The organism is Pedosphaera parvula Ellin514 (assembly GCF_000172555.1).
Lineage (GTDB): Bacteria > Verrucomicrobiota > Verrucomicrobiia > Limisphaerales > Pedosphaeraceae > Pedosphaera.
The window spans coordinates 288,358-346,028 of record NZ_ABOX02000001.1; the positions used below are offsets into that span (position 1 = coordinate 288,358).

A 57,671-nucleotide genomic window follows, 5' to 3' on the forward strand; every position below is an offset into this window, starting at 1 on the left:
GTTATTTGGCAGGATCAGGTTGAAAAATGCCGAGGTTTGGCCACTTGGGATGGTTATCAATGCAGGCACCTGGAGTTTGGTTGTGTCACTCGAAGAAAGTGAGAGACTGAGATTTGTCGCGACTATGCCCTGAATCAAGACCCTCCCGCCGTTGGTGATTGTTCCATTGCTTTGCCGTGCTTGAGCGGGGAGTTGGAGAGTTAGATTGGTGTTTTCGTCATCATGGATCAGCACAGCGGCAGTTCCATCAATCCAGTTCGCTACATGCGCTGTGAGGAGGATGCTACGGTCCCAGTTTATACGCGTGTCATTGAGGATCGTGGCGGTGAAAACGCTTGATGTTTGGCCGGCAGAAATGGTGATGGAGGGCGGAATTTGGATTGTGTTCGTATCGCTGGAGGCAAGGCTGACAGTGATGTCGTTGTCCGGCGCAGCGCTCGCGTTGATTATTCCCTGAATGGTTCCGTCTGCTTCCGAAGCACTGCCAGGCAGGATGATTGACAGCGTGGCTGATTCATTGTCCAACACGTTCATGGAGTTGGTTCCGCTTAAGTATCCAAAGGCGGATGCTTCGATCGTTACCGTTTTGGTTCCATCCAAAAGAGCGTTGTCGATGGTGGAAAGATCGAATCTCCCATTCGTCTGGCCCGCCCGAATGATAACTGTTGAAAGGAACCGTGGCTATTGACGTGTCACTGGAACTCAAACTCACGGTAATATCAGAAGCTGGCGCATGTGCCAGTTTAACTTGTCCAGCATTGGCGATTAGGCCATCTCCTTCTGAGACAAAATCGGGAAGCACCACAGACAACTGGCTCACGCCAAGAAACTCGATATCATCAATGTTCCAGCCCGAGTAGGCAAATGCGCCCGCATAAGTTTCGTAATTCCAACGCACGTAGAAGGAGGGCTGATTATCCGCGTAGGTGGAGATATCGAATCGTTGAGAGGTCCAGGTCGAATCCGTGATTTCCCCTGAATCGTTGGAGAAAATGGAAGTCCAATCAGAACCATTGTTCGAAACCTCCACATTGGCGAAGGCGTAAGGCGGATAATCTGAGTTTAGCCAGCGTTGAAAACTCAGCACCACGCTGCGATCACTGGAGAAATTAAACGGCCCGGCTGTCAGTTGATAGGGGCCGCCGGCATTCGTCGCATAATCTCCTGCCAGGTTGACTCCGAAAACATTTGTTCCCGTGGCACCTGCCGTTGGATCGTGATTACCATGGTTTGTTCCTCCCATCCCTGCTGGAGCTCCAAAAGCCCATTGTCCTTCCCGACTCCAGCCCGGATCGGAATCAAGCGGGAAAAAGTATAGTCTGGGTGGTGAAATGGTCAGGTTGAAGTTCCGAGACTGGGTGAACCCGGTGTTCAAGTTTGTAAATGCAACGACCCCGCTGTAGGTGCCGATGTCAAGATTGCTGGCGACGGAATTAAGTGAAATTAGAATGTTGGTTGAGCCACCGTTCGCAGTCAGTTGACCAGTGGTCGCGGAGAGGTTGACCCACGCCATGTCCGTCCCTGCCGCCCAACTCATAAAATTGGTGCCGGTGTTTATCAAGGTATACATTTGGGAAGCAGGACTGAAGAAACCCGTTACGTTGCCACTCCCACTAAAGTCAGAGGGTGGGGTGACGAGAAGATCATCCGGGACAATGTAGGATTCGACGATGCCTGAAGTCGTGGTGCTTGCCGGGGCAGAGGCATTATAACCCATTCCGCGTTTGGCAAACGCCGTCCAAAGTTCGTGGTAATTCGCGCCACCATTATCCACCAGATCTGCCTGTAGAATGGCGTCGCGCGCCTGAATAAAATTGGGGTTGGCGGGTGTCAGATTCAGCGCATCTGTGAGGAGTTGGAGAATCAGGTGATTGCCGTTGTTGAATCCGTACTTCCTGATCAGGTTCGCGCGCGCATCCCAAAGGGTAACGCACCAGATTTCTCCCATGTTATGAATCTCAGTAGGAGAGTTAGGCATGGCAGGGTTTCGTGGCACGCCGGTATGCGCGCTCGCGAGCCCCGGATCTATGTCCTGCAACGTTTCGGGGCTTTTGGTGATGTCAGTGCTGTAAGGGTAGCGACGAATTCCGTAGTAATAATTCTCCTGCAAACCAAACAATTGGTAGCTCACATAGGCACCTTCGGGATAGTTGGCATTCAGGCTATCGCCTGCCTTACTGAGCAACGCCAGACTGAAGAAGTCTGACCAGCCCTCGCCCAGACCACGGGATTGTAAAGCGCTGATGCCCACCCCGCCGCCGACCAGGCGGCCGCTTAAGCCGTGGGTGTATTCGTGAACCATCACCTGCGTGTCCAGGTCTCCGTCCCGGTTGGGAGATGGGCCGTTAAAAATATATATTTGCATGCGCCCAGGCAGGCCATCGGGAGGCGTTGAGAAATTGGCATTGTTAAACCCGCTGCCGTCCTGGGCATCAGCCTGGACGGCGTCGTTGCCCGTGCCACCGCGACCGAAGTTATTGATCTGAAAATTGCCGGCTGCCTCCGTAAAACCAAACTCGTAAAGTTTGTCGTGCATCCAATTGTTCCAGTAAAACAGGTTTACGACGCACGCGTCACCGTATGCCACAGGATCCTGGCTAAGGTCCAACGGTATGTCGAAAACACGAAAGGGCGAGCCACGCGGACGAGGCAGGTCGGGAAGATTGTCAGCATCCCTATCCAGATGAGCATCCACGTTGTTCCCGGAGGTTTCGTTATCCCCATCATTGATCCAGCCATTGGGTGAAGCGTTTGTATTGAATGCGTTTGTAACCACGAGCACCCGCGAAACGAGGGCGGGTTGATTCGTGGAAGGAACTGCATAACCGGGAGAAAATGGAGTTGGGCTGTCGGTGGTAAAAACGCGATATGAGGCATTGCTTATGTTTTCCGTAAGTTTATGACGTAACAATGCTTCTCCAGATTGGGCATCAATGAGTATTTGAAACATTTCCCCGCGGGCCCTACTCATCAGGATCACCTGCCAGCAAAGTCTCATGGATTGGCGATTCATCGGAAGCCAGACCAGTCGAACATTTGCATCGCCTTTGAGGGGGCCGGCTTTAAAGGATTGATGCTTCTCAAAACCGTCTGGCTTTACACTAGTGTTCGTAAGTTCGGATTCGCCAAGAGTTCCACCCAAATTTCTAAAGGCTTTGATCACGGCCTGGGGCGGGGTAATGGGCGGGGTTGTTTGGACCACTTTACGGTTCGGCGTGCCGACGTCTGCCGCCGTGCCAACCGCGGGGATAAACTGGCTCGAGATGCTGACCAACTCGTCGCGCCTGGTCACGTGAGAAGTCAACAGGCCGTCGAAAACTGGAATGCCATCGAGGAGTTGTTCCCAGGTAACCGTATGAAGCCCATTGTGCACGGTAACAAAGTCCCGTTTGATTCTGGCTTCGTTCAAAACCTCTGGTCCATGGTCAAAAAGGTTCGTGTGCTCAAGCAGAAAAGCTTTGGTAACCCGATAGGCGTCGTTTGTGGAAAAGCGGGCCATGGTAGCGGGGGAAATTGTGCGCCCCTTGCCGTCGGGACCTGACAGAAATCCCTTGGTAGAGCTGATCCATTTGGGAGTTTGCAAGATTTCGTCCAACTGAATGTTAACATCGGGCAATCGTGTATTGAATTCAGCGATAGCCTGGTTTTGGCGAGTTGGGGCTTTCGCAGGCTTGGCGGTTGATTCCAACCGTTTATCGAAATTGGCAAGTTCAGTTTGGGAGTCCGGGAGAAAGGCGAGGCAAGGCAGCAGGCTCAAGAGCATGAACACTCCGATAAGGCTGGCTCTCTGCAGTATTGTCGGTATGCGCTTCATTTATTCACCGGCGCAAACCAGTCCCGGTAGATAAAACTTGTAATACGTACCTGTAGCTCAATCCGGTGAAAGTGCCAAACGAAGAGATTTTGTTCTTGCTGGTGCGGTCCTTCAGCTCACCGAATAAGTCCTTTTTGCAAAGGCATGAACAGGCCACGGGTAGAGCCCAGATAGGCACGACCTTTAACCGAAGTGAAAATCGAAATCCCAATTTAATGACTTCCGTCGATAAAAGGAAATTCGTAGAGCAAAGTCAAATCACAATAAACAATAAGTTGTTATATTTATGGTTTTCAGAGCTTAATCAACTAATCCCAGCCTTGGCACGCACAGGGGACCTGTTTAAGGTTTACAGAAATCAGGTGTGAAATAAATACGCATACGGTTTGATTCGTCCAAAGCAGCGTGCTAAGAATTACCACCAGCGAACCATCATAGGCTAAAAATGCTTTTAAGAACTCTGATTCCTTGCTTATTTCTGGCGTCTGCGGTTTATGCGCAGCAGGGCGACCGGCCCGGTGAAGTTCAGAACCAACCTGCTTTTCCCATCCCTCCTGCTCCCGTATTGTCGGCGGATGAAGCTCTAAAGACATTCAAGCTGGCTCCTGGATTCAAAATCCAACTGGTGGCCAGCGAACCGCTGGTCCAGGACCCCGTGGCTATTGCGTTTGATCCGGATGGGCGCCTTTGGGTCGTAGAGATGCGGGGATATATGCCCAATGTGGATGGCTCGGGTGAAGGCGAACAAAAGGGTAGAATCGTCATCCTGGAGGATACAGATGGCGATGGGAAAATGGATAAGAGCACGGTATTCGCGGACGACCTCTTTCTGCCTCGCGCCATTGCTCTCGTTCGTGGAGGCGCATTGGTGGCTGAGTCGCCCAAGCTCTGGTTCCTGCGCGATACCAATGGAGACGGGAAAGCCGATGAAAGAATTGAGGTCGCCAAGGACTATGGAAACAGGAACAGCCCGGAACATGACGCCAATGGGCTTTTGTGGGGCTTGGACAACTGGATTTACAGCGCCAATTTTACAACCCGTTATCGGAGTCTCGAGGAGGATTGGAAAAAGGGCCCTACCGCCTTTCGCGGGCAATGGGGAATTTCGCAAGATGACTTCGGTCGATTGTTTTTCAATGCCAACGAGGACCAATTAAGATGTGACCTCGTTCCATCCGCATATTTATATCGCAATCCCAATTATCGCACGCCGATGGGGATTAATTTTCAAGCCATCAAGGAGCAGTCTGTCTGGCCGGTTCGAGTGAATCCGGGAGTAAACCGTGGTTATCGTCCAGGACAATTGAGGACGAATGGCACCCTGGCAACCTTTACCGCAGCCTGTTCCCCACTGGTTTATCGGGGAAATAACTTTCCGGCGGAATTCCATGGCAATGTTTTCGTCTGTGAACCGGCGGGCAATTTAGTTCACCGGGATATCCTTGAAGAGAAAGATGGGGTTATCAATGCGAAGCGAGCGTATGAAAACTCCGAATTCCTGGCTTCCTCGGACGAACGCTTCCGGCCGGTCAATCTCAGCGTGGGGCCGGATGGAGCCTTATACGTTGTGGATATGTATCGCGGCGTGCTGCAGCACCGCATCTTTGTGACCAGCTACTTGCGCCAGCAGATTTTGTCGCGCGGCCTGGAGAAGCCGGTGGATAAGGGACGCATTTATCGGGTTGCGCACGAAGGAACGCCGCTGGATGCCAAACCGCATCTTGCCAAGGCCAGTTCGACGGAATTGGTTCAGTATCTTTCTCACGCGAATGCCTGGTATCGAGAGACAGCGCAGCGTTTGTTGGTTGAACGAAATGATGCTTCCGTCGCATCGGAATTAAAGAAACTCGCCACGAACGCCACCAATCCCGTGACACGAGTGCACGCGCTTTGGACTCTGGATGGCATTGGGCAGTTGGACGAGCAGACCTTGCTTGCCCAATTGAAATGCCAGTATCCGAAAGTCAGGGCGACAGCCATTCGGTTAATGGAACCATTGTTTAAGTCCGAAGATCGGGCAGAGGTGCTCACTCGTCTCAGCGAGGCAGTTACCAATGATAAGGATGCTGACGTGCAGATCCAGTTGGCGCTGACTTTGGGTGAAGTTGCCGATCCTGTTGCCGAGCAGGAGATGTTGGAAATCGCCAAGCAATCTTCAGGCATTCCGTTGGTGCGGGAAGCTCTGATCAGTGGCTTGGTCGTGCATGAGCTTGAATTCACGGAGAAATTGCTGGCCGATAAATCCTGGGAACAGAAACAGCCAGGACGGGAGGAGATGCTCCGCAGCCTGGCACAATGCGTTTTTACCGAAGGCAAAACCAAGCGCATCGAGCAGTTGCTTGGCCTGGTCGCAAAGCAAAATGAAACCTTCGCCTGGCGGCAACTTGCTCTTCTGGATGGCATGACTACATCGGCTCCCGCCAAGGGCAAAGGCAAGTCGGTTGTCAGGGTGAAGCGGATCAAATTCGCAGCCGAACCTGCCGCATTAGCGGCATTGAGCAAGAGCGGTGATGCCAAGCTGCGCGACCGTGTCGAGAAATTGGCTGAACTCATAACCTGGCCGGGCCAGCCCGGATATGAACCCGATCCTCCGGTAGTTCCTCTGACCGAAGCTCAATTGGTCTTGTTCAATTCAGGCAAAACCTTGTTTGAAGGAACATGTGCCCAATGCCATCAACCGCATGGACTTGGGCAGGAAGGCCTGGCTCCGCCGCTGGTCGACTCCGAATGGGTTCTGGGACCGGACAAACGCCTGGCTCGCATTGCGCTCAACGGGGTTCATGGACCACTGAACGTAAAAGGGCGCAAATATGAAATGGATATGCCTGCTTTCGGCAGTGCTTTCACCGATGATCAAGTCGCGGCGATTTTAACTTATATCCGCCGGTCATGGGACCACTCGGCCAGCGCCGTCACGCCTGATACCGTCAAAGCCGTCCGCACTGAGACGGCAAAACGTGAGGAAGCTTGGAGCGAGAGTGAGTTGTTGAAAGTCCGCTAAGACAACCTCTTCCCTGAATCCAGTCGGGATATGTCCGGGCTGGATTTTTGTAATGAAGCAATTCGACGTTACTTGACATTCGAGTAGCATTTCTCCACGTTTGGGCTGACGAATGACTCACTGGTTGCGCTGCTACAACCATTTTACTAACTGAGAGGTAGAAAAACTCATTTCATTATGGAACAACTGTCGTCTTTCGAGCCGTCCGCGCCTCCACCTGCAGGTGCCAGCTCATTGCTCTCCCGCTTGCTCAACGTATTCGTCAGTCCGACTGAAGTGATTGATGAGGTGAAGGCAAGTCCTCCCAGGAATTCAAATTGGGCGGTTCCTTTGCTGTTGTCCATAATTGTCGGGATGATTGCATCGCTGGTAATCTTTTCACAACCCAAAGTGTTGCAATCTGTCAAGGACGCACAGGAAGCCCAGTTCGAGAAAATGATCAAGGCCGGACAGATGAAACGTCAGGATGCAGATCGGGTGGAGGAAATGACGATGAAGTTTGTGAAGTATGGAGCGGTTGTGGGAACTTTCGTTGCCAATGTGGCATTCCTCTTTCTTGCCGCTGCAACCGTATTTTTAGTGGGGAGATTTGCATTTAAATCCTCAATTAATTTCATGCCTGTCCTGGAGGTGACGGGGTTATGCAGCATGATTATGTTACTGGGAACGGTTGTAGCCACGTTACTCACCGTGATTTATGGCAGTCCTGGGATGACGCCGGGGCCGATTCTTTTCGTGGGGCACTTTGATCCACAAAATAGACTTCATTTAATCCTATCAGCGCTTAATGTGATGGCGTTCTGGCATATAGCAGTTTTGGGAATCGGCCTGTCACGTCTTAGCGGTGCCTCCTGGTTGAAGTCCACGTTGTGGCTTTTCTGCCTCTGGGCCTTGCTGACACTGGGACCGGCATTAGCATTAAGCCTTATTAAACACCCTCAGGGGTGAGGCAATCGCGCATTTTAATTGCAACGAATATCGCAGCATCCGGTCTAAAGGAAACAAATGGCCAATCCGAAATCGAAAAAACGCAAAAAGCTTTTAGTATTTTCTCTTATCCTCCTGGCGCTGATCGGGTTGACTGGAGTTGCCGTTCTGAAGAAGAAAGAGCCGATCATCACCGTTCAAAAGGAAAAAGTATCCCGGCGCAATCTGACTGAACTCGTGGTGGCCAATGGGAAGGTCCAACCGGTGGTGCAGGTAAAAATCAGTCCGGAGGTGAGCGGGGAAATCACCGACCTTCCCGTGAAGGAAGGTCAATGCGTCAAAAAGGGTGATTTGCTCGTAAAAATCAAACCCGACAACTACACGGCGAGCCGCAATTCCGCGGATGCGAATTATAAATATTCCGTCGCCAACAGCAACACCGCGTGGGCGAACCTGCAGAAGGCGGAATTGGAATACCAGCGGAATGAATCTTTGTTTAAAACTAAGTTGATTTCGGACTCGGCATTTTTGGAAGCCAAAACCACCTATGACGTGGCCAAGGCGAACCTGGTCGGCTCGATTCAGCAGGTGGAAATGGCCCATGCTTCGTTGCAAAAAGCTGAAGACGATCTGTCCAAAACCACCATTTATTCACCCTTGGACGGCACGATTACAAAGTTGAATTCCCAACTGGGCGAACGGGTGGTTGGGACGGCAATGATGGCTGGCACGGAAATCATGACCGTTTCAGACCTTAACGCCATGGAGACGCGGGTTGATATTGGTGAAATTGATGTCGTGCTTATCCAAGTCGGGCAAAAGGCGCGGCTGGATGTGGATGCTTTTAAGGATCGCAAATTCAACGGCACGGTTACTGACATTGCCAACTCATCGAAGAATTCCTCCAATGCGACCAGCAGCAGTTCGACGGAGGCGACGAAATTCGAAGTTAAAATCCGGATTGATGAAAAGGAACAATTCCGGCCTGGGATGTCAGTGACGGCAGAGATAGAGACCCGATATCGCACCAATGTTATTACCGTACCGATCCAAAGTGTAACGACGCGTTTTCCAAAAGGCACCCCAACGAATTCCGTGGCGCTGGGCAAGGATGATGCTCACGCTGCCAACTCCAGCGTCAATAGTTCCACGCCGGCTGCGGAGAAGAAGAAGCTCGCCGAGGCGCCCAAACCCTCGGAGGTCGTTTTTCTCGTGGATGGTGAACGTGCGAAGATGGTCCCCGTAAAACGGGGTATCAGCGATGACAACTATGTTGAAATTACCGAGGGGCTAAAAGAAGACCAGCAGGTTGTTTCAGGCGGTTACAAAGCCATTAACCGCGAGTTGGAGGAGGGCAAGCAGATCAAGGCAAGCGAGGCCAAGCCCGAGGGTGGAGCGGAGAAGAAGTAAGGTTCGGCAACCTTAAGCATTGTGAGCCTGATTAAACTTAAAAACGTCGCCCGCAGATATCAGATGGGGCAGGAGACGATTCACGCCCTGCGGGATGTCTCCCTGGTGATTGGACGCGGTGAATACGTTGCCATCATGGGGCCATCAGGTTCCGGGAAATCCACGTTGATGAATTTGTTGGGCTGCCTGGACACTTCCACCTCGGGCGTGTACGAGCTTAACGGCACGAACGTCAGTGAAATGGACGACAATGAACTGGCGGAGATTCGGAACCGGGAAATCGGATTCGTTTTCCAAACTTTCAATCTGCTGCCGCGCTCCAACGCATTACGAAATGTTGAACTGCCGCTGGTCTACTCGGGAATCGACTCGGATGACCGGAAGCAGATGGCTTTGGAGGCACTGACCAGTGTCGGTCTGGGTGATCGTGTGCATCACAAGCCGAACGAGATGTCTGGTGGCCAACGCCAACGCGTAGCCATCGCGCGCGCCCTGGTCAACAAACCTTCGATCATTCTCGCGGACGAGCCGACCGGTAACCTTGATTCAAAGACTGGCGAGGAAATCATGGCGTTGTTTGAGAATCTATCGCGAACTGGCAATACAATGCTGGTTGTTACGCACGAGGAAGAGGTCGCGAAACATGCCCGCCGCATTATTCGCATTCGGGACGGGCTGATTGCCAGTGATGAAATCGTGAGCAAAATAGCCGGGGCATGAATCTTTTCACCGAGCTTAGAGAGGGCTTCAGTTTTGCATGGGATTCAGTCCGTGCGAACAAGATGCGCTCGGCACTGACGACGCTCGGAATTGTTATTGGCATTGTGACGGTCACGTTGATGGGGACGGCCATCAATGGAATGAATGATGCGTTTCACAAGAGCATCTCGGTTTTGGGTGCTGATACTTTTTTCGTTGGCCGGTTTAGCTGGTTGGATCATAGCGAGGCGGATTGGTTGAAAGCACAAAGGCGACGTGAGTTTACTTTGGCTCAGGTCAAACAGGCTGCCAGGCAACTCACCATGGCTCGTGCGGTTGCGCCCTATGTGGTGATGGGACAACCGGTCGTTTATAAATCCCGCAGTTCGAGCCGCGTCATGGTGATTGGCACAACGGACGAGTATCTGATTACCAGTGGTTTTTCCATGGCCCAAGGTCGTTATTTGACAGCTTCGGAATCTGAAGGTGGACGGCCCGTCTGCGTTATCGGCAATCAAGTTGCCACGAATCTTTTTATTGGCGAGAGTCCGATTGGAAACAAAATCAAACTGGGAGAGCGTAATCTGGAGGTGATCGGGGTTTTGGAAAAGCAGGGAAGTTTTCTTGGCATGGAGAGCCTTGATAATGAGGTGATTGTTCCGGTTCAGCAGTTTCTGGTTGGCTATGCGCGCAATCCAGACTTTCAAATTCAGGTCAAAGCCAGGGACATAGGCTCGATTGAAGATGCGAAGGAGGAACTGCGGGGAGTGCTGCGCAAGGTCCGCCATATCGCTCCGGGTGATCCCGACGATTTCGCCATCAATCAGCAGGAACAATTCGTGACCATGTTCAACAAGGTGGCGGGTACCATTGGACTGGTTGGATTACTTATTACAGGGTTGTCCCTGTTTGTGGGCGGCATTGGTATCATGAACATCATGTTTGTATCCGTGGCGGAGCGGACGCGAGAGATCGGCGTTCGCAAGGCCATTGGCGCGAAGCGAAGAACCATACTGCTTCAATTTCTCATCGAAGCCGCCACGATTTGCACCCTGGGTGGTTTGATAGGAGTGGGGATCACTTATATGATCACGCTAGGGGTGAGCCGGTTTTTACCGGTAAGTCTATCGTTACCGATCGTTGCGGCGGCACTTATTGTCTCGATTTTCACAGGGGTTATTTCCGGATTTCTGCCAGCATGGCGGGCGGCGCGCATGAATCCGGTGGATGCATTGCGAAACGAATAACACGCATGGATAATCCCCGAAATCCCAAACGTTCGATGCTCGCCACGCTGACCAGCGAGGCTCGCGAAAGTTTTGTGATGGCCACGACCGCGATCGCGGCGCATAAGCTTCGTTCTGCACTCACGCTCTTAGGGGTGATGGTGGGAGTGTTCTCGATTATCGTTGTGATGACCACGATGCGAGCCATGCAGAAGAAGATCGAAGCCGATATGGATGTTTTGGGTGGCCATACCTTCGTGGTGCAGAAATGGCCGGGAGTTTACTTTGGCGGCCGCGAAGGCATGGAGAAATATTGGCGTCGCAAGGACCTGACAGTGGCACAGGGATTGGATTTGAAAAAACGGGCCACACTGGCCGGAAGTGTCGGCCTGGAGTTGAGTTCCACTGCCACAGATGTTTCTTCCCACGAGGCGAAAGGCCCGCCGAACGTCCACATCAATGGTGATACACCGGGCAGTTTTCCGGCACAAAACTGGACCGTGGAAGAAGGGCGGGGCTTGACCGACTCCGACGTCGATAGCGCGAGGGACATTTGCATTTTAGGAAACAGTCTCTCCAAGGACCTTTTTCCCATGGGGTCGGCAGTGGACCAAAAGATCAAGCTCAACGGCATCAATTATACGGTCGTCGGCGTGTTGGAATCCAAAGGCACGATGCAAAATGGCAACCAGGATAATTTCGCCATTATTCCCATCACCACGTTTCAAAACCGTTACGGCGGACGACGCCAGAGCGTTGGGATGTTTGTGCAGGCTTCGGATCAGGCGTCGTATGATGAAACGGTGGAGCAGGTGCGGGGAATTCTCCGGACCATTCGCAAGGTGGAGCCGGGAGCGGAAGATGATTTTGAAATAGTTTCCAACGACTCAATGCTCCAACAAATCAACACCTTTACTTTCGCCGTGCGGTTGGGCGTCAGCGTCATCAGTTCCATCGCGCTGATTGCCGCCGGGATCGGGATCATGAACATCATGTTGGTTTCGGTCACTGAACGCACACGGGAAATCGGCATCCGTCGCGCCATCGGGGCGAAGAAGCGGAACATCATGACGCAATTCATCATGGAGGCGGTGGTGCTCTGTGAGTTTGGCGGCCTGCTGGGAGTGCTCGTTGGCGTCGGCGCTGGAAATCTGGCGGCGCACCTGCTCGAAATGCCGGCAGTTATTCCAGTCGATTGGGTGATTCTTGGGCTGGTGATTTGTTCCGTGGTTGGGGTTGTCTTTGGGACTTATCCCGCCTACAAGGCGGCGAATCTGGACCCGATTGAGTCGTTGCGGTACGAGTAGCTTTAAGGGAGGCAACCTTGCCGAGGCGGGGAAAATTTGGAGTCGCGCAGCTTGTGCTTGTGAGGCCAGGGCATTTCCGATAGTGTTCTAAAATCACTGAGGATCGCTGGCTTCATTCTTTCCGGGCAGCGAGAGATTTCGAATCGCAGGCAAAATAACGGGCAAACTATGAAATTATTTACATTCAGCGGGATCTCCAGCTCCATTACAAATGTCAATAACGGCGATGGAATAAAACAGTTTGCGCAGGATATTATCTCCGCCTTTCCCGGCACACCGCCGTCCTATAATCCCACCGATGGCACCGGGCATTTTCGAAGCTATGTGAACCTCTTAAAATTGCTCGGAGAGGTGGAGGATGCTGTGCAGTTGGACGGAAGCGAGGTTTTGAATGAAGAGGCGGAAACCCTGGCCAAGGATTATGCGATGGCGATCAACAATGCCATGAGCGCAGATCCAAAGGAGGAGGTCCTGATTTTGGCGCACAGCCAGGGGAATAACAACATGGTGTTCGCGCTTAAATACCTGTTTCAAAATGCTCCGCAGTTTTTTGAGAGTCGCGCGGTGAGATGCGCCATGTTTGATCCGAAGGTTGGGGCGAATCATGTTGAGGAGTTGATTACTCAGGATAAGGAGATGCATCTGGAGTTTCTATTCTTTCAGAGTGAAAACGACATACTGGGAGACCAATCGATGTTCATCCCGAAGTTCATTGATGAATTTCCGCATGGCAACCACATCTGGGTCCGGGGCACTGACCATACCTCCATTCGCGAATGGAAGACGTTTTCAACCGAACAGTCCTGGATGATCCTGGAGGAATTCCAGGAATTCGAACGCGAGGTCAACAAGGAGCGCATTGATCTGCAGAGGGAGTTTGGCGCTCATCTGAACACGGTTTATCTGGGCAAACTGCAGGCGTTCAAGAGGGATTATGAAATGAACGATGACAAGCTCGCGCCAGCGTTGCTCGGTTTCCTGCAGGGGAAACTTCCGAAGAAGTTTCTTTCCTGAGCAGGAACGAGCCGGGGAACAATTAAAGCGGTAAGTGTGGATGCTCGAGCGGGGTTATTAAGGGATCGCGGAGTCATTATCCAAATAATCCTTCAAAGAAGGACGGTCTTACAAAGGTCTCGAAGGTTTCCTTTCGCGTTTCATCGTGCCGGTAGCCGGTAATCTCGGCTGCAAGCGAAACGGGGATATCAAAAATGAAATCGCAATCGTCCTCTTCTTCCTGTTGTTTCGTTAATCGGTCCCGGATGGCTGCAAAACCTAGTGGCAGTTCACCCTGCGCCTCCAAATGATGGAGAGACTCCTGCGCATCATGGGTTACCGACCAGACCTCCTGGCCGTTCTTCCAACAAGCTGCCTTGCTTACCATGACATGTTCCTCGACAAAACATGCGACAACCTCGGCTGCCTGTGACAGTTGCTTTACCTCGGCATCGGTGAACTCATGCCTTCCGTGAATCACCAGAAACCAGCCACTGGGTAACAATCCGCCGTGATAGCTGGAGCGTTGGTACACTTTGCCAATGCTTCGTAGACTGAAGTGCTTAAGGATCAGAGTTTGTTCTTTGCCTCTGACTGCGAACCAAGATAACGACGCGCCCATACAGTTTTCATGAAAGTAATACGGGTATCCGTAGGTAACTTGAAAGCTTTCCTTTTTGGTTTTTGCTTGCTTGCCTTTGATTGACGGAAGTCTAAAAAATGGTGAGAATTGGGTTTCAAGGATGCGTAAAAGGAATTACATCGTTATCGGTTTGTTGGCGCTGGTTTTGGGGCTGGCAGTGATTGCTCTTCGGGCGGTTTCAAAGCCGGATATTGTCACCACGGATGGGAATGTCCCGATGGCGGCGGCTACGAAGATGGCTCGGGTGGCAAAGCAAGAGTTCAGACGTCAGATTATTTCCAGCGTATCCTTGCGCGACTATAAGTCGCTTCCGTACCATTGGCGTCGCTATTTTCGCACTGCAAAGGTTTTTGTGGGAGTTCATCCAATTGACTCCGAGACGACGTATAAGGTGGTGGTGTGGAATGATCCGCGATCCTACGAATATGTCACCTATCAGATGAAACAGGAAGGTAAGGGGTGGACCATAGTGAGCGAAAATGGCAGTCCGGCGATGCCGGTGTTTAATGGCGGGAAAAGGTAGTCGAAGGTGGGAATCGGTTGGGTAATCTTCCCTGCATGGCGAGCAACATGGGCCTGCGTCTGGAACTATCCTTACCCGGCCCAATCGCTCCAAACAGGATTGAAAACAGTGTAAAAAACTAGGACCCTTTATTAAAAGCTAATTTGGACAGTAGTGCCATTTTCAATACCCATATCGGCGAAAAAATCCTTAAACCACCTATGGCCCGCAATTAACCTAAATGAGGCGACAGTCCGATTCCGACTCTCGCCTCCAATTCCAAGCAAGCCTTGGACAAGGAGTTACAAATTCACAGACCTCAAGTGCCAACAAAAGTGCCAGCAACCATTTGAATCAGGAACAACCTGACAAAAGTCCGCAAGTACTCAGGCACGACTTGCTGAAAAGCAGGGAAACACCCAGTCGACCCGAAAGTTCGCCTCCTGCTATCCTTCCACCATGCTTGGTGAGTCCGAAAACCAATTCCCCCCCACCCGCGCAGCGCTGAGTACGTGCGGCGCGCAAAAGCAAATCCCTATCATGAACCATCGAACTCCCAGTTTCATCGTGCTACCGCTATGAGAGATGTGACCGCGTCCTCCGCAGGCTCGTCTGTGCCTTCGACGGTTGCAGTTTCCACGCTGGGTGCAGTGTTCGGAGGATCGATTGCGGCCTTGCTGGTCGTTGGGTTCACGGAGATGCTCAAAGCGATGCTGGCCGTGGTCTCCAGACAAAACGTCTGGGTACTGATCCTCGTGCCGCTGCTCGGATTGGCGCTCTCCGTTCTGGTGCTTTACCGATTAGGTTTGAGCAGCGAAGAGCAAGGTTTGCGGCGTCCGAAGTGGGCCAAGTGGAGAACCTTTCCGCCTGACGCCGCCCGTTCGCACCTGACCGACGATATGGTGTCATCCGCGGGTGTTGAGGAACGCTTTCCGTGGCCCCTGGTACCGATCCGGCTGCTGGCGATCTGCGCCACCGTTGGCTTCGGCTGTCCGATGGGGACCGAGGCACCTGCGGCTTATATGGGGGTTGCTACGGGCGCAGCTCTCGGATCTCGCTGGCGCCGTCTCATTCGGCCTGCAGCCGTTGGGGGTGGCGCGGCGGGTGTCGCTGTGCTCATGGGAATACCGCTGGTTGGCACCGCGTACATTCTTGAGCTGGGTCGACGCCATAAAGCTCCGCTCAACGTCGAACGGGTAACGGCGGCACTTGTGGGAGGATTCGTCGGATGGCTTTTGAACATTTGGCTTGGTGTTAACCTGATCCGCCTCGTTGTCCCCACGGAACCGCCGCACAGCTTTTATCAGGCGCTGGTCACGGCGTTGCTCATCGGTGGGCTATCCGGCTCGATTACTGCGCTCTCGGGAGCAGCCATCTACCGAGCGAAGGCTTGGAAAGCCAGCCCCATCATCCGGCTCGCGCTTGGCGGGCTGGTTTTGGGAGCGTCCGCACTGCTGATCTCGATGATAGCCTCACCTGAGGCCGCCATAGGCCCAGGCGGTGGTGCGATCTCATGGGTGGAGACCGCGACGGGGACAGCGGTGCTTACTGTGCTTGCCGTTGACGTGCTCCGCGCAGTAGCCACCACGGCGACCGCAGCGGCGGGAGGATGCGGCGGCCTGTTCGTGCCATTTCTGGCAATTGGCGATCTGGCGGGGCGAGTGTTCGCACCGTCGCTTAAAATACCCAGTGATCTTGCCGGCGCGGCGGGCGCGGCGGGCGGAATCAGCGGAGGCTATCACCTGCCTTTCACCGCGGCGGTGTTGGTTCTCAGCCAAGGTGGCCCTCACCTCGCGGTCCTGACCTGCCTGGCAACCGTTATCGTTGCAGCCTTCGTCGGCACGGGCTCAGCAAAGATGCTGGACCGAATCCTGTCCCTTGGCCGCCCGAGTGCTGCAGAAAAGCCCATTATGGAGCAAGATCCGTACAGCTTCTGATCCTCCGATGCAGTCTCAATGCTCGCGCCCCGCTGTTACGCGGGGCATTTCTTTTTTTGTTGGACTCGTGGCTTCACACTGTCAGCAAATACGTCAGCAGAGGTGTTGGCAAAGTGCTGGGTCGGGTAGTGGTGGTGTAGTGCTTGACTCAATCGCAGAATTGAGCATTTTTAGCCCAGAAAACGCGCTTGAGGCGACCGATTCCGACCCTCGCCTCCAAGCTAGAAGGCTTGATTGTACTGCGGAAAACTAAGGTTGGAATGGCCGCTGTCAATAAATCGGCGAGCGTTCCAACAATTCGCCACTACTTGCCGGAACTAGCTGAAACTCGCCAGAATGCACGTTCATAAATATAGTTCGTCCCGAAATCGCCGCGCGCATCGCGTGGTATTTGTCTGCATCAACCCGGACGACACGGCTTGGGGAATTGACGTTCTCCATGGCGATCTTATCAGACATCGGCATCACCAGGTGACCTTCGGTCGTCGGAACCCCATCGCGGCCCACGACAACAACAATCTGGTCATGAATGCCAGCGAATGGGCGGGATAATTGGGAATGTCGTCCGGCAAAGTGACGCCCGACGGACGCTCACTGGTGTTGACCCGCATCTGCGGCGACCGCACCCCGGCGGGCAACCGAAACCGGTACACGGTCAGCCAATGCCCTTGGGTGAAATCCAGGAACATGGGCGCGTTGCAGCACGTAGCCACGACACGGCGGGTCTTAGAATCGGGCGTCAACCTATGTTCTTGCAGGTACTGTCTGCCCCGAATGACCGTCACGCGATCCTTTCGGTACAAGCAGTACTCGGTGCCGCCATCCGCACCGACCGTTCGCGGCGCGCCGTCTGCGCGCTCGAACTCATGCCCTGCGGCTTGGCAGTTCTCACAATAGCACACCGCACTTATGATCGGCGCACCAATTACCTCAATGGCAGTTTGACCGCATTGGCAACTGGCGAGGCAACGTTGCTGGTTTTTTTCCATGTTCTCGTCTCGATGTTCAAGACTGGACTGTCTAGTCCATATTGTCAAGCTAGTGGTCTTGGGTGTAGGATGAGCGACATGCAGAACGACCCCACAACGCAAACCACTTTAGATCGGTCGGAACAGAAGCGTCATACGGTTCTTCAATCGGCGGAAGAACTGTTCCTGACTCGTGGCTTCGACGGCACCAGCATGGATGAAGTCGCAGTCCATGCCGGCGTGTCGAAGCAGACCGTTTACAACCAGTTCGCCAACAAGGCGTCACTGTTCGTCGAGATCGTCCAGTCCATGACCGCGCAGGGGACTGAGCGTGTCCAGACAGAGATGCGCGAGCCAAAAACCTTGGCGCAGGTCGCTGCAGAACTGAGCGGCCATGCCGAGCGTTTGCTGACGATCGTGATGACCCAAAGCTGTGCGATGCGCCGTCTCGTGATCGCGGAAGCAGATCGCTTCCCGGAGCTGGGGCGGGCGCTTTACGATGGCGGCCCTGGCCGGGCAATCGCGGGACTGGCAGTCCACATACAGCGGTGGGCGGATCGCGACCTGCTGTCGGTCAGCGACGCGATGGTCGCCGCCACACAGTTCAACTGGCTGGTCATGGGGGAACCCGTCAATAAGGCGATGTTCCGCGCAGACTATGTCTTGTCGCAAGCTGAGCGGGGCCGGCATATCGAGCAAGCCGTCCGCTTCTTCATCGCGGCGTACCGAATACAAAGCAAGCATAAGCAAACGGAAGGTATGACTAAGCAGGGCGTAAAATTTTGAAGACACTGGCTTTCAAATCGGCTACGGCCTTTCGAGATTCACTGCTGTCCAAAATAGAATTTAGAAAGTGAGTGAAAAGGATCTCCGTCTTTGATGAGAATGAGGGTGAAAAGTGAAACCACAAACCATCATCAAGGGAGATCCAAATGATTCGCACCGGGAGTTTATATACCCAAATCCTTTCCCTGTTTCAACGTTCCGATTTCGAGCGGCATGCGCGTGAGTTAAAGTCCGATTACCGGTCCAAGGGTTTCAGCAGTTGGGATCAGTTTGTCGCGATGTTGTTCTGCCAGCTGGCTCAGGCCCGCTCCTTGCGGGAGATTTCCGACGGGCTCAAATCCTGCGAGGGCCGGCTCAAGCATCTAGGGCTGGAAAATGAACCCAGGCGCTCCACTCTTTCCTATGCCAATGTGCACCGGCCATGGGAACTCTTTGAGCGGCTTTTTCGCGATCTGCTGGCGCAGTGCCAGGCCCTCAGTCCGAAGAAGAAGTTCCGGTTCAAGAACCGGCTGCTCAGCCTGGACAGCACTACCGTTGACCTGTGCGCGAACATGTTCGACTGGGCGCGCTGGCGCCGGACCAAGGACGCGGTGAAACTGCACCTGCTCTTGGATCATGAGGGTATCTGCCGATTTTCGGGCACGTGACCGAAGGCCAGGCGGGAGATGTCAAAGTGGCCCAAACCCTTGATTTTCCAAGGGGAAGCATCGTGGCGCTGGATCGCGGCTACACCGATTACCACCTCTTCACCGACGCGGGAGGGTGTGTTCTTCGTCACCCGGCTCAAAACCAATGCCGATTGGGCCAGGGTAGAATCACTGGAAGTGCCCAAAGGTGGAAAGATATTGCGGGATGAAATCATCCGGCTGCAGCGGTTTGTGGCCGGGCGTCCCGACCTCGATGACCTGCGCCGCGTCGTGGTCTGGCTGGTGGTGTGGAATGATCCCAAATCGTACGACTTTGTGACTTATCGGATGAAGTCGGAAGGTGGAGGATAGAAAGTAGTGAGTAAGAGTGGACAGGCGCTACACGTATTCACTAATGGGAAAAAGTAACTGCGACCCGACACTCGTAAGGTGTATGCGTTGGCCGGACGAGATTAAGATTTTTGCGGCTTTCCCAATCGATGACTCCTTTAAAGTGGGAGAGTTTTTTTTGCGGGTTTGGGGGTGGAAAGGAATTGGCCAGTGATTAGAATTGGTTGAATTGGATGTGGTGGGTGGCGGAGAAAAAGGCAGTCTTATACCTTCATGTGTATGGTAGGTTTCTGTTGACGCATGCTCGCATAAACCATACATTCGGGGTGTATGTTGAGTAAGCCCTTATCAACAAGGAGGGGTGCGGTGATGCTGAAAGCACTCCCGAGGAGCATTTTGACTGGAAAAAGCATCCGTTGGCTGGCGGAGAGGATATTATTTCGTTTATACCTCAGGCCGGGTTCGGAAGGCCATGGAAATTGCGAATGGCGAATTTCAAATTACGAATGGAAATTGCCGAAGGTATCGGAAGGTATCGGAAGGTTAAAACTTTGCGGGGATGCTCAGATGCCGGAATGAAAACCGAGCGAAAAAGGCTTCAGGTTCAAGGGGCTATGTCCTTCAAAGGAGAAGAATCATTGTCAGTTGTGTATGGCCGGCGCGAGGAAATTAAGAATGGGATGGTTGGACGGGAAGTCGTGCTAACCCGGGCTAAATCGGGTTATCTCGTGCTAACTCGTGTTAAAAAAGTGAATGGGGCATTTTCAGACTCAAGCATTGAGTGCGGAGTGAAGCAGCGCTTTTTCCTTGTCGGTGTAGGAGAGTTGCAAGGCGTGTTGCTGGGCGGCGGGGGTCATTTTCTTCCAGGATTTTTGGAGGGCGTTGATGACTTTGTCATCGGCGGTTTTGCTGGCGAGGTCGGCGAATTGGTATTGGAGGAAGACGAGGCAGAGGGCGTCTTCGAGGATGCGGCTTTCGGGGTCGTTGGGGAAATTCTTTTTGAGGTTGAGATTTTGGACGCGATGGATGGTGTCAGCGGGATAGCCGACGGTGCGGAGGATTTCACCGGCTTTTTCGGCGTGGAAGGACTTGAGTTTGGCACGCCATTGGAGGTAGCCGGGTTTGGTCATCGGGAAAGTGTGGCGGGGGATTTCCCAGCGGCAAAGGTGTTGGCAACGGGCGGCGAGGCGGAGTTCTTCAGAGGCATCAGGCGCCAGTTGCAGGACCCAGGAGGTGAGGCGTTCGGCGTAGAGGAGTTCGCGGGGACGAGGGTGGCCATCGACCATCTCGACATTCGGGTCGGCTGCATTATGTTGGTCGAAGAGGTCCAGCGCCGCTTGAAAGCGGGCAGGATCAGCAGTTTGAACGGGTTGCATCACAACGGCATTATAATTCAACTGAACATAAAGGGAAGGCGAACAGTCCAACCAGGCAGGAATTAATTATGGCTACAGGACATTTTAACGGCCCACCGACACCTGAGGAGTTCCAGCGTCAACTGGCGGAGTTCATGCGCCAGCATCTGCATTCAACGAACAGTGCGACGGCCTCCAAGCCGGTGTTCGACACGACGGTGGATGGGCCGGAGTCGGAAGCGGAGAAGGAGGGTTTTAAATTTGAATACAAGCCACGGGATATCAAAGCGTATCTGGACCGGTTTGTGATCCAGCAGGATGAGGCCAAGAAGGTGCTGAGCGTGGCGTTGTGCGACCATTATCATCAGGTGCGACTCGCGTTTGAAGGGAAGGAGACACCGAATTATGCGAAGCAGAATATTATTTTGATTGGGCCGACCGGGGTGGGCAAGACGTATTTGATTCGGAGCGTGGCGGACTTGATTGGCGTGCCTTTTGTGAAGGGAGATGCGACGAAGTTTTCTGAAACCGGGTATGTCGGGGGCGATGTCGAAGATTTGGTGAGGGAATTATATCGTCGCGCCGATGGTGATGCGGACCGGGCGCAATACGGGATAATTTACATCGACGAGATTGATAAAATTGCCGCTGCGAGCAGTTCGACAGGCCGTGATGTAAGTGGCCGCGGTGTGCAGACGAATCTGTTGAAGCTGATGGAAGAGACGGAGGTGCAGACGCGGTCGCCGCAAGATATTGCCGGGCAGATTCAAGCGATGATGGATATGTCACAGCGGGGCAAAAAGTCCGCCAGTTCGATCAATACGCGGCATATTTTGTTTATCGTGAGCGGGGCTTTTGATGGTTTGGATAAACTGGTGCGCCGACGTTTGCGCGAGGCGACGATTGGTTTTGCGGCGAAGGAAACCAAAGAGGAAACGGAAATCCAGGTGTTGGAACAGGCGCAGACGAAGGATTTTATCGATTTTGGTTTCGAGCCGGAATTTATCGGGCGATTGCCGGTGCGGGTGATTTGCCAATCGCTGGGAGTGGATGATTTGTTTGCCATCCTGAAGTCGTCCGAGGGAAGCATCATTCGCCAATACGAGCAGAGTTTTGCGGCGTATGGGATTGAGGTGTTTTTTCGAGAGGATGGGTTAAGGAGGATCGCTGAATTGGCAGCGGGCGAGGGGACGGGTGCGCGCGGATTGATGACGGTTTGCGAGCGGGTGTTTCGCAATATAAAATTCCAACTGCCCTCGACGCAGGTGAAACGATTTCTGGTGACGAGGGAGTTGGTGGATAATCCCGCGGAAGAGTTGCAGAAGTTGCTGGCCGAGCAGCAGAAGGAAGAGCGACTCGTGGCGCGGCAGTTGGTGAATGAATTCGCGCAACGATTCAAGGAAAGCCATGGACTCAGGCTGAAGTTTACTGAAGCGGCGGCTGATCTGCTGGTTTCAAAAGCCTTGGAGCAGGGGCTGCAGATTCGGGATTTTTGCGCGGCTCGTTTCAAGGATTATCAGTTTGGGCTCAGATTGATCTCGCAAAATACGGGGCAGGAAGAGTTTACCGTGGATACTGATGCGGTGGAATCGCCGGATAAAATTTTGAGTGAATGGGTGGTGGCGAGTTATAAAGGAAGTGAATCCGGGAAAACTACTGGAACCTCCAAAGCAACCGCTTAAGGCCTCGTGCGGAAATAACCTGATCTGATCTGCTGGTCCTCCGGTCGCCGGCCAGCGTTACTTCCCAGTCGCAGATCGTCTTGGATATGCTCCTTCGTTGCGCCTTGGTTGACGCCCCCGATGCTGGCGCATCTTATTTCTGAAGGAGGTCTATCCCTTTCTGAGTTTCCGAATGGGCGGGTATGCAGGTTTGGCCTCGTGCGTTGTCGTTCTTGTCAAGGAGCCGGCTTTATTCCTAGAATTCCGGCGATGGCTGGCAAAGAAAAGATACAATCGGAAAGCGCAACGATTTTGCCATGGATATTTGTGGCACTCACAGCAATTACGTTGCTGCTCTACATGCCATCGCTCAAAGGTGACTTCGTCAACTATGATGATCCCGATTATGTCACCGCGAACGTGGAGGTGCAGAAAGGGCTGACAGGCGAAAGCATTCGTTGGGCTTTCACGACCGGGCATGCGAGCAATTGGCATCCGCTCACGTGGCTGTCGCATATGGTGGATTATCAGCTTTATGAGTTGAAACCGGCCGGCCATCATGCCACAAACCTGATTTTGCACACGGCCAATGTCCTGCTGCTCTTCTGGGTGTTGTGGCGATCGACGAAAAATGTGTGGCCCAGCGCAGTGGTAGCGGCGTTGTTTGCATGGCATCCGTTGCACGTGGAATCGGTAGCCTGGATATCGGAACGCAAGGATGTGCTCAGTGCTTTCTTCTGGCTGCTAACCATGTGGGCGTACGCCGAGCACGTGAGGGGGTTGAAGGAGTCCGGCAAGAAGACCATGCTGTTTTACGGCTTAAGTCTCATGACTTTCGCACTTGGGCTTCTGTCGAAGCCAATGCTCGTTACCTTGCCATTTGTTTTGCTGCTGCTCGATTATTGGCCGTTGAACCGGTTGAGTTTGGAATCCAAGTCGGCGTGGCCCAGGCTGATGGTGGAGAAGGTGCCATTTTTTCTCCTGGCCTTTGCTGATAGTGTCACCACATTCCTGGTGCAGAAAAAGGGTGGGGCGGTTTCATCCCTGGAAAGCATTGCGTTGGGAGAACGCATTGCCAACGCTTTTGTTTCCTATCTGCGATATGTAGGGAAAATGGTTTGGCCGGAAAACCTTTCCATCCTTTACCCGCATCCACATCCTGCCAAATGGCCGATTTTATTGGTAATCGCCAGCGTTGTCTTCGTCCTGGGGATGAGTGCTGCGGCTGTGGTTTGGGGAAGAAAGCAGCGCTATTTATTCGTCGGCTGGTTTTGGTTTCTAGGCACGATGGTTCCAGTGATTGGCTTGGTGCAGGTCGGCATCCAGGCGATGGCAGATCGTTACAGTTATATTCCTCACATTGGTTTGTTTATTGTGCTGGCCTGGGGTGTGCCGGAGATGCTCGCGAGTTGGAAGCAACGAATGGAGGTGTTGGTTTTGACAACCACCATGGCGTTGATTGCGTGCCTGGCTTTGACATTGAACCAGGAAAAGTATTGGTGCGACAGCGTCACGCTTTTCACTCATGCCACCAGGGTTACAAAGAACAATTATCTCGCTTATAACAATCTTGGTCACTGGCTCGATAATCAAGGCAAGCCGGATGAGGCGCTGGCGAATTACCAGAAGTCAATTGAGATTAATCCGAATTACGATGAGGCGCAGAATAATATTGGCTATGTGCTGGCAAAGAAAGGGAAGCCGGAGGAGGCGATACCCTATTATTTCAGTTCCTTGCGGTTGAATCCCAACCGGGCGGAAGTTCATAACAATCTTGGCAACGCCTATGCAGATCTGGGGAAATTGGACGAGGCCATCAGGGAGTATCAAGCCGCCTTGAAAATCAATACGAATTACGCGGAGGCTTATAACGGCATCGGCATCTCCCTCGCGAAGAAGGGTGATCTGGCCGGGGCTACACGGTGGCTGAGTGATGCGATACGTTTGAATCCCAAAAATGTAAGTTCGCATTCCAACCTTGGAAATGTTTATGCGATGCAGGGGAAATTTGATCTCGCGGCCATCGAATATAAACTCGTGCTCAAACAAAATCCTGACGACGCTCTCACTCACAATAATCTGGCCAACCTTTTGTCGGAACAGGGCAAGCTCGATGAAGCGATTGGTGAATACCGTTCTGCCTTGAAGCTAAAGGCTGACAATCCGGAGGCGAATTACAATCTCGGGCTGGCGTTGTTACGGCAAAATAAACGCGATGAGGCCCGGCAACACTTTAACGAGGCTTTGCGGTTGCGTCCAAATTATCCGGAAGCACAGAGGCAGTTGGGCGGACTTTAATTGTTTTTCGAAATAGGTTGACGGACTTAAACGGCCCGCATAAGTATTTCACAGTTCCTATTCGCACCACAGGAACAGTTGTATCCGTCCGCAGCCGGTCAGGTGTTATAAAAGGAAGATTCCAAAGAAATGCTCATCGCGTATGTACGAGCGAAATTGGCTGGCACTTTCAATAACATTGTGAAAAAAAAATTCGTTAATGGTTCTGCTGTGCTCTCGGTTCTTGCATTATTCCTGCAACACTCCAGGGCGGCCACATTGTTTTGGTCTGCCGATGGCACCACGGCCGGGGGAGCGGGTACCTGGGATACCACCTCGGCCCGTTGGGGAAGTGCTGCTTCCGGGCCGTTCCCGAGCATCTGGAACAACGTGAATGTGGATAGTCCCTCATTTGGTGGCACAGCCGGAACAGTTACCCTCTCCACGGCGATGACCGTCAACTCACTGATCACCACGGTGAATGGTTATATCTTCTCTGGAAGCCCGGTGCTTACCTTTTCAGGAGCCAATGCAGGCGTTGTGGCCAACCACGTAACTTCGAGCACGACGCTAAGCTGTAATTACACAGGCAGCATACTCAACAAAAGTGGAACCGGTCGGCTGGAACTTAACAATTCCCTCAACACAATAGGAAAATACAAAGTCACTGGTGGTTTTCTTACATTTCCCTCCGTCAACCGTTTCGGAACGGCTCCAGCAAGCCTGGTAGCTGACTATTTTAATCTGGATGGCGGAGGTCTTGCCGGCTCCGGTGCCACTGGCAGCCTTGGAGCTACTCGAGGCATCACGATCGGTGCTGGCGGGGCCTTTTTGGGAAACTCTTCCCCCGCTAATTCCCTCACGATTAATGGTCCTATTACCCGGGACTGCCGGCGGGGGGCTGACTGTCACTACAGGCAATCTTTTTTATTCCCCCATAACTTCCGGAGGTATTTGGATTCTTGGCAATACCGGAAACGACTGGAACGGACCGACCACGGTTTCGGGCGGCACTCTGAGATTAGGCGCTTCTGAGGTGATTCCTGATGGATCCATAGTTAATGTGAGCTCAGGTACGTTTGAAATGAGCGGGTACGTGTCGAGCATTTCTGTCGGGGCTGGTGGAACGGGATATACCACCGCCCCCACAGTGGCATTTTCTGGCGGTGGTGGAAGTGGAGCCACGGCCACGGCAACGGTCGCCAGCGGCGTCGTAACGGCGGTCACGATTACCGCCCTTGGCACCGGTTACACCAGTGCACCTACAATATCATTTACTGGGGTCGGCAGTGGTGCAACAGCAACGGCAACGGTTGTGGCCGGTCCTTTTAATGAAACCGTAGGCGGCGTGGTGCTCTCCGGCGGCACTATTTCCGGCGGCACTCTGACAGTCAACTCGCCTAATACATTTGCCATTTCGGGCGGCACCATCAGCGGCGCCATCCTCGCGGGATCAGGGGGTCTGACAAAAAGTGGCACTTCCACCGTTGCTCTCAACAGCGCCAATGCCTACACGGGTAAGTCCACGATATCCGGGGGCACCATTACCATCAACACTGCGACCGCAGATGCATGCTTCGGAACTCCCCCGGCCAGCGTGGTTGCCGATCAGCTCACCTTGGACGGCGGAACGATTGCCCTGGGTTCGTCTGCGAATGCTTCGCTGAACACGAACCGCGGGATTACATTGGGCTCGGGTGGCGGCACATTTAGTTTGACCTCCAAAGATCTGACCGTCCCTGGCAACATTGTGGGTGTTGGCGGATTGGCAAAGAGCGGTGCGAACGCGCTCACCCTTAGTGGCGCAAACACCTTCGCCGGTAATTTTACCATCATTGGTGGTTCCATTAATTTCAACGGAAATGATGTGGCCGGGCACGGTAACATCATTGTGGGCCCCACGACGTCAGCGGTTACCTTGCGCAGCAGTGGCACAAGTCCCTTCACATCCACAGTGACTAACAACATCACCATTAATGGTGGTGGGACGAGCGATATAGACACATTTGCCTCTTCGGGCAATACGTTGATATACAACGGTCGGATAAGCGGTTCTGGAGTGCTGCTTAGAGGCAAAGGTGGTGGAGCAGGGAGCGTTATTCTCCTGGGAAACAACAGCGCTTTCAGCGGGGGCTTGATCCTCAATCAGGGATCACTTTCCCTGGGCCATCAAAACGCTGCTGGCACCAGCGCCCTTACAATCTTGCCCCTGGCAGGAACCGTCACTCCCACCTTGCTTGCCAACACCGCGTTGACGGGCGGAAATGCAATAACGAATGCGATCAACATTGCCTCAACGAACAGGACTTTTGCGTTCGGCGGCACGAATGATTTGGAGCTCTCCGGACCGATTAACCTTGCCTCCACCGCTGGAAGCACAACGCCCACCATTTCGGTTGCCAATACGGGGGCTACCATCCTGTCAGGAGCCATCAGTGGACCTTCGGGCATCGGCTTCACTGAGGGCGGCGCGGGCAATCTCACGATCAGCGGAGTTGCCAATACATACGACGGTGCCACTGTGGTTAATGGCAATCTCAGGGTGAACGGCAGCATCACTTCCAGCTCCAGTGTCACCATCAACGGTGGCGGCGTTCTTTCCGGGAATGGCGCCGTTCCTTCGGTGGCTTTGAATAGCGGTGGGACGATTTCACCTGGCAGCACGATTGGTGCTTTGACAACTGGCTCTGAAACCTGGGCTGGAGGTGGACATTATACTTTTCAAGTCAGTGACGCCGCCGGCGTTGCTGGAGTTGGTTATGACACCCTGGCTATAAACGGGACTCTTTCCATCAATTCCACCAGTGCAAATACTTTTTCAATTGATATCAGTGGCGTTGCCTTAGCGAATTTTGACAACGCCCTAAATTACGTTTGGACCATTGCTTCCGCCACTTCGGTGAGCGGTTTCAGTCCGGATAATTTCGCTTTGAATGTGAGCGGATTTGGTTCATTGGGCAACGGTGTTTTCGTCATCGCCCAGAGTGGAAATAGCATCGTTCTGAAATTCCTGCAAAAACCATCTGTAACAAGCAATCCTGCGAGTCATATTGCAACTTATGGCGAAGGGATTTCCTTCAGCGTGGTGGCTGCGGGAGATCCTGTTTTGACCTATCAATGGCGGAAAAATGGTTCTGCGATCAGTGGCGCGACCAGTGCTTCCCTGAGCCTGACTGGCGTTCATTTGGGCGATGCGGGAAATTATGATGTGGTTGTATCCAATGAGGCAGGATCGGCCACCAGTGCAGCAGCTTTGCTCGCGGTCAATAGAGCATCGCTGACGGTTGCAGCGGATAATCAGACACACGTTTATGGTGCAACCAACCCGGTGCTCACAGCCACGTTCAGCGGGTTTGTGAATGGAGAGACGCTGGCAACGAGTGATATCACTGGGAGTGCTGCCTTGAACACCACGGCTGACACAAGTAGTACGGTTGCAGACGGGCCCTATACTATTACAATCGCCCAAGGGACGCTGGCTTCGAGCAATTACAATTTCAGCTTCACGAGTGGCACGTTGACGGTTACGCCTGCGGGATCAAGTATTCTTCTGAGCTCCTCGACGAATACCATCGCGCCTGGCAGCAATCTGACATTCACCGCCACTGTTGCGGCCGTTGCTCCGAGCCTGGGACTTCCCACCGGAAGTGTACAGTTCCTGGCAAATGGAACGAATATTGATGCCTTGGTTGCCCTGACGAATGGCATCGCCAGCGTTGACACTATGTTAATGACGCATGGAACGAATATTGTTTCAGCTGAGTATGCCGGTGATGCAAATTATAGTGGAGCGACTAACAGCATCGTGCAGATCGTGAATCTTTCGCCTCAAGCGGGAGTAGCGAGCTTCGCCCGTGCGCCAGATATTTCATTCAAAATCAAGATTTCGGATTTGTTGACCAATGCGTCAGATGTGGACGGAGATGCATTGGCCCTGGCTTCGATAAGTGCAACCAGCACAAATGGAGCGGCGATTTCAACGAACGCGATCTATGTTTTCTATGAAGCACCTGCCACAAATGGGAATGTAACTGACTCATTCTCTTACACGGTTGTGGATACTTTTGGGGCCACGAACTCCGGGATCGTGACTGTCACAATTGTTGATGACAATGGACCCTCGGTTAACATCACGGGGTTAACCAAACTCGCAGATGGAAACCAGGAAATTGATTTCGCAGGTATTCCAGGAAGAAGTTACCTGATTCAATCGACCAGTGACCTGACGCCACCAATAACGTGGACAATTTTGGGTACGAATTCTGCCGGAACTAACGGGCTCTTCAATTACATCGATTTGGATGCAACAAATCACAGTGCTCGTTACTATCGCACGGCTAAACCTTAATCGGTTGATGAATGGAAAAGAGATATGATGAACCGAATTAATCCACGAATCAGGACGGGGCTTGTTTGCGGTGTGGCCATGATCACCTCACTGGGTGCCTATGGGCAGACCTCCACGACGGTTACCAACACCTTCACCGTCAACAAGAGCATTCCCGATGGTTCAGCCAGCGGGCTGAGTGACACCCGGCACCTGGATTTGACCGGGCAAAACCTCTTTAAACTCACCTACCTGCAGGTTTCCCTGAATGTCTCCGGCGGTTACAATGGCGACTACTACGCCTACCTGGTCCACAACGGGGGCTTTGCCGTGCTGCTCAACCGGGCGGGCAAAACCAGCGTCAACAGCTTTGGTTACGCCGACCGCGGCTTGAACATCACCCTGAGTGATGGGGGTGCCCATGACGTTCACAACTACCAGGATTTTCAGAACCCCGCCGGGGGCGTCCTGACCGGCACGTGGGCGCCGGACGGGCGCAATTTTGATCCCAGCCTGGTATTGGACACCGATCCGCGCAGCGCTTTCCTGAGTTCCTTTGTGGATGGCGATCCCAGCGGGGACTGGACGTTGTTCCTGGCCGATGTGGATTTTGGGGACCAAGGCACACTGGTCAGCTGGAGCCTGACCATGACGGCCGTGCCCGAACCCTCCACCTATGCGCTGCTGGGCCTGGGATTGGGAGCCTTTGCCCTTGTGCGCAATGGACGATGGAAGAAGTCCTGAAGGTGCTTATCTTGAAGAATCCGAATTTGCTGACTGTGATATTGCTGGCTTGCCTTCAATATCCTGGATGCTGACCAGTTGTCTTTCTTGGAATTCATTCCAAGTAGTCGGAAGATAGGCATAAACCGGGCACCTACTTTGTTGATGATATAGACCTCTCCGTTAATAGGCTGTATTGCTTCTTCAAACACCTTCTTCTTACCACCCAAATAGACATTTAGGTCATGTCGGGATGGCCACTGGTTTGTTCCTTTGTTCACCTGCTCCCATTGCTCCTTGGCGTACGCAAGCATTCTTAGATTCTACAATAAATTTGGATGCCTTCGCATACCCAATCGAGACGGCGCCATGAGCAAGTGATGGACTGTAAACAAAGTCAAGGTCACGACGATTGCGATTGCAAGTTTGCGGCTTTTCACGAGCTTCCTTTTTAAACCAGTGTCTGCAGCAAAAAGTTTCGCTGGGGAAAAATTTGGAAACATGGGGTAGTTTTCCCCATGTTACGAAACAGATGGAAGGGTATGGTTAATATGCGAACGGGGACTGGAAAGGGACGTATCAGTGGCTGTTCTGTAGACAAACCATGTTGGACAGAACGCAAAGAGTCTCTGAAGAGCCAGGGAGGCCTTAGCACAAAGCCGCATCGAGGTTGATGCGGCTTTTACATTTTTCAGGATGAATGGGTGCGTTGTTGAGGCTCAGCTCTTTGGTTTCATCTGCGGGAAGAGGATGACGTCGCGGATGGATTCCTGACCGAGGAGCATCATGCACAAACGGTCGATGCCCATGCCCATGCCGCCAGCGGGAGGCATGCCGTGCTCCAGGGCGATGAGGAAATCTTCATCGAGTTTTTGTTGTTCGCCGCCAGCCTGGTGTTCGAGGCGTTCGCGTTGCTCAACAGCGTCGTTTTGCTCGGAGTAAGCCGGAGCGATTTCCTGGCCGTTGATGCAGCACTCAAAGACTTCGACGGATGTTGGGTCTTCAGGTGAGAGCTTGGCGAGGGGAACGAGTTCCTTGGGCAGGTGCGTAACGAAGGTGGGATTGATGAGCGTCGGCTCAATCAGTTTTTCAAACACGGCCCCGGTGACTTCGAAATCTTCATATCCAGCAGCGATGTCGCCACCGAGCTTGAGGTCTTCGATCGCGCGACGACGGCGTTCTGCAGGCGAAACATCGAACCAATCCTGGCCGGCTTTTTCACGAACGAGGTCTTTATACTTTGCACGACGCCAGTTGGGGGTAAGGTCGATGGTCTTGGTGACTTTGCCTTCGGCGTCCTTGTGCTCGATGACGAGCGTGCCGAGGACGCTCTCGGCGACGTGGACAATCATCGATTGGACGAGTTCCATCATGGTCTCGTAATCGCCGTACGCCTGGTAGGCCTCGAGCATGGTGAACTCGGGATTGTGTTTGCGGGAGAGACCTTCGTTGCGGAAGTTCTTGCCGATTTCAAACATCTTATCGATGCCCCCGACGAGGAGACGCTTGTGGTAGAGCTCAATGGCGATGCGGAGGTAGAAATTGCAGCCAAGCGCGTTGTGATGCGTGACGAACGGCGCGGCGGCGGCACCACCGGGAATGTTTTGCATCATGGGCGTCTCGACTTCGACGTAGCCGCGCGAGTGGAAAAAGTTGCGAATCTCGCGGACGACTGCACTACGGAGAAGGAATGTCTTCTTGACCTCGTCATTGGACATGAGATCGAGGTAGCGCTGACGGTAGCGGATTTCAGTATCGACGAGGCCGTGCCATTTTTCAGGAGGCGGGCGGAGGGCTTTGCCGATGATCGTGAACGAAGCGAGTTTGACGGAAATTTCGCCGGTCTTGGTGGTGAACAACACACCCTTCACACCGAGGAAATCACCCATGTCGAGCAGCTTGAAAATATCAAATTGCTCATCACCGAGGGCTGCTTTTTGAGCATAGACCTGGATGCGGCCGCTTTGGTCCTTGATGTCGAAGAAGATGCTTTTGCCCATTTCGCGGTAGGCGGTGATGCGGCCGGCGAGGGCGACCTCGCGGTTCTCGACATAGTTGGCGCGAGCCTGGGCGGCGGTTTCCGTGGGAGCAAACTTATTGGCAAACGGATTAATTCCCCGGGCCTTAAGTGCGGCCAATTTGGCCTTGCGCTGCTCGATCAATGCATTCGATTCATCCATACAAATAATGTAGGCACAGATGAAACATGCTGGAAGGGCAATTGGGAAGGGGAAAAGAAGGGCCAAAGCTGCAAATTTGAAGGCTCAGAGCCCGCAAACAATACTAGGGAGTGACTGCCTGGATTTCGCCCGATTGATCCCAATCGTCACTGAGACTTATGGTGCCGCCGCCGAGTTTCCATTCGTTACCGACCCGGACCATGGGTTGAACCAGCAGTGGAGGTTGTTGGTCTGTGCTGTTTGGAATCGGATCGGCATCCAGGTGAACTTTTAATTCCACATGATCTGCGTCGAGCACTTTGCGGCTCAGAATCTGCGTGCCCTTGATTAAAGGTGCCATAATTTTTTGTCCGGATTCAAATTGCTTGCGCCCTTTCGGATCTTTAAGTTCTTGTTCAAGCAGTTCAGGCGCAAGGGCCTTACTCACATCTTCGTAGGTTCCTTTTAGCATGGCCCAATTCATGGACTGAAATGCTGCTTCCGGGGTCGCATAACCAGCGAAGGCCAGTTCGGCTGTGGTTATATAGCGTCCACTGCCCGGAATTGGAGATGCAAGCTGGCTGGTAATATTGGTGGCGAGTTTGGCTTGCTGTGTGGCGGTTTGCTTCTCGGCATCACGTTGGTGGCGGAGTTGGGCAATCTCGTTTCTGAGACGCGGCAGGTCTTTGTTCTCTTTGCGCAGACGGTCAAGTTCCTGAGTTTTTGCCTGCAAGGAAGCGAGCGAGGTGTCGTTGGCGGACTTTAATTTGTCATGCTCGGCAGCGAGCGTTTGGTTTTCGGCACGCAGGTGATCGAGATGTCGTTCTTGCGCGAAATAGGTGCTGGTAGCGGCAATAACGGCGGCACTAATGATGGCGGTAACGGATTTGGCATTGATCCAGTTCATAACGGTAAGCGCGGAGTTGGTGACGATGGTGGTTGAAGTAACGATGGTTTTGGCAAGTGCGGCAGTTGTGATGGCAACCGTGAGTCCAACCGGGACGGCAGACGTAGTGCTGGCAGTTAGGATGGCCGCAAGGCTAACAGAGGTGACGGCGATACCTTTGCGATTGAAAATGGTGCGAAGTTTTTCCAGCGCACGATTCACGCGCATGCGGGCGGCATCTTCGCTAATGCCAAATTCCTGGCCGACTTCGCGGAGGCTGCGATCTTCAAAGTAGCGGAGAACGAGGGTGTCGCGATCGTCAGGCTCCAATTCCGACATGGCAGGTTCGAGGTGTTCCTTGATGTGACCCGCATCAGAGTCGGAATCGAGAGCTTGCATGGTTACAGCAGTTTCTTCGCGCAGGCGGCGACGTTGTTCAGACCGAACCGTGTGCATGGCAAGGTTGCGAGTGGTGTTGTAAAGCCAGCCAGCAATAACCTGGGGTGGGTGAATGGATTCAGCTTTTTGGGCGAAGGTGGTGAAAACGTTTTGAGCGACCTCTTCGGCGAGGTGTGAATCGCGGACCATGCGTTGCGCGCATGAGAAAACCATGACGAGGTGCTTTTCCACAAGCTGGCGGAAAGCATCTTGCGAGTGGCATCGGGCGTATTGACGCAAGAGGTCATGGTCATCCATAGCAATATTTAACTAGAAGTTCCCGCTGAAGGACAGAAGCGAACAGATCGGTGAAAAATTTCCAATCAGGGGCGAGTCCTGGGCAGGCGTCAACCCTGGATTGGCCGGTGATGGCACGACACATTGATGAAACGGCAAGCTATCCCCGTATCGCTTCGGTATAAGATTAACAGATTAACATCAGGCGTCAGTGCCGCTCAATCGTTGCTTAGCAGGTATATCTGAAAGCGGGTCATGTTTCGGCCCTTGTATTGGCTCCAGAAATCATCGACCAATTGCCGGCTTTTGAATTGTTGCGTGAGCGGAAGGAGGAGGTTATTCGGACCATCCATCGGGTCACTGAGGACGAACAATGCGCGGGTGTCGGGAGCGAGGTGGTAATCCCCCCAGAGTTTGAATTGCGGATGCCAACCAGATGGCAGATAGACAGTGGGATGGCCCGGGAGATAAAACTGAGCCATGCTGGCTTGTGAATAATGGTTGGCGATCAGCAGATTGGCGTTGTATTTCGTGCGGGCCTGTTCAATGTGCGCGGCATAATCAGGCCAGCCTTGTGAGCGCCGCATTATACGATTGATGACCGGGTGAATTGGAGGGAGGAAGACTGCGGCGTGTAATAAGATGGTCATTACGAGGGCAATTGACAGTGCTGCATAGACGGCGCAGCGCCAAGCGGGCCTGCGTTGCACCAAGTCCTGCCAAAATACCACGAGCAAAATCATGGCAGTGATGAGGGCAGGCGCGGGCCAGTTGGGTTTGCCGGCACTGTTCAAACTGAAGAAAAGGAAGATGCCATAGAGTGGCACAAACTGACAGAGGAGAAACTGGACACGGGTGTCGCTGTAACGTGAGACGAGCAAACCAACAGCAGCGACGGCGATGCCAATTGCGATGAGCGGTGAGATCACGCCTATTTGCTCGGTGAGGAAGCGAAACAATTGAGCGGGATGAATGTGGAAGGAACTTTCGACGCCGCTGCGTGAATGAAGTGCCTGCGCCTGAAGCCAACCCACCTGGTAATTCCAATAAATAATGGGCAACGAACAGAGCCCAAAGGCGATGACCATGGCGATGCTTTGCCGACTGAAGAAATACTTCCGGTGCGGTGGGGACCAAAGGAGGAACAGCGCGACGCAGCCGAGTTGGACGCCGTTGGTGAACTTGGCAAGAAATCCGACGCCGATGATCACTCCCAAGCCGATCCAATGTCGCACTTTGCCGGTTTCGAGGGCCGTCCAGAACACGTTTGCCGCCCAAGCCCAGCAGAGGACGCTTGGGGCATCGATGGTCATGATGATCGATCCGACCGTAAAGAGCGGGATGACCATTGCAACCAGCAAACACCAGAGCGCGGTGCGATCTCCGTAGAGCCGACGCGCGAGGCGGAATATCTGCCAACCGGTGGCAGCATTCAGTAGCACGCCGATCCAACGAATGCCGAATGGAGTATCACCGAACACCGAGGTTCCAGCGGCTATGAGCCATGCAATTACCGGCCCCTTGTCGGTATAAGAGGCCGCCAGGTGCTTTGACCAGAGCCAATAGTACGTCTCATCAGGCAGCAATCCCAGTTTCGTCGCGTACCAGAGTCGAAGCAGTGTTACCACGGCCAGGCACATCAGAGCGATGACGGGGGCGTTGAAACGGGTCGATGAGATGGGAGTCGGGGCGGTCTGTGAATTGGTCACGGGGGCGTAAGAGGTGTTTGGTTCCGGTTTGGGGTAGTCGTTGTATTCCCTTCCTGAGCGGCACGCCGGATTTCCTGAACGACATAGAGTGGGCGGTTCTTCACCTGCTCATAAACCCTGCCCAGGTATTCGCCAAAGACGCCGAGGAGCAGTAGTTGGATGGTGCCGAAGATGGTTATGGCGGACATGATCGAAGTCCAACCGGGTACCAATTCCGTGCCGACCACGAGGTGCTTGATAAAGGCGTAAAGAATATAGCCGACAAAGACAGCAAAGAGCATCAGCGAAACCGCGTAGGCCAGCCGCAATGGCGCCTGGGACATGGAGGCAATGCCGTCAATCGCCAGCCGCATCATTTTGTGCCAGGGATAATGGGTCTCGCCACCAGTCCGGTCAGCGCGGTCATAGAAAATCTGGGTTTGCGGAAAACCGATCCATGGCACGAGGCCGCGCAGGAAACGATGCGACTCGCGCAATTTCATGAGCTCCATCAGGGAGCGGCGGCTCATTAACCGAAAGTCGCCAGTGTTGCGGGGAATCGGCACGCCGCTAAGTTTTTCAATGGCGTAGTAGAAGAATTTCGCACTGACGCGTTTGCCCCAGGGTTCAGTGCCACGGGTCGCGCGGGTGGCATAGACCACATCGTAGCCCTGACGGTGGGCGGCGAGCATTTCCAAGATCACATCGGGCGGGTCCTGGAGATCGGCATCCATGGAGACGATAACTGAACCACGGGCGGTTTCCAGACCAGCGGCCAGCGCCACTTGATGTCCGAAGTTACGGGAGAATCTCACCCCTATGTAGGCAGGATCGCGCTGGCATTGGGCGGAGATCAAATTCCAGCTTGAGTCCTTGCTACCGTCATCCACCAGAACGATTTCCAACGGTCCTTCGCCGCGCAGAGTGCCGGCGCGGACGCGGCCCAGTTCCTGAAAAAGCTTGGGCAGCATCTCCGCCTCGTTGAAAACGGGGATTACAATCGAGAGCGCGACCTGTTCACTAGACACATGGTGAAGCTCTCAGAAGTCGAAGCACAGAGCAATTCAAAAGCGTAACTTATTGAGAGGTTAACCAGAGTATTTTGGTGAAATAGATAAAAAAATAGAGCGCCAGCGCAAATTGACGGATAAGGATGCATAGGAACTTAGATGAGAAGCCATGAGTGCCAATGTCAGAGTGAGGTGCTTGTGCGCCTTTCCAAATAACAACTCATCCGAAATGAATCCTGGCGATCCCGGTAACAGGTCGCCTAGTTGCTCGTTAGGATTCTATAGAAACGTTGGCCGGCAGCTGTGGCAGTATCGGTAGCTGACGCCTGGTTGCCGCTAATGGCGATACTACCATTGTAATCCTTCCAATCGGCGTCGCTTAAGCTGTCCTTGTATTGCACGCGGTAGGCCTTGCCCGGAGCAACCGTCCAGAACAACGTAGGTGAGGCGCCGAAAACAAGCTGGCCATGGAAAAAGGAATTTGGGTTGCCGGGATCCGTGCCAGTCTGGAATTCGAAGAGATCGGTGGCGCCATCGCCGTCAAAGTCACCCGTGCCATCGCGGGCGAGGGTGCCGAAGTGTTGCATTTCCCAAACATCGTCCATGCCGTCGCCATCGGTATCGGTGAAGGTTGATACACCAAGGTTCAGGGCAAAGATATCTTCACTTAGATTGTAGTCCTGAGTGGTGAGGTCGGAGGCCCAGCTTTGAAAGAAGAGAGTTTGACCATCGGGACTAAAGACAGGGTAAAGAGAGCGATTGTTGGCGGTGCTGTTCCCTGTCTGGCTGAGGCTCACGAGGGTGGTGGAACCACCGAAAGAGTCGTAGAGAAAGAGGTCTGGGTAGCCGTTAGAATCCCCCGGGACGAGATTATTGGCCGAACTGCGATAAGCGATGAAGCGCCCGTCAGGACTGAGTGCGGGAGAGTCAGAATTGCCATTGGCGGCGAGAGAGGAACTGAAGTCCCGAGAAACCAAAATATTGGTGCCGGTCACGAAATCGTAGAGGTATATCTGGCTTTTGCCGACAGCGGGAGCTGTATAAACCAGATAGCGGCCGTCACTGCTAAACTGAAGTTTGGAGACAGAGGTTGCCGAAGCTGTGTTGATGTTCTTGTTGGTTTTGGCAACAACATCAGCAATATAGATGTAGGAGGTGAGCGATAAGAAATAGGAAAACGCAATGTGGTGTCCATCCGGGCTTATGGCAACGCCAGTTGTTGTTCCAGTGGCCGAGGCAGTGAAGACATTCGTATGACCTTGTCCAGACCACACCAGGACAGTGCTTCCCGCTCCGAAGGTCACAAAGCGGCCGTCAGGCGTCATGGCAGTTTTGCTCACGCCAGCAGTGGTCACTGCATAGGTTTTATTTGCTTGCCGGTCGCGAAAGAAGAGATTCTCGGTGCCGCTGGAATAAGGGCCAGGGGCCAGGTTGCTGGCCTTGCTGCGGAACAAGACATACTGGCCATCGGCGCTGATAATTGGTGCGGAGGAATCGCCATTACCGGAGGGGAGGCCATTGGTGCCAATGCTGATCAGAGATGTTGAGCCCGTGACGAGGTCACGGACGAAAACATCACTGAATTTATTGGTGTCGCCGGACACGAGATTGGTGGCAGTGCTTGAGAAGGCGACATAGCGGCCATCGGCGGAGATGGAGGGTTCAGTGGAGAGGCCGTTTGCACCCGCCCCCCCAACGGCCACACTCACGAGAACATTGGTTCCAGAGATGCGGTCGTGGATGAATACATCCCGAAAACCATTGGTATCATTCGGAACGAGGTTGCTGGCTTCGCTGTAAAAGGCGACGTAACGGCCGTTGGTACTGATGGGGTAGCCGGACAGACTGCTTGGGCCATTGGCTGAGAGAGCAGGCAGGGAAGGGAGGATGGAGGATGTGAGTTCGGTGATCTGGGAAGTGGTATCACGCACGAAAACGTCATAGGCGGCATTATTATCGTTTGAGACAAGATTTGGAGACGAGGTGTCGAAAGCAACGAAACGGCCGTCATCGCTAATCCGGGGAAGCGTCGCAAATGGAACGAATGCCCCAAGACCCGTCTGTTTGACATCGAGGAGGGTGGTGGTGGATGACTGAAGGTTGCGCAGGTAAATGTGACCAAGACCATCGAGAGAATCTGGAGTCAAATTGGAGCTGATGAACGCAACGAATTGGCCGGAAGGAGTGATGGCCGGCCAGGAGGCAGCAGAACTCACGGAATGGCTCTGGTCAGCGCTGACCAGGATGTTGGTACCGAGTTGCGCATCCCAAACATAGACAGCCGTATTGGTGGTGCCAGGAAAAAGCGTGTTTTTTGTAGCATAGGCGATGAACCGGCCGTCCGGTGTCATCTCCAAGGTACGGTCAATTGCTTCTTCACCAAGAGCGACGCGGGCAGCATTGGTATTGATCACCAGGGTCAATCCGGTTTGCAGATTGTGGCGGAAAATCACACCATATGAATTCCCGGCTGTGGTCAAGGGACTGGCTTCGTAGACCAGAATCGAACCATCCTGCGAAATGGTGTGGTTGTAGGAAATCGTCCGATTGGTGCCCGCGATGGATTGCATCAACTGGTGAGCGTTTGTGCTGGCAAGGGAAGTGGTCCCAGCGACCAGATCACGCACATATATTTCACCAATGTTTGTTACTCCCGCGACCAGGTTGGTGGCGTTGCTGAAGAAGGCCACATAGCGGCCATCCGGCGTGATGTCAGGCAGTTCTGAGAAAGGGCCATAGGCCGGGCTGGCTGCTGATGCCATGGCCTTGGGAGTTGCCAATTTGGTTGTGCCGAGTTGCAGATCGCGCACGAAAATATCCGCAATATTATTGGTATCCTGTGCCGTGAGATTATTCGCAGAACTGGCGAAAGCGACAAAATGACCATCCGGTGTCATGGCTGAGCTGCGAGAAGCACCGTTGGCGACCGTTCCATTTGTGCTGACACTGGCAAGAGTGGTTGTGGAAGTCAGCAGGTTGCGGACGAATACGTCGGAGGCATTATTGGTGTCATTGGCAACCAGGTCGCTGGCGCTACTTTCGAAGAGAACGTATTGGCCGTTTGTGGAAATCTCGATGGCAGTGGAATCGCCATTGCCTCCAGTGCCGGCGAGATTGACGCTGATGAGAGTGGTGGTCTGGTTCAGGCGATCGCGCAGGTAAACATTTTGGGAGAAAGTGGTCGCGACAGCGTTGTTGGTGGTAAGATTATTGGCCCGGCTGGAGAAGAGAACGTAACGACCATCAGCACTGATGATTGGACTCCTGGAATCGCCACTGCCCGATGATGAAACCAGAGAGGAATCTGGAGAGGAAACGAACTGGAGCGGAAGTGCTGAGGTGGCGAGCGTAAGGAAATTAGTCAACATTAACATGCCCAAAGCGCTGGAAATGGAGGAAACATTTTTCATATGACAGCTATAAGATGTTTGGGAATTCATCACCAGATTCACGGGCACGCAGTATGTGACACAAGCCACAACCAATCAGCATTGTTCGCGGGGATAAAAATGGTGGCAGGGGTTTGGCCTTGAACTATGGGAATGACAAAATTCGGGGTCACCCATTTGTGAATTTCTGCATGGCCATCAGCAAATGAGAAACCACAACCGCCATCAATGTAAGAAGCCGGCAGGCTTGGAAGGCTTGCAGAGCTACAATTGACCTGGAAATAGCCGTCATTGATGCTGCCGGGGTGTTCATCAGCGAAGATGAAGGCGGATTGAGGGTTGGGACAAGTCAGGTCGGCTGTTGTTTTATATTGTCTGAATCCAGCATTGTAGTTTGGCGTATTGAATGCAGCGCCCATCTGGCCGTTCATTGAATAGCTGCGCAAGCGCTGGCCGTTTGAAGATGGCACGAGGTCGGCGGGACAGCGATAAATGTTAAGATTGCTGCGAACATATGGCGCAAGCAGAGATCCGAGCAGCACGTTCACATTTGTGTTGGCCGAGGAAATTAACCAATCCTCGCTGGAACCGCCGCACCAGGTCTGGTTTGCTGCAAATCCTGCAGGAGCGTTGGGAAGCAATACGTCGTGATTGTCTTCCTTATACATCGACCAACCGATCATGAGTTGGCGCAAATTGCTGAGACATCCGGCGGCATAGCCAGAGGATTTTAGGTGCGCTTTCGCCATGGCAGGAAACCAAAGCGTCGATAGCAGAGCAATAACGGCAACAACCACCAGCAATTCCACAAGAGAAAAAGCGTGCTTGTGCCTGGATCGTGGGATGGAGACATTTTGGTTCATAGATAAAAAAATTGATCGTGAAGGGCTGGATTGTTGATATGCCGTGGGCGAACTAAAATCGGTTCGCGCAGCTTTTTGAAGGAAGCGCGCATGGCAACAAGGCAATTTCTGATGTAACATTAAGTTCTTGCTCTCCATTAATAACGAAAAAGTGTTAAGGCGATATTTACAGCTGTCAACAGAATAAAAAGCCGTTCAATCCATCTTCATGAGCGAAATTTGCGAGGGCAAATTCGGCTAGGTGCTTCGATTCATTGTCCAAACGCAGGCTCTGATTGGCCCAAGCCTCGCGAGTGAAAAGGGGACGCGGTAACCGCGTTAATGAGCCGCTCCAATGGGCACTCTACCCTTTACAAAAGGTGGTAGGCGTTCCACGTTGCAGGGAAACAAGATGAATGGCAGGCCAGACTTTCTTGAGATCAAGGAGGAGTATGCTCGTTTTCGTCCTGAGGGCGAGGTGTCGCTGGAACAGGCCATCGGGGCGGTGGGCGAGGCCATTGCATTTTGTCACCGGCAGGGAATAATCCGGCTGCTTGTGGATACAACGGGCCTCACGGGATTTGCGCCACCCACCATTGCACAACGTTTTTGGATAGCCCAGGATTGGGCGGAGAAAGCCAGGGGAAGCGTGGCAGTTGGAATAGTATTGACGCCCGAGGCTGTCGATCCCAACAAATTTGAGGTGACTGCTGCCGAGAATGCGGGACAAACAGCGAATACGTTCACATCAGAATCCGAGGCGCTGGAATGGTTGCTGCAGCAGAAGCGAACGTGACGAAAAAAGGTTGATCACGACAGTCGGCCGTTTTGGAGTGATTGACTTTCCTGTTTTTCGCAAAGCTCTTTTAGATAATCCGCTTCAACGCGCTTGCCGAAGTTGCCAATCAGCCAGCCAATCAAAACAAAGAAAAGTGGAATTCCATGGTTCATGATGGTGACGGTTTTGGTCACGATGGTATTGACTCCTTTTTGAGTCAATTGAATCTCTTCGATAACTTCCATGTCCGGCCGGATGCCATTCCCACTAAATCTGCTGTGGTGCAATTTTAGAACTGATGGCAGGAGTTGTTCCACTCGAGTATGGCCAGAGATTGATCTCCCATGCCACTGGTATTGGCTTTGGAAAGTTTCACCCTGCCGAAAAGCCTCGGGCAAACCAGTTGGCATCAACTTTTTATTCCATTCCACGAACCGGCGCGGATCAGTGACATAACGCCAAACAACGTCGATGGGACGCTTGATAACGGAACGTTCGCGGAGTCGTAAGTTCATGTGCAGGCACACGCTGAATGAGTTAGTGGTTTCATGCAACGCGATAAAGGCCTTGGGTCGCTGAGGATTGCTGTATCGATAGCCAATGTTTTGGCGACGGTGACGGGAAAAGAATCCATCCAAAAGCCAGACCAGCTTGCGATTAACTCATCACGAACAAGGGTTGTTGTGGTGCTAAATGTTAATGATCATGCGTTACATTGCGAGGTTTGCTTATTTGGAAAAAAGACTTGTAACGGGGCGGTGAAGCGTGATTTGATCAGCAATCATTCCCCGTAGAGAAAATGTTAAATTTGTTGTTGTATCTGGCTGCAAGGTTCTGCACTGAGATGGACAAAGAGTCTGTTGTTGGAACCCGGTTTTCCTATATCTTCAACTCCCAAACCTTATGAAGTACTCGAACAAACCAAAGCTGCAATCTTTGACAGCTGGAAAGAACTTAATCATGGACCAAAAAGTTGCTGTAATTGCCGCATTGTGTTGTGGAGTCATTTCTGTCCAGGCAGCAACCGTCAATTGGATCGCGCCGTTGGCAGATAACTATACCAACCGCGCGGATTGGAGTTCTGGAGCCCTGCCAGTGGCGGCAGACACGGCTTCGATCGGGAATGCCACCGTTCTCAACGGTTCCGTGCTTTACACCAACACTCCGCCCGACGCGGCTGCGACTAATGCGCTTACATCGCTTGTGCTCGGCAATGTCGCCAACGGCAGCGGCGCGTTCACAATGAATGCGGGGACGCTTTCGATAACCAACACGACTGCTTCAGGCCTGCTTCTCGCTAATGCCAATGCCAGTACCGCGAATTTTACCATGAACGGAGGCGTGCTGAATGTAGTGAGAAATGCTTCCTCATTCTACCAGGATATGTTCCAACTCGGATTGGCCACGAATTCTGATGGTGCCTTTACGTTGAACGGAGGGACCGCGAATTTCCTTTGCGGCATTGAAATTGGTATTCTAGGAAAGGGAACCATCAACGTCACGAGTGGCACCTTGATAGACAACGGCTGGTTTGGCGTTGGTCGTGGCAACAGCGCCACATCGCCCGGTTGGGGGAATTTCAATCTCTCCGGCGGGACCGTCTATATCCTGCGAAACCCTGGCAATGACACTCAATTTCATGGCGTCTCCTTTTGCCAGCAAGCAACCAACGGCACCGTCAACATCAGCGGCGGCGCACTCTACTGCAATGCGATCAGGTTCGCTGCGGGCCCTGGAGCTGGAAGAACCGATTGGGAAACATTCAACTTCTCAGGTGGTGATATTTACCTGGGTGCTGCTGGAATCGTTAATCAGAACGCAGGAGGCACCCACAATATTGCAATCAATCTCTCCGGCGGAACTTTTCGCTCGGTTAACCTGGGGCCCAATACCGGTGGCACGCAAGGCCTGGCCTCGGTCGGTCCGGGTGGCACGAATTGGGCCTGGGCGTCAACCTTGCCAGCCAGCCTGAATACCAGCCCTGGTCCTGGTACGGTCACTTTTGCGCCGAGCGCCGGTAAGTTCATCACCCTGAATAATGTGTTTTCGGGTTCGGGCGGTCTGGCACTCGCCGGTCCGGGCACAGTGGTGATTAGTGGAGCCAACACTTACACAGGTCCTACGACGGTGACCGGCGGCACTCTGGCCGGGACAGGTTCGATTCAGGGGAGCGTTACCGCCGGGCCCGGCTCGATCCTGGCTCCGGGTAGTTCCAGTGCGCCAGGCACGTTGACACTCGGGAACAGTCTGACCCTGAACGGTGCCACCAACGTTATCAAGTTGTCTGCAGACCCCTTTACTGTCGGGAACGGAGTTAACGATCTCTTGCTGATCAACGGCGACGTTGCACTACAGAATATTTCCACGATCAAGGTGGTGCCGCTCGCGCCGCTCAGTTCCGCGTCACCCTACACAATTGCGCAATACAGCGGGGCAGCATTGACCAGCGCCGCCGCTTCGCACCTTCAAGTGATCAGCGACAGTCCGCGTTATAGCTTCAGCATCGTGGATCCAGCAACCACGTATCCTTACATCCAAATCAGCGTGAGTGGAAACTCGGCGAACCTGGTGTGGCGGGGTGGAAAGTCTCCAGATCCGACTGCCTGGGATCATACCACCACGAATTGGTTTAATTCCGGCAGCAGCGGATTTGATCTCTTTTTTGATGGAGATCAGGTCGCCTTCGATGACACGGCTGCAAACAGTGTTGTGAACATTGTTGGCTCTGAAGGTCCGGCGGGAATCACGATGTCGAATAATGCCGTTGCATTCACCTTTACCGGCACCGGACCGTTGAGTGGACCTCTCGATATGGAGGGGACGAATTCAGTTACCTTGGCGATGTCCAACGTGCCGATCTTTAGCAGTATCAAGGCCAATTCCGGGACGCTCATTTACAATCTCCAAGGTGTCAGCACTTATATAAACACTGCTGCGATTAGCGATAATGGGGCTGCGCAGGCCACGTTGGTCAAAGGCGGCGCAAATACGCATGTTCTAAGTGCCGATAATTCGGCGTTCACTGGAACAATCGTGGTCACAAACGGCGTTTTGCAATACACCAATACTTCCGGGCTGGGCTTGTACAGCTCGCCTCTTTACGTCACCAACAATGGCTCATTGGATTTGAATGGTGTGGATCCGGGATACAAATATGTCTATATCGCCGGCAATGGTTTCAATGGGAAAGGGGCGATGACGAGCGGTTCAAACCTCGCACAGTTGAGCGGGACAATCAGAAATTTGACGCTTGTCGGAGATGCCGCAATTGGTGCCTTGAATCGATGGGACATTATTGCAGGTAGCTTCAATGGAAATAACTTCACTCTCACCGAAGTCGGGCCGGGCGCCAATATTTTTGCTGATACCGGCGAGACCTCATTGGGCGATATCCATGTTGTCGCCGGTCGGCTTGGATTCCAAGGGAATGTCACCATGGGCGACCCCACAAAGTCAGTGATGTTGGAATCGAACGCGACCCTGACGTTGTTTTCCGTGACTGATGCGAACAGCACCAATCATGGCCCGACGAAGACCCTGGTGATGAAGGGGGGCGCGGGCGTGGATTCAGGAGGCAGCAGCAACAATTATAATGGAGAAGTATTTCTCACGGGTACAAACCTCATTGCGACTCGCAGCACCTTGCACATTTGGGGTGGTATCCATGATACCAATGGGGCGGGTGGATTGATTTTGGGCACAAACTCGATTGGCGCAAGTGGTGGAAATCTGTGGCTGGACGGCGCGAACACATACACCGGTCCGACAATCATCAGCAATCGCACTTTGTTTGTTGGCCCGTCTTCTTCACTCGGCAACAGTTCGTTGATCCAGATTAACAGTGGGGCAACCCTGGACGTGACGGCTTTGCCGACGTTCCAACTGGGCGCCGGGCAGAAGCTGCTCGGCAACGGCACAGTGAATGGCACCAATATTGTTTTTGGCTCGGGCGCGCAGTTGACTGCTGGATTCGTGGCTTCCAACACATACACCCTCACCATCAATGGCAATCTTACGCTGCAACCCGGCAGTACCGATGTGGTTAAAGTCAGGAAGACGACAAGCCTGGCGAACGACGTTATTACGGGTCTGACATCGGTGACGCTCGGCGGCACTTTGGTTGTGACGAACGTGGGGCCGAACCCATTGGTGGCGGGTGATGCCATTCCGCTGTTCAGTGCGGCAGCATATAGTGTTGGAACCTTCACCACGAACAGCATTATTCCATCCACACCCGGGATTGGGTTGGGTTGGGATCTGAGCACGCTGGGTACGGACGGCACGTTGCGGGTTATTTCCACAGCGACGGTGAATCCGAATCCGACGAACATTGTGTTCTCGATCTCTGGCGGTAAACTGACGCTTCAATGGCCGCAGGATCACACAGGCTGGACATTGCAGGCGCAGACCAACAGCTTGAGCACCGGCATTAGTAACAACTGGTCGGCGGTTACAGGCTCAACGACCACAAATCAAATGGTTATGCCGATTGATCCGGCCAGGCCTGCGGTCTTCTATCGTTTGATATTGAATCAATAAAAAGCCTGGATTTCACGAGGGGCGTCATGGAAGCAATTCTGTGACGCCCCTTTTTATCGAACCACCGAAACGTCCGGTTTACAGTAGCTGCGAATTTGTTACGCTCGGGCACATGTTCACGCCGCTACCGCTGGACGATCCAAGATGGTTTTTGCTGCAGCATGCTTATGGAGATGCCAGCCAGGAGTCGTCTGCACCGAGTTGCTGGTCAGCCAAGAGTGGATTTGGCGATTTCTCAACCATGCCGAGCATCATGGATTGTTTGCGGTCCTTGCAGGCAAATCCGGAGCCTCAGAGTGACCACGGTGTTGAACCCTGGAACACTTTGTTCTCGTCGCTTTGCCATCAAGGAACGATTTATTCGGCATCGTTTGCCGCAGTGCCGCACATTTTGGAGATCGGATTGCAGGCGGCTGAAAAAGGTGAAATTGATATAGGATTCCTCCTTTTGCCGACGCTCATAGAGCAATCACGATTGGAGGGAGGCCAGCCGGAAACGCCAGCGGAAATCTACGAGACTTATCTTGCGAGTTTGCCGTGCATCCATGAACTCGCGTATGCGATGAGCGCGGATTCATGGAATCAACACCAAACGGCGTTGGTAGCCGCGGCTATGGCTGTGGCACAGGGACATCTGCAGCTATCAAAATGCCTGCTCGAGTTGGGCGATCCCAACGTGCCGGGAAGATTTTTGGAATGGTTCTTCAGCCAGTAGCCGTTCAGATTCCCTCCATTAAAAAGACGAGGCCGGCGGGCTCCATCTCGGCGCACTTCACTTCAGAGTACGCCGTCATGCCGCCCATGACATTTTGCAAGTGATTGAAGCCTTCGCGCTCGAGCAGGCTGGCGGCGATTGAACTGCGATAGCCACTCCCGCAAATGACCGCCATCCGCTGGTCTTTGGGAAGTGCGGTAATTTTTGCAGGCAGTTTTGGCAGTGGGATGTGCAGTGCTCCGTCAATGTGATTCGAGTTCCATTCGCCAGGTGTCCGGACATCCAGCACGACGGGTGTGGACCCACTTCCCAGCGAAGCTTTCAAGTCGCAAACGCTTATCTGTGACATTTGACTGGTTTCACTGAGTTGATCCGCTTCAATGTAACCAATGACATGGTCAAAGCCGATTCGCGCCAACTCCAGACGCGCTTTGGGAACTGCATCTGCAGACCCAACAACCAGCGCAATAGGTTTCCCACCCGGCACAAGAAAGCCAATCCATGTTGAGAACATCGCGCTGTTCAGGCCAACATTCAGACTTCCTGGAAAGTGTCCGGCACCGAAAAATGGGGCAGGGCGGGTATCAATCACGGTCACACCAGCGGCAGATGCCTCTTTCAATTCCTGTTCACTGAGCGCACGTAACGGTCTTAATTCATTCAATGGTGAAGTGCCACGCAGGTTGAGCTCCACATCATAGCTAAAGTATGCCGGGCGATCTGGCAGGTTGCTGGTCATCTGCTTTACGAACTCTCTTCGATCCTTCAGTTGCGCTGCCCAGTTGTAGAGCCGTTCCTGTCCCACCAGCGAGAAAGGTTGGGAGGAAATCGCGCGTCCACATAACGACCCTGCGCCATGAGCTGGATATACCTTCACATTGTCCGGCAAGGTAAACACGCGGTTAAACAGGGAGTCGTATAATTTCTCAGCCAGAGCAGCAGGATCTTCCGTGGCGTCGCGTAAATCCGGACGGCCCACATCACCTACAAAAAGCAGGTCCCCAGTGTAGATGCAATACGGCTGACCATTTTCCTTCACGAGGAAACTAAGGCTGTCAGGTGAATGGCCTGGTGTTTCGAGGATTTCGACCTCAAGGCTGCCAACGCGAAGACGATCGTCCTGATGAGCTGGCACATGTTCATATGTGACAGGCGCCAGGTGCGAAGTGTAAATCTTCGCGCCCGTGCGCTCTGCCAGTTCCCTGAAGCCAGAAGCGAAATCCGCGTGTGGATGAGTGTTCAACACGGCGACAATTTTCAAACCGTGCTGGTTGGCCGTTTCTATATAATCGTCAACATCGCGTTTCGGATCCACGACGGCTGCTTCTCCGCCCGCTCCAAACAGATACGAGGCATGGGCGAGTCCTGGCACAAAAAATCTTTTTTCGAACATAATGTCCTCCTGGTTGATTTGTTATTGTTAGATATTTGAGATCTGGAAGTGCTTTCCCTGGCTCAGAACACGGTTCGGTTGTTCAATCAGTTGGATGATCCTGCAGCCACGGCCTTCGCGGCACACTTGTTCGTAATTTTATCCTTCTTATTATAGTGTATCACCTCACCAAGGTTCGGAAAAGACTTTCCGGTTCCTGATCAGGACGAAAATCGCCACGGCTATCACCACCCAGGCAAACCAACGGCTCAGCTTTTCCTTCGAAACTTTCCGGCTTAACTGCACTCCCGCAAACATGCCGATGAGAGCCAGCAGTGAAAAAATTCCGGTCAACCTCCAATCGACGCTTCCATGGCCGAGATGCCCCACCAGCCCTGCGAGCGAATTTAAGGCGATAATTACCAGGGATGTGCCAACCGCCTGCTTCAAGGGAATCCGTCCGAAATGCATCAAAGCCGGCACGATTAAAAATCCTCCGCCCACGCCTAGGAAACCGGTCATTATGCCGACGCCCATACCAGCCGACGCACAACGCCACGGCCGACATTGGGCAGCGGCAGGAACGTCTTCTTGTTTGCGCGCCCACAACATCCGGCCTGCAATTACCAGCATCAGTCCCGCAAAAATAACCAATAAAACAGAGGGCCGCACCAATGGAGTGAGTTGGCCACCGGCCAGTGCGCCAATGATGCCTGTCAAACTGAACAAAACTGAAGCGCGTGCGTGGACAAGCCCCTGACGCCACTTCATGCATGCTCCCGCAATACTCGTTACGCCAACAATCGCAAGTGACATCGCCACGGCACTTTGTGCAGGCACATTCGCGGCATAAACTAAAACCGGCACGGTGATAATCGAACCGCCTCCACCAAGAAGTCCCAATGCCAACCCGATCGCAACTCCCAAAATAAGTGCAACGGCCATATTACTTAACCATTCAACGTTGAGGTTGCGCTGTCGAGCAGGTTAGCTTCGAGGCAGTGCGCGTGTTCCAGGGCATTCGGGCAAGGAGCATTCCCATGCCACACCACTCGGTAATACCGGCAAAATCAGACCGGTGCCCACGAACGTGGGAATCACAAAGAAGCAAGGATGCAGAAGGAACCCCAGAATCATACCGGTGAGCACCAGGGCGCCTGCTGCGATGCGCACCTGGCGTTCAAGTGACATTGTTTTGCGGCCCCGGACGACCGGCAAGCCGGCGGCTTGCCACGCTTCAATTCCTCCCTCAATCACGGCGACATCGGTGACCCCGGACTTTTGCAATCTCTCCGCGGCCTGTCGCGCCCGGTTTCCGGTGCGACAAAGAATGTAGATCGGACGATTTGCCGCCAGCTCTGCGAGCGTGGCGGGATGAAGCTCTGCCAACGGTCGCAGCAGGGCATCGGCGGTGTGCACTTCTTTGTATTCAGCTGGCGTGCGGACATCCAAAAGCAGTGCCCGGGCGTTGTTTTTTGCCTCTTGAACAGATACAGTTTGCATATTATGGTAATGGTAATCTATATCGCTATATAGCTATATGCAAGTGAAGAGAGCCAATATTCTTTCGGAGGCGCAGATTGACGACGCGGCGCGCCTTTTTGCAATCCTTTCCGAACCTTCGCGCCTGCGCATCATCAAGCATCTCATGGCAGGTCCAAAGACTGTTGGTGAACTGGTCGCCAGGCTCGATATGAAACAGGGCAGCGTTTCCAAGCAACTTGCCATTCTTCACCAGGCGCGTCTGCTAACGCGGGAGCGCGACGGAAACTTCATCCGTTATGGCCTGGCTGACCCGATCCTGGTGCCGCTTTGCAAACTCGTCTGCGACCGTATTGAACGGCTTGCTCGCCAGCAGGCCAAAGCCGCCGGACTTCGCCTCAAATGATGGACTTGTTGGCCCTGCTCACACTGCGAACGACGGGAAGTTTGCAGTTCGGACAGGCAAGCACTCCATTATTTTCATGCGTAAGATGGTGAGGTTTCAAAAGCTGTAGCTTTTTGAAAATGGGCTGATATAAACTGGCACTTATGTCTTCCAAATCGTTCTTCAAATTCGTGCTTGTTTTTGCCCTCTCACTGTTTGGATTTTCCCGCTCTGGCCACGCCCAGGTCAGCAAGGCACATCAAATTCTCATTGACCGCGGACTCCAGGTGCAGGGGATGGCCGAGGCCGCTATCTTCCATCTCTCCACCTACACGAACGCCCACTACACTTCCATTAACTGGGGGTACAGCTCAGACCCATCCCAGGCGCCCGTTTTTCCCTGGTCAGGTTGGGTGAGCGATATCACCAACATGCCGCCCATGGGAAGCGAGGCACCTTACATGAGCCAACTCGTGAGCTTATCCTTGTCTGACGAACCTTTCTTGAACTCGCAGTTCTATTTCGACAAAATGCTTAATTGGTTCACCAACGTACAAAACAGCTATCCGAACACAATTCTTTATATCAACAATTGGGGTGGGGAGGTAGAGGATGGACCACTAAGCAGCTTCATTGCACAAGCCAGGCCGGACATGATCTCATTTGACTTTTATCCCTGGCAATCGGACTACTATACGCATGTCCCATTTGCCTTAAGCCAAACGTGGTATGGCGAACTGCGGCGCTATAAGGCATGGGCCAGCGCCTACAACATTCCGTACGGCATTTATCGCCAGACTTTTCATGCGGTGGAGGAGCCTGATCCTACTAATAATGTCCCCGGAAGGATCTATCGCGATCCGTCAGCATCGGAAATGCGCCTGAATACTTTTGGCGCCCTGGCTTTTAACGCCAAGATGCTCATCGACTTCACCTACAACTCCGGTGCATCGTCGCTCTTTGACCGCGATGAGCAAGGACAATGGCATGGCGATACCCTCACCAATGCACTCTACAATGAAATGGTAGATATCAATCAACGCGCTGTTAATTTTGGCAAGGCATTGGTTTTCCTCAAACCGGTCTATGAAATGCACAATACGAATACCGTCAATCCTCCCCCCGGACCAGGCAGTGACGATCAATATTTTCCGAATGGATATTGTACAAGTGTGATGTTTCTTCGTGGGAAGTCCATGAGCGGCAGCGTTACGAATTTTAATCCGCTACCCGACTCCTTTTATAACGATCCTTCCTCCGCCACCAATTCCAACCTTATCAATTCCAGCGCTTACAGTTGGTGGGAATTCCCAAAGAACGATCCGTATTTGACCGGCTGGAGCATGACCAATAAGGCCGGCGTCATGAACAACGGCCTGCCGGGGGACGTGATTATTTCGTGGTTCCATCCACTGGATGAAATTTATGACGGGACGAACTACACGAATGAAGTCTATATGATGGTCGTCAACGCGCTGACCGCCACCAACGGCACTGCGGCGGACTGCATGCAGGAAATCAAACTGACTTTCAGCGGATTAACGGGAGCCATGACCAATTTAATCATGTTGGATCCGGTTACTGGCCAATGGAAAACGAACGGTTTGCCGGTGTTCAGCACGAAACGCCAACTCACCCTTGACTTGAACGGCGGTGACGCGGTCCTATTCAAATTCAATACTGGCGCCCCGTTTGTCGGCCACGTGCCTCCGAGTGCGGTGCGATTGACTGCTACGACCCAGGCAGGCACTCCGGGGATCAGCGTTCAAGGAACCGTGGGAGCACATTATCAGTTGCAGACCACGTCGGCACTTCTGGGGGTGAATAATTGGACGACCGTGACCAATCTGTATCTTCCCACGTCCACCTATGTGTTCACAAACATGCCCTCAGTGAACACTACCAATAGTTATTATCGCGTGGTGGGCATCCCGTAAATCGTTTGGTGCAGCTTTGTTCCGTGATTGAGAGAATTTAGTTTTCTTTTAAACTTCATTTCCTTAAGCGTTTTCATTCCGGAATTTTTCCGGGTTTCCGGTTTGGTTTTGGATCGTCGTCGCCGGTGAAAGGCGGGCGATCGAATTTTTTGCCATCGCCAACGACTCGAGGGTCGCTTGCATCGGTGAGGGTTTTTAATAATTGCGCTGACAACTGGGCTTTGATTTCCGCATACGCAGGCTGGTCGGCAAGGTTCATCACCTCGTCGGGATCTCGGCGGACGTCGTACAGCTCCTCGGCGGGGCGTTTTCCAAAGGCAACATTATAAAACCATTTCCCTTCGCTTCCGGTGCGGTGTTGAACGAGCCAGGCCTTGGTTGGACTCGCATCCATATCAGCAAAGCCGATGAACGTATTATGTTCCAGCGTCTGCTGGGATGGCGTTTCGTTTTCGGTGATGCGACCTGGGGCACCCAGCGGCCAGCGGTCCGGAGCAAAGTTGCGGATGTAAACAAACTCCGGAGTTCGCAAGGCGCGCATCGGATAGGGCAGGAAACCTTCCCGCGCGGCGGCGACATGCCGTTCGCGCCCGGTAATGACGGTGGTGCGCGTCGGATCGATTTGACCACTTTTTTCCGATTTCAAAATCGGCAGGAGGCTGCGGCCATATAGTCCTTTTGGCGGTTGAAGGCCACCGATTTCCATGAACGTTGGGGCGAGGTCAGGGAGGCAGGTGTAATCCTCGACAATGCGACCCGCTTTGCCACCGGGAAGGCGCATTACCAAAGCCACACTCACGCCGTGATCGTAGAGATTGCATTTGCCGGAAGGGACGCCGGGCATGCCGTGATCGCCACTGATGACGAGGAGCGTGTGATCTGCTTCGCCTGATTCTTCGAGGCGTTTTAGCAGCACGCCGACATAGGCATCCACGGCCTGACATTCACCCAGGTAATCGGCGACGTCCTCGCGCACCTCGGGTACGTCCGGCAGGAATTTGGGCATTTTGCCTTTGAGTGAGTCGGGGTCGATGCCCCAGAGTTTTTTGCCTGAGCCTTTGATCCAGGTGCGATGCGTGGTCGTGGGGCCAAAGAAGTAGTGCCACGGCTGGCCGGGCTTTCGTGCCGCCAGGAAATCGTCAAAATTTCCGCGCACCTGGGAGAGAATTTCTTCGCGAGCCTGCGGTAAGGTCATTCCTTTGCTCACGCGGTCGGTGGCTTCTTCAGAAAAATTATTGGGTGCACGGCCATGCTTTTCGTAGGCGTATTGCTGTCCGCCAAAAGGGGCGTCGCGTGGAGTCCCCGGGCTCCAGACCTTGTAACTTTTTCCGATGTGATAACCGGCGTCACGGAGCATCAGCGGGAAGCTGGGAATGGAACTATCCCACACGGCACCCTGCAAAATCGCGCCGCGCTCGGTGTTGAAAAAGTAACGACCGGAAAGGAGGGAACTGCGGCAAGGAGTGCAGGAGGGGGCATTGACGAACGCATTCTTGAACAGGACACCTTCACGGGCCACGCGGTCCACGTTGGGAGTTTTGATGATGTCGTTCAGCGATGCCCGTCCATCCAGCCCGCGATAACAACTTGCGTAACGACCCCAGTCATCGGCGAAAACAAAAAGAATATTGAGTTTCTTTTGGTCCGCTGCGTGCGAAGGCAGAGCGGTCGCGAATATCGCAAATGCCACAAACAAAAATCTTCGAAATGGATGCATGTCATTGAAAAGACGTGGTAACATCTCGCGTGGTTTCATTATTAGCATGTTTGCTGGTGGCTGGTAGTTCAGCAACAGAAAACCGGTGATAATCTGTGCGGGGGCTTTATGCTGAAATGAGCGAAGTGTAAATAACCAGGGCCAACCACTTTTAAATGTTCGTTGATTACAGTTATGAAAGCCGAAGCTCCAAAGCTTCGTCAGCCCAAAGCCTGCTTTAAATCTGCGATCAAATCATCCACGTCTTCAATACCCACGGAGTAACGGATCAAACCTTCCGGGATACCCATGGCCGCGCGTTCTTCCGGCGTGCATTCGACGTGGCTGGTGGTGGCGGGTGGTCCCGCGATGGTTTCCACCGCGCCCAGGTTTGCCGCCAGGTGCGCGTGGCGCAGACGAGGGAGGAAAGCGCGCACGGCGTCGAAGCCGCCTTTCAACATGAAGCTGAGCACGCCACCAAAGCCGCGCATTTGCTGTCGTGCAATCTCATGCTGTGGATGGGATGACAATCCCGGATAAAAAACCTGTGTGACCGATGGCTGGCTTTCGAGAAACTGCGCGATCTTCAAAGCACTTTCGTTCTGACGGGCAACGCGAAGCTGCAAGGTCTTCATTCCGCGCAACAACAGGTATGCGGCCATGGGATCGAGAGCCGCGCCGGTGATTTCGCGATGATGATAAACCTGGTGAACCAGTTCCTTGGAGCCGCAGACCACGCCACCGAGCGCATCGGCATGGCCGCCGAGGAATTTTGTGGCACTGTGCAGCACCAGATCCACGCCCAAGGCCAACGGATTTTGATTGATGGGGGTGGCAAAGGTGTTGTCGGCCACGACCAGCGCACCCACCTTGTGGGCAGCTTTTGCGAGGCGGGCGATGTCCATGACCTTGAGCGTTGGATTGGTTGGGCTTTCCATATAAAGCACTCGGCAACCTTTGGCAATTTCCGCCTCAATCGCTTCGTGATTGGTCGTGTTGCACAGTTCAACCTTGATATGAAAGCGGGGGAGAAATTCAAGGAACAACTTGTTGGTCCCACCGTATGTGTCCTTGACCGAAACCACCCGGTCGCCGGGTGAGAGCAGGGTGAACAGGATGTTGCTGATGGCGGCCATGCCGGTGGCGAAGCTGGTGGCGGCATCGGCACCTTCGAGCAGGCGCACTTTTTCCTCGAATGCCGCCACGGTCGGGTTGGTGTTGCGACCGTAAATATGACCCGGAGCGCGCCCCAAAGCCACATCCTGCCAAGCATCCACGTCCGGGTAGCCAAATGATACGCTATGCACCACTGGCACTTGAGTGGCACCCCACCACAAATTGTTTTCTTCACCCGCCCAGACGGACATGGTCCCGGAACCCAGTGGTTTTTGTTTTGACATGCGTCAATGCTTAGCCGCACTCATTCCTGAACAGCAAGTTTCTTTTTACCAACGACTTTGGCAGGATGGGGTTTTGCATGAAAAACGTCAGCCGAGTTATTGGCACCAAACTAAGTTCTCAGCAGTTTCCTCGCATGGCGAGGCAATTACGCGTCCAATACGTGAGTGGTGACGAAGGGTTTAGTATCCCTGGGCTTGTCGGGGAAGCGCGCAACAGCGTTTCGGGGCAGATGAAATTATTCTGAGTAAATAACCTGGGCTGCCTCTTTGTGCCGGTTTGTGTAAATAATTAGGTCCGATCCGTTCACGAGTGCAACCGGGCATCTGGCGGAATTGGAAGCAGCAGAGAATCACTGAAGTTTGGAGTGGCAGGAGGCAAGAATTCCTTTGTTTTCCGAGCTGAAAACTGGCAGCATTGGCGGTCTATGACCGGAAGACTGCGCAAGGATTTGCCGATTGGTCTGTTGCTGGCAACGATTACATTTGTTGCCTATTACGGCGTTCTGCACGCTGGCTTCAACAATTACGATGACTCTCAATACCTGACAGAGAACCCCGCGATAAAAGCGGGACTGACTGCGGAAAGCGTTGAGTGGGCCTTTACAACCGGATATGCAGGCAACTGGCATCCGCTTACCTGGTTATCTCACATGCTTGATTGGCAATTGTTTGGGGCGCAGGCCGGTCCGCATCACCTCATTAGTTTGCTATTTCATATTGCGAATTCAGTGTTGCTGTTTGTGTTGTTACGAAGCATGACTGGAGCTCTGTGGCGAAGCGCCATTGTCGCAGCTATTTTTGCCTGGCATCCCGTGCATGTTGAATCGGTGGCCTGGGTGGCGGAACGGAAGGATGTTCTGAGCACGTTTTTTTGGTTGTTAACTCTTTTGGCCTATGTTGCCTATGCGCGTCGTGGAGGATGGCTACGCTATTGTCTCGTAGTAGTTTGTTTTGTGCTGGGGTTGATGTCGAAGCCAATGGTGGTTACATTGCCACTTATTCTTTTTCTGATGGATTTTTGGCCGTTGGAACGCATTAAAATCGGGACATTCTGGAAAACCATGTCATCTTCCGGGTCCACGTCAGGCAATTGGTATCCGGCTGAGTGGAAACGATTGGTCCTGGAAAAACTGCCGCTGTTGATCCTAGCGGGAATCAGCAGTTGGATCACCTTGGAGGTTCAGGTTGGGGGTGGCGCCGTTTCGTTGACGAATTTGACATTATCCGACCGGATTCAAAATGCATTGGTTTCCTATGTCCGCTATTTGGGCAAACTATTTTGGCCACGAAAGCTGGCGGTCTTCTATCCATATCATTATGGCTGGAGCTTCTGGCAGGTTGGGGCTGCGGCACTGCTGATTGCTTCTCTGCTTCTCCTCGCGATCTATAAAATGAGGCGAAGCCCATTTCTAATTACCGGCTGGCTTTGGTACCTGATAGCGATGGTCCCTGTGATCGGGCTAATCCAGGTGGGAGAACAGTCTATTGCTGATCGTTATACGTATATCCCTTCGATTGGCCTTTTCGTAGCGGTTGTCTGGGGAGTCTTGGAACTTTTCAGTTCGTTGCCGCTTCGCAATTGGATTTTAGGAACGGGGACCTCGTTACTCCTGTCTGCCTGTGTGGTTTGCACGATCATTCAGGTGAGTTACTGGAAAACAAGCGAAACACTCTTCAGCCACGCCTTGGAAGCAACCAAGGACAACGTTGTCGCAGAGTACAATCTGGGGCAGGCGTTATCCACGGCTGGAAAGATGGATGCTGCCGTGCCACACTATCGCGAAGCCTTGCGAATCCAACCCAACCATGCCAGGGCACAGAATAACCTTGGACTGGCCCTTTACATGGCCGGGAAGGCTGAAGAAGCCACGCACCACTACAGCGAGGCATTGAAGATTGATCCGAATGCTGAAGAATTTCATTTCAATTATGGTCTGGCTCTTGCATCCCTTGGCCGGGTGGATGAGGCAATTGAGCAACATTCGGAATGTGCACGGTTGATGCCTGAACATGCGGAGAACCATTTTACCCTGGCAAGTTTGTTGGTTCGCAAACAGCAGTTTGAGCCGGCTGTTTTGGAATACTCTGAAACCATCAAGTACAAACCAGAGCATGTGGGAGCACATTTGGGGCTGGCCCTCGTTCTAAACCAGCTTGGGAGAATTCCAATTGCTGTGGAGCAATATGAAGAAACATTGCGGCTCAGCCCGAATGTGGTCATCGCACTCAACAATCTGGCCTGGATTTATTCGACTCATCCTGATCAAAGCGTGAGGAATGGAGGGAGGGCTGTTGAATTGGCCCGGCACGCGTGTGAACTTACCGAAAATCAACAACCGGTGCTCCTTGGGACATTGGGTGCCGCGCTCGCTGAAGCGGGGCAATTTAAGCAGGCCGTTGAGGCAGCAAAGAAGGCGCAGGCAATGGCAGAGGCAGCCAAAATGCCGGATATAGCAGAAAAAAATGCCAAGCTGGAAAAATTGTATGTTTCCGAAAAGCCTTTCAGAGAAGAGATGGCGCTGTTGTCAAATTCTCAGGAGGCCGCGAATCATTGAAGGCTGAGAGGCGGGTCCGTTCACGATGCCGATTCATAAAGTTTCAGAGCGATATAACCAGGGCAAACTTGAGGGGGTGATGTGAGATCGAAAATGTTGTGGTTGGGGTTGCCAGCAATAGCCGTGGCGGTGGTGTTTGCCTTGCTGTGGCACAGGAGTGGCATGGCAGCGCGAACAGATGCATCCGCTGTTGCAGACGGGTCTGTGGTGAGGATTCAGACGGGCGAGGAGCGGATGTCGAATGGGGTTCGTTGTGTCTCGTTCATGTTGGAGTTGGCTCGTGAACTTCCGGAAGGACAGAAAGATTTCAGGAGGCAGCTTACCTCGCTGGCAGGAGTACAGTTTTTTAATGACTGTTTGATGGCAAAGATGTCGAAGGGTTACATCACGACCACCACCAATAAGCTTCGGCAAAATTTCTTCAACATGGTGGCGCAAGTATTCACGAATCATATTCCCATGGAATTGTCCGGGGAGTTCAACGGCTTGTTGCTCGAACACAATAACGGACCGACGCCGCTGGAAGTGATGGTGCCGGACACTCAGTTGCTCTCGGATTATCCGAATCTGGGACTGGCAAATGGTTTCAAGCATGCCTTTGCCGGGCGCAACAGCACGCATGTTACGATT

41 protein-coding genes (2 of these 41 only partly in view) are annotated in these 57,671 nt (G+C 53.1%); 24 read left to right on the forward strand and 17 right to left on the reverse strand.

Going from position 1 to position 57,671, the window contains the following annotated elements:
- Together CFLAV_RS01095 and CFLAV_RS01100 are read right to left on the reverse strand one after the other, a co-directional pair.
- Positions 1 to 534: the 5' portion of a Calx-beta domain-containing protein gene (locus CFLAV_RS01095; protein ID WP_007412728.1), read on the reverse strand. Its footprint begins 2,007 nt before the window's first position; only the first 534 of its 2,541 coding nucleotides appear in the window; the start codon lies at positions 532 to 534; its stop codon lies off the left edge, out of view.
- Positions 515 to 3,814, reverse strand: a complete 3,300-nt coding sequence (locus tag CFLAV_RS01100; protein ID WP_007412729.1) for a M36 family metallopeptidase — start codon at positions 3,812 to 3,814, stop codon at positions 515 to 517. The genes CFLAV_RS01095 and CFLAV_RS01100 overlap by 20 nt, the downstream gene beginning before the upstream one ends.
- 445 nt (positions 3,815 to 4,259) lie before the next feature.
- Here CFLAV_RS01100 and CFLAV_RS01105 point away from each other — a divergent pair, with 445 nt between their 5' ends.
- From CFLAV_RS01105 to CFLAV_RS01140, 7 genes are all read left to right on the forward strand, one after another.
- Positions 4,260 to 6,815: a PVC-type heme-binding CxxCH protein gene (locus tag CFLAV_RS01105; protein WP_007412730.1), complete on the forward strand. Its 2,556-nt coding sequence runs from the start codon at positions 4,260 to 4,262 to the stop codon at positions 6,813 to 6,815.
- 177 nt (positions 6,816 to 6,992) lie between these two features.
- Positions 6,993 to 7,763, forward strand: a complete 771-nt coding sequence (locus tag CFLAV_RS01115; protein WP_007412731.1) for a YIP1 family protein — start codon at positions 6,993 to 6,995, stop codon at positions 7,761 to 7,763.
- Between the two features lie 57 nt (positions 7,764 to 7,820).
- Positions 7,821 to 9,152, forward strand: coding sequence for an efflux RND transporter periplasmic adaptor subunit (locus CFLAV_RS01120; RefSeq protein ID WP_007412732.1), 1,332 nt, complete (start codon positions 7,821 to 7,823; stop codon positions 9,150 to 9,152).
- Between the two features lie 63 nt (positions 9,153 to 9,215).
- Positions 9,216 to 9,872, forward strand: coding sequence for an ABC transporter ATP-binding protein (locus CFLAV_RS01125; protein ID WP_007412733.1), 657 nt, complete (start codon positions 9,216 to 9,218; stop codon positions 9,870 to 9,872).
- Positions 9,869 to 11,098 (forward strand): ABC transporter permease, encoded by a 1,230-nt coding sequence (locus CFLAV_RS01130; protein WP_007412734.1) that lies wholly within the window; start codon positions 9,869 to 9,871, stop codon positions 11,096 to 11,098. Before CFLAV_RS01125 ends, CFLAV_RS01130 begins: the two co-directional genes overlap by 4 nt.
- 5 nt (positions 11,099 to 11,103) lie before the next feature.
- Positions 11,104 to 12,384, forward strand: coding sequence for an ABC transporter permease (locus tag CFLAV_RS01135; protein WP_007412735.1), 1,281 nt, complete (start codon positions 11,104 to 11,106; stop codon positions 12,382 to 12,384).
- A 168-nt stretch (positions 12,385 to 12,552) separates the two neighbouring features.
- Complete coding sequence (locus tag CFLAV_RS01140) at positions 12,553 to 13,398, forward strand: alpha/beta hydrolase (RefSeq protein WP_007412736.1); 846 nt, start codon at positions 12,553 to 12,555, stop codon at positions 13,396 to 13,398.
- 76 nt (positions 13,399 to 13,474) lie between these two features.
- Here the strand turns inward: CFLAV_RS01140 and CFLAV_RS31550 are convergent, their stop codons facing one another.
- The gene (locus tag CFLAV_RS31550; RefSeq protein WP_150107204.1) at positions 13,475 to 13,912 is read right to left on the reverse strand and encodes a hypothetical protein; all 438 of its coding nucleotides are present in this window, start codon (positions 13,910 to 13,912) and stop codon (positions 13,475 to 13,477) included.
- Between the two features lie 208 nt (positions 13,913 to 14,120).
- On the opposite strand from CFLAV_RS31550, the gene CFLAV_RS01150 reads away from it, so the two are divergent.
- Positions 14,121 to 14,543 (forward strand): hypothetical protein, encoded by a 423-nt coding sequence (locus CFLAV_RS01150; protein WP_007412738.1) that lies wholly within the window; start codon positions 14,121 to 14,123, stop codon positions 14,541 to 14,543.
- 557 nt (positions 14,544 to 15,100) lie between these two features.
- Entirely contained in the window at positions 15,101 to 16,459 is a 1,359-nt protein-coding gene (locus CFLAV_RS01155; protein ID WP_007412739.1) for a chloride channel protein, read from the forward strand.
- A gap of 464 nt (positions 16,460 to 16,923) precedes the next feature.
- On the opposite strand, the gene CFLAV_RS36030 is transcribed toward CFLAV_RS01155, so the two are convergent.
- Positions 16,924 to 17,202: a hypothetical protein gene (locus CFLAV_RS36030; RefSeq protein WP_202796814.1), complete on the reverse strand. Its 279-nt coding sequence runs from the start codon at positions 17,200 to 17,202 to the stop codon at positions 16,924 to 16,926.
- Positions 17,203 to 17,205: 3 nt separating this feature from the next.
- Between CFLAV_RS36030 and CFLAV_RS01170 the strand changes: the two genes are divergently transcribed.
- From CFLAV_RS01170 to CFLAV_RS31555, 3 genes are all read left to right on the forward strand, one after another.
- A complete protein-coding gene (locus CFLAV_RS01170; RefSeq protein WP_202796815.1) occupies positions 17,206 to 18,213 on the forward strand; it encodes a TetR/AcrR family transcriptional regulator in 1,008 nt (335 codons plus the stop codon).
- A 146-nt stretch (positions 18,214 to 18,359) separates the two neighbouring features.
- Complete coding sequence (locus CFLAV_RS01175; RefSeq protein ID WP_007412742.1) at positions 18,360 to 18,860, forward strand: DUF4372 domain-containing protein; 501 nt, start codon at positions 18,360 to 18,362, stop codon at positions 18,858 to 18,860.
- A gap of 18 nt (positions 18,861 to 18,878) precedes the next feature.
- Positions 18,879 to 19,211, forward strand: a complete 333-nt coding sequence (locus CFLAV_RS31555) for a hypothetical protein (RefSeq protein WP_007412743.1) — start codon at positions 18,879 to 18,881, stop codon at positions 19,209 to 19,211.
- Positions 19,212 to 19,960: 749 nt separating this feature from the next.
- On the opposite strand, the gene CFLAV_RS33795 is transcribed toward CFLAV_RS31555, so the two are convergent.
- Entirely contained in the window at positions 19,961 to 20,566 is a 606-nt protein-coding gene (locus CFLAV_RS33795) for a DUF4202 domain-containing protein (protein WP_083808716.1), read from the reverse strand.
- Between the two features lie 68 nt (positions 20,567 to 20,634).
- Here CFLAV_RS33795 and CFLAV_RS01190 point away from each other — a divergent pair, with 68 nt between their 5' ends.
- The 5 genes from CFLAV_RS01190 to CFLAV_RS01210 all read left to right on the forward strand — a co-directional run bounded on the left by CFLAV_RS01190 (position 20,635) and on the right by CFLAV_RS01210 (position 29,554).
- Positions 20,635 to 22,227, forward strand: a complete 1,593-nt coding sequence (locus CFLAV_RS01190) for an AAA family ATPase (protein ID WP_007412746.1) — start codon at positions 20,635 to 20,637, stop codon at positions 22,225 to 22,227.
- A gap of 249 nt (positions 22,228 to 22,476) precedes the next feature.
- Positions 22,477 to 24,504 carry a tetratricopeptide repeat protein gene (locus CFLAV_RS01195; protein WP_050785588.1) on the forward strand — a complete coding sequence of 676 codons (2,028 nt, stop codon included), beginning with the start codon at positions 22,477 to 22,479 and terminating at the stop codon, positions 24,502 to 24,504.
- Between the two features lie 180 nt (positions 24,505 to 24,684).
- On the forward strand, positions 24,685 to 25,518 hold the full coding sequence (locus CFLAV_RS36295; protein WP_237712346.1) for a hypothetical protein: 834 nt from the start codon (positions 24,685 to 24,687) through the stop codon (positions 25,516 to 25,518).
- On the forward strand, positions 25,442 to 28,831 hold the full coding sequence (locus CFLAV_RS01205; RefSeq protein WP_425500499.1) for a beta strand repeat-containing protein: 3,390 nt from the start codon (positions 25,442 to 25,444) through the stop codon (positions 28,829 to 28,831). The genes CFLAV_RS36295 and CFLAV_RS01205 overlap by 77 nt, the downstream gene beginning before the upstream one ends.
- Positions 28,832 to 28,855: 24 nt before the next feature.
- A complete protein-coding gene (locus CFLAV_RS01210) occupies positions 28,856 to 29,554 on the forward strand; it encodes a PEP-CTERM sorting domain-containing protein (protein WP_007412750.1) in 699 nt (232 codons plus the stop codon).
- A gap of 698 nt (positions 29,555 to 30,252) precedes the next feature.
- Here CFLAV_RS01210 and lysS read toward each other — a convergent pair.
- The 6 genes from lysS to CFLAV_RS01240 form a co-directional block, all read right to left on the reverse strand.
- Positions 30,253 to 31,713, reverse strand: coding sequence for a lysine--tRNA ligase (lysS, locus tag CFLAV_RS01215; protein WP_007412752.1), 1,461 nt, complete (start codon positions 31,711 to 31,713; stop codon positions 30,253 to 30,255).
- Positions 31,714 to 31,816: 103 nt separating this feature from the next.
- Positions 31,817 to 33,274: an RNA polymerase sigma factor gene (locus CFLAV_RS01220; RefSeq protein ID WP_007412753.1), complete on the reverse strand. Its 1,458-nt coding sequence runs from the start codon at positions 33,272 to 33,274 to the stop codon at positions 31,817 to 31,819.
- Positions 33,275 to 33,471: 197 nt separating this feature from the next.
- Positions 33,472 to 34,962 (reverse strand): ArnT family glycosyltransferase, encoded by a 1,491-nt coding sequence (locus CFLAV_RS01225; RefSeq protein WP_007412754.1) that lies wholly within the window; start codon positions 34,960 to 34,962, stop codon positions 33,472 to 33,474.
- Positions 34,959 to 35,969, reverse strand: a complete 1,011-nt coding sequence (locus CFLAV_RS01230; protein ID WP_007412755.1) for a glycosyltransferase family 2 protein — start codon at positions 35,967 to 35,969, stop codon at positions 34,959 to 34,961. Before CFLAV_RS01230 ends, CFLAV_RS01225 begins: the two co-directional genes overlap by 4 nt.
- A gap of 242 nt (positions 35,970 to 36,211) precedes the next feature.
- Positions 36,212 to 39,361 (reverse strand): TolB family protein, encoded by a 3,150-nt coding sequence (locus CFLAV_RS31560; protein ID WP_007412756.1) that lies wholly within the window; start codon positions 39,359 to 39,361, stop codon positions 36,212 to 36,214.
- A 38-nt stretch (positions 39,362 to 39,399) separates the two neighbouring features.
- Positions 39,400 to 40,203 carry a prepilin-type N-terminal cleavage/methylation domain-containing protein gene (locus CFLAV_RS01240; protein ID WP_007412757.1) on the reverse strand — a complete coding sequence of 268 codons (804 nt, stop codon included), beginning with the start codon at positions 40,201 to 40,203 and terminating at the stop codon, positions 39,400 to 39,402.
- Between the two features lie 391 nt (positions 40,204 to 40,594).
- Here CFLAV_RS01240 and CFLAV_RS01245 point away from each other — a divergent pair, with 391 nt between their 5' ends.
- Entirely contained in the window at positions 40,595 to 40,978 is a 384-nt protein-coding gene (locus CFLAV_RS01245) for a hypothetical protein (RefSeq protein ID WP_040546399.1), read from the forward strand.
- 14 nt (positions 40,979 to 40,992) lie between these two features.
- Here the strand turns inward: CFLAV_RS01245 and CFLAV_RS01250 are convergent, their stop codons facing one another.
- Complete coding sequence (locus CFLAV_RS01250; RefSeq protein ID WP_007412759.1) at positions 40,993 to 41,475, reverse strand: SRPBCC family protein; 483 nt, start codon at positions 41,473 to 41,475, stop codon at positions 40,993 to 40,995.
- Positions 41,476 to 41,920: 445 nt separating this feature from the next.
- Here CFLAV_RS01250 and CFLAV_RS01255 point away from each other — a divergent pair, with 445 nt between their 5' ends.
- Both CFLAV_RS01255 and CFLAV_RS01260 read left to right on the forward strand, forming a co-directional pair.
- Complete coding sequence (locus CFLAV_RS01255) at positions 41,921 to 45,499, forward strand: beta strand repeat-containing protein (RefSeq protein WP_160164445.1); 3,579 nt, start codon at positions 41,921 to 41,923, stop codon at positions 45,497 to 45,499.
- A gap of 112 nt (positions 45,500 to 45,611) precedes the next feature.
- Complete coding sequence (locus CFLAV_RS01260; protein ID WP_007412763.1) at positions 45,612 to 46,214, forward strand: hypothetical protein; 603 nt, start codon at positions 45,612 to 45,614, stop codon at positions 46,212 to 46,214.
- 4 nt (positions 46,215 to 46,218) lie between these two features.
- On the opposite strand, the gene CFLAV_RS01265 is transcribed toward CFLAV_RS01260, so the two are convergent.
- The 3 genes from CFLAV_RS01265 to CFLAV_RS01275 all read right to left on the reverse strand — a co-directional run bounded on the left by CFLAV_RS01265 (position 46,219) and on the right by CFLAV_RS01275 (position 49,089).
- A complete protein-coding gene (locus tag CFLAV_RS01265) occupies positions 46,219 to 47,607 on the reverse strand; it encodes a rhodanese-like domain-containing protein (protein WP_007412764.1) in 1,389 nt (462 codons plus the stop codon).
- Between the two features lie 165 nt (positions 47,608 to 47,772).
- The gene (locus tag CFLAV_RS01270; protein WP_007412765.1) at positions 47,773 to 48,531 is read right to left on the reverse strand and encodes a sulfite exporter TauE/SafE family protein; all 759 of its coding nucleotides are present in this window, start codon (positions 48,529 to 48,531) and stop codon (positions 47,773 to 47,775) included.
- A 42-nt stretch (positions 48,532 to 48,573) separates the two neighbouring features.
- Entirely contained in the window at positions 48,574 to 49,089 is a 516-nt protein-coding gene (locus CFLAV_RS01275) for a rhodanese-like domain-containing protein (RefSeq protein ID WP_007412766.1), read from the reverse strand.
- Positions 49,090 to 49,126: 37 nt separating this feature from the next.
- Between CFLAV_RS01275 and CFLAV_RS01280 the strand changes: the two genes are divergently transcribed.
- Positions 49,127 to 49,474: an ArsR/SmtB family transcription factor gene (locus CFLAV_RS01280; protein ID WP_007412767.1), complete on the forward strand. Its 348-nt coding sequence runs from the start codon at positions 49,127 to 49,129 to the stop codon at positions 49,472 to 49,474.
- Between the two features lie 143 nt (positions 49,475 to 49,617).
- Positions 49,618 to 51,390 carry a hypothetical protein gene (locus CFLAV_RS01285; protein WP_007412768.1) on the forward strand — a complete coding sequence of 591 codons (1,773 nt, stop codon included), beginning with the start codon at positions 49,618 to 49,620 and terminating at the stop codon, positions 51,388 to 51,390.
- Between the two features lie 73 nt (positions 51,391 to 51,463).
- Here CFLAV_RS01285 and CFLAV_RS01290 read toward each other — a convergent pair whose 3' ends face one another.
- Entirely contained in the window at positions 51,464 to 53,080 is a 1,617-nt protein-coding gene (locus CFLAV_RS01290) for a sulfatase family protein (protein ID WP_237712348.1), read from the reverse strand.
- A 227-nt stretch (positions 53,081 to 53,307) separates the two neighbouring features.
- A complete protein-coding gene (locus tag CFLAV_RS01295) occupies positions 53,308 to 54,486 on the reverse strand; it encodes a cystathionine gamma-synthase family protein (RefSeq protein WP_007412771.1) in 1,179 nt (392 codons plus the stop codon).
- Positions 54,487 to 54,911: 425 nt separating this feature from the next.
- Here CFLAV_RS01295 and CFLAV_RS01305 point away from each other — a divergent pair, with 425 nt between their 5' ends.
- A complete protein-coding gene (locus tag CFLAV_RS01305; protein WP_007412773.1) occupies positions 54,912 to 57,041 on the forward strand; it encodes a tetratricopeptide repeat protein in 2,130 nt (709 codons plus the stop codon).
- An 81-nt stretch (positions 57,042 to 57,122) separates the two neighbouring features.
- Positions 57,123 to 57,671: the 5' portion of a hypothetical protein gene (locus tag CFLAV_RS01310; protein WP_150107205.1), read on the forward strand. It continues 351 nt past the right edge of the window; the window shows 549 of its 900 coding nt (coding positions 1-549); it begins with the start codon at positions 57,123 to 57,125; its stop codon lies beyond the right edge, outside the window.

Bases quoted from the DNA above. Each gene is read 5' to 3' on its own strand.
- CFLAV_RS01100 (WP_007412729.1), bottom strand. From the start codon at position 3,814: ATGAAGCGCATACCGACAATACTGCAGAGAGCCAGCCTTATCGGAGTG.
- CFLAV_RS01105 (WP_007412730.1), top strand. From the start codon at position 4,260: ATGCTTTTAAGAACTCTGATTCCTTGCTTATTTCTGGCGTCTGCGGTT.
- CFLAV_RS01115 (WP_007412731.1), top strand. From the start codon at position 6,993: ATGGAACAACTGTCGTCTTTCGAGCCGTCCGCGCCTCCACCTGCAGGT.
- CFLAV_RS01120 (WP_007412732.1), top strand. From the start codon at position 7,821: ATGGCCAATCCGAAATCGAAAAAACGCAAAAAGCTTTTAGTATTTTCT.
- CFLAV_RS01125 (WP_007412733.1), top strand. From the start codon at position 9,216: ATGGGGCAGGAGACGATTCACGCCCTGCGGGATGTCTCCCTGGTGATT.
- CFLAV_RS01130 (WP_007412734.1), top strand. From the start codon at position 9,869: ATGAATCTTTTCACCGAGCTTAGAGAGGGCTTCAGTTTTGCATGGGAT.
- CFLAV_RS01135 (WP_007412735.1), top strand. From the start codon at position 11,104: ATGGATAATCCCCGAAATCCCAAACGTTCGATGCTCGCCACGCTGACC.
- CFLAV_RS01140 (WP_007412736.1), top strand. From the start codon at position 12,553: ATGAAATTATTTACATTCAGCGGGATCTCCAGCTCCATTACAAATGTC.
- CFLAV_RS01150 (WP_007412738.1), top strand. From the start codon at position 14,121: ATGCGTAAAAGGAATTACATCGTTATCGGTTTGTTGGCGCTGGTTTTG.
- CFLAV_RS01155 (WP_007412739.1), top strand. From the start codon at position 15,101: ATGAGAGATGTGACCGCGTCCTCCGCAGGCTCGTCTGTGCCTTCGACG.
- CFLAV_RS01170 (WP_202796815.1), top strand. From the start codon at position 17,206: ATGTTCTTGCAGGTACTGTCTGCCCCGAATGACCGTCACGCGATCCTT.
- CFLAV_RS01175 (WP_007412742.1), top strand. From the start codon at position 18,360: ATGATTCGCACCGGGAGTTTATATACCCAAATCCTTTCCCTGTTTCAA.
- CFLAV_RS31555 (WP_007412743.1), top strand. From the start codon at position 18,879: ATGTCAAAGTGGCCCAAACCCTTGATTTTCCAAGGGGAAGCATCGTGG.
- CFLAV_RS33795 (WP_083808716.1), bottom strand. From the start codon at position 20,566: ATGCAACCCGTTCAAACTGCTGATCCTGCCCGCTTTCAAGCGGCGCTG.
- CFLAV_RS01190 (WP_007412746.1), top strand. From the start codon at position 20,635: ATGGCTACAGGACATTTTAACGGCCCACCGACACCTGAGGAGTTCCAG.
- CFLAV_RS01195 (WP_050785588.1), top strand. From the start codon at position 22,477: ATGGCTGGCAAAGAAAAGATACAATCGGAAAGCGCAACGATTTTGCCA.
- CFLAV_RS01210 (WP_007412750.1), top strand. From the start codon at position 28,856: ATGATGAACCGAATTAATCCACGAATCAGGACGGGGCTTGTTTGCGGT.
- lysS (WP_007412752.1), bottom strand. From the start codon at position 31,713: ATGGATGAATCGAATGCATTGATCGAGCAGCGCAAGGCCAAATTGGCC.
- CFLAV_RS01220 (WP_007412753.1), bottom strand. From the start codon at position 33,274: ATGGATGACCATGACCTCTTGCGTCAATACGCCCGATGCCACTCGCAA.
- CFLAV_RS31560 (WP_007412756.1), bottom strand. From the start codon at position 39,361: ATGAAAAATGTTTCCTCCATTTCCAGCGCTTTGGGCATGTTAATGTTG.
- CFLAV_RS01240 (WP_007412757.1), bottom strand. From the start codon at position 40,203: ATGAACCAAAATGTCTCCATCCCACGATCCAGGCACAAGCACGCTTTT.
- CFLAV_RS01245 (WP_040546399.1), top strand. From the start codon at position 40,595: ATGAATGGCAGGCCAGACTTTCTTGAGATCAAGGAGGAGTATGCTCGT.
- CFLAV_RS01250 (WP_007412759.1), bottom strand. From the start codon at position 41,475: ATGAACTTACGACTCCGCGAACGTTCCGTTATCAAGCGTCCCATCGAC.
- CFLAV_RS01255 (WP_160164445.1), top strand. From the start codon at position 41,921: ATGGACCAAAAAGTTGCTGTAATTGCCGCATTGTGTTGTGGAGTCATT.
- CFLAV_RS01260 (WP_007412763.1), top strand. From the start codon at position 45,612: ATGTTCACGCCGCTACCGCTGGACGATCCAAGATGGTTTTTGCTGCAG.
- CFLAV_RS01265 (WP_007412764.1), bottom strand. From the start codon at position 47,607: ATGTTCGAAAAAAGATTTTTTGTGCCAGGACTCGCCCATGCCTCGTAT.
- CFLAV_RS01270 (WP_007412765.1), bottom strand. From the start codon at position 48,531: ATGGCCGTTGCACTTATTTTGGGAGTTGCGATCGGGTTGGCATTGGGA.
- CFLAV_RS01275 (WP_007412766.1), bottom strand. From the start codon at position 49,089: ATGCAAACTGTATCTGTTCAAGAGGCAAAAAACAACGCCCGGGCACTG.
- CFLAV_RS01280 (WP_007412767.1), top strand. From the start codon at position 49,127: ATGCAAGTGAAGAGAGCCAATATTCTTTCGGAGGCGCAGATTGACGAC.
- CFLAV_RS01285 (WP_007412768.1), top strand. From the start codon at position 49,618: ATGTCTTCCAAATCGTTCTTCAAATTCGTGCTTGTTTTTGCCCTCTCA.
- CFLAV_RS01295 (WP_007412771.1), bottom strand. From the start codon at position 54,486: ATGTCAAAACAAAAACCACTGGGTTCCGGGACCATGTCCGTCTGGGCG.
- CFLAV_RS01305 (WP_007412773.1), top strand. From the start codon at position 54,912: ATGACCGGAAGACTGCGCAAGGATTTGCCGATTGGTCTGTTGCTGGCA.